At 40.4% G+C, this 57,671-nt stretch carries 51 protein-coding genes (1 of these 51 running past the window's edge); 21 read left to right on the forward strand and 30 right to left on the reverse strand.

Annotated features, from left to right (window positions below):
• Positions 1 to 260: 260 nt before the first annotated feature.
• Positions 261 to 1,643 (reverse strand): histidine phosphatase family protein, encoded by a 1,383-nt coding sequence (locus tag ACE1B6_RS08955; RefSeq protein WP_413257016.1) that lies wholly within the window; start codon positions 1,641 to 1,643, stop codon positions 261 to 263.
• A gap of 297 nt (positions 1,644 to 1,940) precedes the next feature.
• On the opposite strand from ACE1B6_RS08955, the gene ACE1B6_RS08960 reads away from it, so the two are divergent.
• The 4 genes from ACE1B6_RS08960 to ACE1B6_RS08975 all read left to right on the forward strand — a co-directional run bounded on the left by ACE1B6_RS08960 (position 1,941) and on the right by ACE1B6_RS08975 (position 7,053).
• The gene (locus ACE1B6_RS08960; protein WP_413256911.1) at positions 1,941 to 2,225 is read left to right on the forward strand and encodes a hypothetical protein; all 285 of its coding nucleotides are present in this window, start codon (positions 1,941 to 1,943) and stop codon (positions 2,223 to 2,225) included.
• A gap of 185 nt (positions 2,226 to 2,410) precedes the next feature.
• Positions 2,411 to 3,937: a CPBP family glutamic-type intramembrane protease gene (locus ACE1B6_RS08965; RefSeq protein ID WP_413256912.1), complete on the forward strand. Its 1,527-nt coding sequence runs from the start codon at positions 2,411 to 2,413 to the stop codon at positions 3,935 to 3,937.
• Positions 3,938 to 4,069: 132 nt separating this feature from the next.
• Positions 4,070 to 6,481, forward strand: coding sequence for a heavy metal translocating P-type ATPase (locus tag ACE1B6_RS08970; RefSeq protein WP_413256913.1), 2,412 nt, complete (start codon positions 4,070 to 4,072; stop codon positions 6,479 to 6,481).
• A 155-nt stretch (positions 6,482 to 6,636) separates the two neighbouring features.
• A complete protein-coding gene (locus ACE1B6_RS08975) occupies positions 6,637 to 7,053 on the forward strand; it encodes an FHA domain-containing protein (RefSeq protein ID WP_413256914.1) in 417 nt (138 codons plus the stop codon).
• 54 nt (positions 7,054 to 7,107) lie between these two features.
• Here the strand turns inward: ACE1B6_RS08975 and ACE1B6_RS08980 are convergent, their stop codons facing one another.
• A complete protein-coding gene (locus ACE1B6_RS08980; RefSeq protein WP_413256915.1) occupies positions 7,108 to 7,455 on the reverse strand; it encodes a hypothetical protein in 348 nt (115 codons plus the stop codon).
• A gap of 161 nt (positions 7,456 to 7,616) precedes the next feature.
• On the opposite strand from ACE1B6_RS08980, the gene tmk reads away from it, so the two are divergent.
• The 3 genes from tmk to ACE1B6_RS08995 all read left to right on the forward strand — a co-directional run bounded on the left by tmk (position 7,617) and on the right by ACE1B6_RS08995 (position 10,219).
• Complete coding sequence (gene tmk, locus ACE1B6_RS08985) at positions 7,617 to 8,333, forward strand: dTMP kinase (protein ID WP_413257017.1); 717 nt, start codon at positions 7,617 to 7,619, stop codon at positions 8,331 to 8,333.
• Positions 8,334 to 8,473: 140 nt separating this feature from the next.
• A complete protein-coding gene (holB, locus tag ACE1B6_RS08990) occupies positions 8,474 to 9,439 on the forward strand; it encodes a DNA polymerase III subunit delta' (RefSeq protein ID WP_413256916.1) in 966 nt (321 codons plus the stop codon).
• A 327-nt stretch (positions 9,440 to 9,766) separates the two neighbouring features.
• On the forward strand, positions 9,767 to 10,219 hold the full coding sequence (locus ACE1B6_RS08995) for a DUF29 domain-containing protein (RefSeq protein ID WP_413256917.1): 453 nt from the start codon (positions 9,767 to 9,769) through the stop codon (positions 10,217 to 10,219).
• A gap of 210 nt (positions 10,220 to 10,429) precedes the next feature.
• On the opposite strand, the gene ACE1B6_RS09000 is transcribed toward ACE1B6_RS08995, so the two are convergent.
• Positions 10,430 to 11,641, reverse strand: a complete 1,212-nt coding sequence (locus ACE1B6_RS09000) for a quinone-dependent dihydroorotate dehydrogenase (RefSeq protein ID WP_413256918.1) — start codon at positions 11,639 to 11,641, stop codon at positions 10,430 to 10,432.
• Between the two features lie 316 nt (positions 11,642 to 11,957).
• On the opposite strand from ACE1B6_RS09000, the gene ACE1B6_RS09005 reads away from it, so the two are divergent.
• Positions 11,958 to 14,897 carry a GAF domain-containing protein gene (locus ACE1B6_RS09005; protein ID WP_413256919.1) on the forward strand — a complete coding sequence of 980 codons (2,940 nt, stop codon included), beginning with the start codon at positions 11,958 to 11,960 and terminating at the stop codon, positions 14,895 to 14,897.
• 112 nt (positions 14,898 to 15,009) lie between these two features.
• Here ACE1B6_RS09005 and secA read toward each other — a convergent pair whose 3' ends face one another.
• The 7 genes from secA to queG form a co-directional block, all read right to left on the reverse strand.
• Positions 15,010 to 17,823 (reverse strand): preprotein translocase subunit SecA, encoded by a 2,814-nt coding sequence (secA, locus tag ACE1B6_RS09010; RefSeq protein WP_413256920.1) that lies wholly within the window; start codon positions 17,821 to 17,823, stop codon positions 15,010 to 15,012.
• Between the two features lie 433 nt (positions 17,824 to 18,256).
• Positions 18,257 to 18,811 carry a diheme cytochrome C gene (locus tag ACE1B6_RS09015; RefSeq protein ID WP_413256921.1) on the reverse strand — a complete coding sequence of 185 codons (555 nt, stop codon included), beginning with the start codon at positions 18,809 to 18,811 and terminating at the stop codon, positions 18,257 to 18,259.
• A 69-nt stretch (positions 18,812 to 18,880) separates the two neighbouring features.
• Positions 18,881 to 19,789 carry an AAA family ATPase gene (locus tag ACE1B6_RS09020; protein ID WP_413256922.1) on the reverse strand — a complete coding sequence of 303 codons (909 nt, stop codon included), beginning with the start codon at positions 19,787 to 19,789 and terminating at the stop codon, positions 18,881 to 18,883.
• A 92-nt stretch (positions 19,790 to 19,881) separates the two neighbouring features.
• Positions 19,882 to 20,982 carry a bifunctional riboflavin kinase/FAD synthetase gene (locus ACE1B6_RS09025; protein WP_413256923.1) on the reverse strand — a complete coding sequence of 367 codons (1,101 nt, stop codon included), beginning with the start codon at positions 20,980 to 20,982 and terminating at the stop codon, positions 19,882 to 19,884.
• A gap of 90 nt (positions 20,983 to 21,072) precedes the next feature.
• Complete coding sequence (locus ACE1B6_RS09030) at positions 21,073 to 21,972, reverse strand: MBL fold metallo-hydrolase (protein ID WP_413256924.1); 900 nt, start codon at positions 21,970 to 21,972, stop codon at positions 21,073 to 21,075.
• Positions 21,973 to 22,787: 815 nt separating this feature from the next.
• Entirely contained in the window at positions 22,788 to 23,438 is a 651-nt protein-coding gene (locus ACE1B6_RS09035; protein ID WP_413256925.1) for an HAD-IA family hydrolase, read from the reverse strand.
• Between the two features lie 28 nt (positions 23,439 to 23,466).
• Positions 23,467 to 24,435, reverse strand: a complete 969-nt coding sequence (gene queG, locus ACE1B6_RS09040) for a tRNA epoxyqueuosine(34) reductase QueG (RefSeq protein ID WP_413256926.1) — start codon at positions 24,433 to 24,435, stop codon at positions 23,467 to 23,469.
• A gap of 246 nt (positions 24,436 to 24,681) precedes the next feature.
• Between queG and ACE1B6_RS09045 the strand changes: the two genes are divergently transcribed.
• Positions 24,682 to 25,203: an orange carotenoid protein N-terminal domain-containing protein gene (locus ACE1B6_RS09045; protein ID WP_413256927.1), complete on the forward strand. Its 522-nt coding sequence runs from the start codon at positions 24,682 to 24,684 to the stop codon at positions 25,201 to 25,203.
• Between the two features lie 122 nt (positions 25,204 to 25,325).
• Complete coding sequence (locus tag ACE1B6_RS09050) at positions 25,326 to 25,754, forward strand: ketosteroid isomerase family protein (RefSeq protein WP_413256928.1); 429 nt, start codon at positions 25,326 to 25,328, stop codon at positions 25,752 to 25,754.
• On the opposite strand, the gene ACE1B6_RS09055 is transcribed toward ACE1B6_RS09050, so the two are convergent.
• The 5 genes from ACE1B6_RS09055 to rsmH form a co-directional block, all read right to left on the reverse strand.
• Entirely contained in the window at positions 25,751 to 26,191 is a 441-nt protein-coding gene (locus tag ACE1B6_RS09055; protein ID WP_413256929.1) for a hypothetical protein, read from the reverse strand. The genes ACE1B6_RS09050 and ACE1B6_RS09055 overlap by 4 nt on opposite strands.
• A gap of 294 nt (positions 26,192 to 26,485) precedes the next feature.
• Positions 26,486 to 26,917, reverse strand: a complete 432-nt coding sequence (locus ACE1B6_RS09060; protein ID WP_413256930.1) for an ATP-binding protein — start codon at positions 26,915 to 26,917, stop codon at positions 26,486 to 26,488.
• Positions 26,918 to 26,920: 3 nt separating this feature from the next.
• Positions 26,921 to 28,597 (reverse strand): SpoIIE family protein phosphatase, encoded by a 1,677-nt coding sequence (locus tag ACE1B6_RS09065; RefSeq protein ID WP_413256931.1) that lies wholly within the window; start codon positions 28,595 to 28,597, stop codon positions 26,921 to 26,923.
• Positions 28,598 to 28,698: 101 nt separating this feature from the next.
• A complete protein-coding gene (locus tag ACE1B6_RS09070) occupies positions 28,699 to 29,427 on the reverse strand; it encodes a response regulator (protein WP_413256932.1) in 729 nt (242 codons plus the stop codon).
• Between the two features lie 265 nt (positions 29,428 to 29,692).
• Positions 29,693 to 30,595, reverse strand: a complete 903-nt coding sequence (gene rsmH, locus ACE1B6_RS09075; protein WP_413257018.1) for a 16S rRNA (cytosine(1402)-N(4))-methyltransferase RsmH — start codon at positions 30,593 to 30,595, stop codon at positions 29,693 to 29,695.
• Between the two features lie 270 nt (positions 30,596 to 30,865).
• Here rsmH and ACE1B6_RS09080 point away from each other — a divergent pair, with 270 nt between their 5' ends.
• The gene (locus tag ACE1B6_RS09080) at positions 30,866 to 31,144 is read left to right on the forward strand and encodes a hypothetical protein (RefSeq protein WP_413256933.1); all 279 of its coding nucleotides are present in this window, start codon (positions 30,866 to 30,868) and stop codon (positions 31,142 to 31,144) included.
• 70 nt (positions 31,145 to 31,214) lie between these two features.
• On the opposite strand, the gene ACE1B6_RS09085 is transcribed toward ACE1B6_RS09080, so the two are convergent.
• Positions 31,215 to 33,059: a M48 family metalloprotease gene (locus ACE1B6_RS09085; RefSeq protein ID WP_413256934.1), complete on the reverse strand. Its 1,845-nt coding sequence runs from the start codon at positions 33,057 to 33,059 to the stop codon at positions 31,215 to 31,217.
• Between the two features lie 285 nt (positions 33,060 to 33,344).
• Between ACE1B6_RS09085 and ACE1B6_RS09090 the strand changes: the two genes are divergently transcribed.
• Positions 33,345 to 34,529, forward strand: coding sequence for an NAD(P)H-quinone oxidoreductase subunit H (locus ACE1B6_RS09090; protein ID WP_413256935.1), 1,185 nt, complete (start codon positions 33,345 to 33,347; stop codon positions 34,527 to 34,529).
• A 232-nt stretch (positions 34,530 to 34,761) separates the two neighbouring features.
• Complete coding sequence (locus tag ACE1B6_RS09095) at positions 34,762 to 35,973, forward strand: class I SAM-dependent methyltransferase (RefSeq protein ID WP_413256936.1); 1,212 nt, start codon at positions 34,762 to 34,764, stop codon at positions 35,971 to 35,973.
• Between the two features lie 47 nt (positions 35,974 to 36,020).
• On the opposite strand, the gene ACE1B6_RS09100 is transcribed toward ACE1B6_RS09095, so the two are convergent.
• Positions 36,021 to 37,160 carry a M14 family metallopeptidase gene (locus ACE1B6_RS09100; RefSeq protein WP_413256937.1) on the reverse strand — a complete coding sequence of 380 codons (1,140 nt, stop codon included), beginning with the start codon at positions 37,158 to 37,160 and terminating at the stop codon, positions 36,021 to 36,023.
• Between the two features lie 163 nt (positions 37,161 to 37,323).
• Between ACE1B6_RS09100 and ACE1B6_RS09105 the strand changes: the two genes are divergently transcribed.
• Positions 37,324 to 38,406, forward strand: a complete 1,083-nt coding sequence (locus ACE1B6_RS09105) for an ATP-dependent 6-phosphofructokinase (protein WP_413256938.1) — start codon at positions 37,324 to 37,326, stop codon at positions 38,404 to 38,406.
• A gap of 143 nt (positions 38,407 to 38,549) precedes the next feature.
• Here ACE1B6_RS09105 and ACE1B6_RS09110 read toward each other — a convergent pair whose 3' ends face one another.
• The 4 genes from ACE1B6_RS09110 to sufR all read right to left on the reverse strand — a co-directional run bounded on the left by ACE1B6_RS09110 (position 38,550) and on the right by sufR (position 40,742).
• A complete protein-coding gene (locus ACE1B6_RS09110; protein ID WP_413256939.1) occupies positions 38,550 to 39,068 on the reverse strand; it encodes a class I SAM-dependent methyltransferase in 519 nt (172 codons plus the stop codon).
• 79 nt (positions 39,069 to 39,147) lie between these two features.
• The gene (locus ACE1B6_RS09115; protein ID WP_413256940.1) at positions 39,148 to 39,768 is read right to left on the reverse strand and encodes a Uma2 family endonuclease; all 621 of its coding nucleotides are present in this window, start codon (positions 39,766 to 39,768) and stop codon (positions 39,148 to 39,150) included.
• A 40-nt stretch (positions 39,769 to 39,808) separates the two neighbouring features.
• Entirely contained in the window at positions 39,809 to 40,066 is a 258-nt protein-coding gene (locus tag ACE1B6_RS09120) for a hypothetical protein (RefSeq protein ID WP_413256941.1), read from the reverse strand.
• A gap of 10 nt (positions 40,067 to 40,076) precedes the next feature.
• The gene (gene sufR, locus ACE1B6_RS09125; RefSeq protein WP_413256942.1) at positions 40,077 to 40,742 is read right to left on the reverse strand and encodes an iron-sulfur cluster biosynthesis transcriptional regulator SufR; all 666 of its coding nucleotides are present in this window, start codon (positions 40,740 to 40,742) and stop codon (positions 40,077 to 40,079) included.
• 244 nt (positions 40,743 to 40,986) lie between these two features.
• Here sufR and sufB point away from each other — a divergent pair, with 244 nt between their 5' ends.
• The 7 genes from sufB to ACE1B6_RS09160 all read left to right on the forward strand — a co-directional run bounded on the left by sufB (position 40,987) and on the right by ACE1B6_RS09160 (position 48,279).
• Positions 40,987 to 42,423: a Fe-S cluster assembly protein SufB gene (gene sufB, locus ACE1B6_RS09130; RefSeq protein WP_413256943.1), complete on the forward strand. Its 1,437-nt coding sequence runs from the start codon at positions 40,987 to 40,989 to the stop codon at positions 42,421 to 42,423.
• 204 nt (positions 42,424 to 42,627) lie between these two features.
• Positions 42,628 to 43,416, forward strand: a complete 789-nt coding sequence (gene sufC, locus ACE1B6_RS09135) for a Fe-S cluster assembly ATPase SufC (RefSeq protein WP_413256944.1) — start codon at positions 42,628 to 42,630, stop codon at positions 43,414 to 43,416.
• Entirely contained in the window at positions 43,413 to 44,759 is a 1,347-nt protein-coding gene (gene sufD / locus ACE1B6_RS09140) for a Fe-S cluster assembly protein SufD (RefSeq protein WP_413256945.1), read from the forward strand. The genes sufC and sufD overlap by 4 nt, the downstream gene beginning before the upstream one ends.
• Positions 44,760 to 44,973: 214 nt before the next feature.
• Positions 44,974 to 46,236: a SufS family cysteine desulfurase gene (locus tag ACE1B6_RS09145; protein ID WP_413256946.1), complete on the forward strand. Its 1,263-nt coding sequence runs from the start codon at positions 44,974 to 44,976 to the stop codon at positions 46,234 to 46,236.
• A gap of 98 nt (positions 46,237 to 46,334) precedes the next feature.
• The gene (locus tag ACE1B6_RS09150; protein WP_413256947.1) at positions 46,335 to 46,970 is read left to right on the forward strand and encodes a type I restriction endonuclease subunit R; all 636 of its coding nucleotides are present in this window, start codon (positions 46,335 to 46,337) and stop codon (positions 46,968 to 46,970) included.
• Between the two features lie 107 nt (positions 46,971 to 47,077).
• Positions 47,078 to 47,533 (forward strand): hypothetical protein, encoded by a 456-nt coding sequence (locus ACE1B6_RS09155; protein ID WP_413256948.1) that lies wholly within the window; start codon positions 47,078 to 47,080, stop codon positions 47,531 to 47,533.
• A gap of 272 nt (positions 47,534 to 47,805) precedes the next feature.
• Positions 47,806 to 48,279 (forward strand): TspO/MBR family protein, encoded by a 474-nt coding sequence (locus tag ACE1B6_RS09160; RefSeq protein ID WP_413256949.1) that lies wholly within the window; start codon positions 47,806 to 47,808, stop codon positions 48,277 to 48,279.
• 7 nt (positions 48,280 to 48,286) lie between these two features.
• Here ACE1B6_RS09160 and ACE1B6_RS09165 read toward each other — a convergent pair whose 3' ends face one another.
• The 9 genes from ACE1B6_RS09165 to ACE1B6_RS09205 all read right to left on the reverse strand — a co-directional run.
• Entirely contained in the window at positions 48,287 to 49,642 is a 1,356-nt protein-coding gene (locus ACE1B6_RS09165; protein WP_413256950.1) for a glycosyltransferase family 4 protein, read from the reverse strand.
• A 300-nt stretch (positions 49,643 to 49,942) separates the two neighbouring features.
• Positions 49,943 to 50,974 carry an SGNH/GDSL hydrolase family protein gene (locus tag ACE1B6_RS09170; protein ID WP_413256951.1) on the reverse strand — a complete coding sequence of 344 codons (1,032 nt, stop codon included), beginning with the start codon at positions 50,972 to 50,974 and terminating at the stop codon, positions 49,943 to 49,945.
• A 125-nt stretch (positions 50,975 to 51,099) separates the two neighbouring features.
• A complete protein-coding gene (locus ACE1B6_RS09175) occupies positions 51,100 to 51,684 on the reverse strand; it encodes a YdcF family protein (protein ID WP_413256952.1) in 585 nt (194 codons plus the stop codon).
• A 3-nt stretch (positions 51,685 to 51,687) separates the two neighbouring features.
• On the reverse strand, positions 51,688 to 52,416 hold the full coding sequence (locus tag ACE1B6_RS09180; RefSeq protein ID WP_413256953.1) for a class I SAM-dependent methyltransferase: 729 nt from the start codon (positions 52,414 to 52,416) through the stop codon (positions 51,688 to 51,690).
• 7 nt (positions 52,417 to 52,423) lie between these two features.
• Positions 52,424 to 53,623: a glycosyltransferase gene (locus tag ACE1B6_RS09185; RefSeq protein ID WP_413256954.1), complete on the reverse strand. Its 1,200-nt coding sequence runs from the start codon at positions 53,621 to 53,623 to the stop codon at positions 52,424 to 52,426.
• Positions 53,624 to 53,634: 11 nt separating this feature from the next.
• Positions 53,635 to 54,777 (reverse strand): glycosyltransferase family 4 protein, encoded by a 1,143-nt coding sequence (locus tag ACE1B6_RS09190; protein WP_413256955.1) that lies wholly within the window; start codon positions 54,775 to 54,777, stop codon positions 53,635 to 53,637.
• Positions 54,778 to 54,854: 77 nt separating this feature from the next.
• The gene (locus ACE1B6_RS09195) at positions 54,855 to 56,117 is read right to left on the reverse strand and encodes a glycosyltransferase family 4 protein (RefSeq protein ID WP_413256956.1); all 1,263 of its coding nucleotides are present in this window, start codon (positions 56,115 to 56,117) and stop codon (positions 54,855 to 54,857) included.
• Positions 56,118 to 56,136: 19 nt separating this feature from the next.
• Entirely contained in the window at positions 56,137 to 57,504 is a 1,368-nt protein-coding gene (locus tag ACE1B6_RS09200) for a hypothetical protein (RefSeq protein WP_413256957.1), read from the reverse strand.
• A protein-coding gene (locus tag ACE1B6_RS09205) for a glycosyltransferase family 4 protein (RefSeq protein ID WP_413256958.1) crosses the window boundary here: on the reverse strand, positions 57,501 to 57,671 show its 3' end. It continues 843 nt past the right edge of the window; 171 of the gene's 1,014 nt are visible here — the last part of the coding sequence; its start codon lies off the right edge, out of view — the gene reads right to left on this strand; it ends in the stop codon at positions 57,501 to 57,503. Before ACE1B6_RS09205 ends, ACE1B6_RS09200 begins: the two co-directional genes overlap by 4 nt.

A 57,671-nucleotide genomic window follows, 5' to 3' on the forward strand; every position in this document is an offset into this window, starting at 1 on the left:
TTTTTTACCACAGATAAGCTGTTACGCATTTAAATCACTTATTAACGAGTAGGGTGCGTCAGACGGTAAAGCCTATGTAGAAAAGAAAATATCTAAATCTGACGCACCCTACAATATGACTTTTAAATGCGTAACAGCTTATCCACAGATAAACACAGATGAACAGGGATGAATTTAGAGATTGTCTATTTTTGCAAGAGGTCTAATGATAAATGACTGATAGCCTTTAACCTTTTTCCCTTTTTTTACTTCTGCCTTTTTTACAATGCGCCAGCTGCGGTTTTATCTAAAACTCCTCCGCCTAAGTGTGAGGTAATATTCATTGATTGCAAGACTGGTAATGCTTCTGTACCATCAGGATAATCGATGACGCTGACTGCACCATTGCCTTGTTTAAAGTTCCAGAAATGTTCGGGGCCTAAGTTGAATAAATGGGCGAGAATGGCTTTATTAATCGCATCATGGGCCACAACTAAAATTGTTTTTGGTTGTTGGCTGTATTTAACTATAATTGATTGCCAAGCTGCGATCGCTCTTGACCAAACTTGTTGTAAGTTTTCCCCTTCTGGCATTTGCACAGTTTCCGGCGCATTTTGCCATTTTTTCAATAAACCCGGATAACCTGCTTCAATCTCTGCTTCGTACTTTCCTTCCCAAAGTCCATGACTAATTTCTTGTAATTCAGGAAGCAATTCTAATTGTACTTCTGGATGATATTTTAAGATAATTTCGGCAGTTTCTTTCGGGCGCAACATTGGGCTAGTAATAGCCAAATCAATTTCGATATTTTTCAGAAATTCTGCTGCTGCTTTTGATTGTTCTCTGCCATTATCGTTCAAAGGAACATCAATTTGCCCTTGGAATCTTTTCTGACGATTCCACTCTGTTTCCCCATGTCTGACTAATAATAATCTAGGGCCTTTGTGATTCGGGCGGGGCTGAGGTAAACTTCCTCCTAAATGACTAATCACATTCATTGATTCTAGTTGTACCTGTTGCACTCCTTTGCGATTTTCCCCTGTTCCGTCAAAGGAGAAATTATCCGGGAAATTCAACACGCTAACGCCACAATTCGACTGTTGAATTGTGTGATAGGAAGCCGGAGGAATACCTAATGCTGTACAAATTAAAGAGCGATTAATTCCGTTATGCGCCACAATCATAATTGTTTGCCCTTGATGGCGCGGTAATATTTCTTCCCAGAATAACTTCGCTTGTTCAAATAAAGCTAGTACCGGAAAATACTCTTCATTTTCCCCTGTTTCTGTTGGGACTAGCATTTTCAATTCATGAGGGCGATGCTTCCAACATTTGTAATCTTCGAGAAACTTTTCTTTTACCTCTTCCTTTAACATTCCTTGCCAAAGAGGTAAGTGAATTTCCATCAGATTATCTTTCACTTCTACTGAATTTTGATCTGATGTTTCTAAACAGGAAAAAATAGTTAATGCTGTTTCTTTAGCACGTTGTAAAGGACTACTATAAATTGCAGCAAATTTTAGTCCTTTGAGGGCGCTAGCAACTTGAACGGCAGTAGCACGACCTTCTTCCGTTAAGATAGACGCATCTAAGCGACCTTGGATTCTTTTTTCTTTGTTGTAGCTGCTTTGCCCGTGACGGACAAGGATAACACGAGTTGACAGGGGTTTATCCTCCACAAAGGTTTTCGGTGAGGTAGCGGCAGAGCATAATTGTGCCAAGATGATTTTACCTTATGGTTGAACATTTCGATGCTTTTGTTTATGCGATCGCAGACTCAACCATAAACTCGGTTTCTTAACCTAATTGCGCCATTTCAGCTTGAGGACTCAGAATGCAATCAAATCAAGAAACTATTGTCAAGGAAAGTTGGTGGCTAATGTATTGTTGTTTTCCAAATCTACGTTGGTTTAAAATTAACTGTAACTGTAAAATCGGACGATCGTGAATAAATTAACATCATGTACAACACACCTGAAGAATATATTAGTGCAGCCGATCGAGAATTAGACCGCGATGATTGGAAAGCTGCATGGCAAATAGCAAATGAAGGTCTGAAGCATTATCCTGAACATTCAGAATTACAAAAGTATGCTTATATTTTAGCGCCTGCTAAGATAACTACTGTCGATCGCGGAGGACATCCTGAAATTCAAGCAGATCACGAATGGATTAAGCAAAATATTCATGAGTATCGCGGACGTTGGGTAGCACTGAAAAATGGTAAACTCATGGTAAACTCTTAGCATCTGGAAATGATTTAGATGAAATAATCAAACAGATAGGTGAAATTAAGAATACAGGCATATTGGTTACTCCCATTTACTAAGTTTAAACTGAATTAGTAACATTTTTTTATTGAGACATCAACAGCTACACTCATTAGATCCCAAATAAGCTTTAATGGTAAGGGTAAATTGCGGAGAATTAAATGACGCTCAAAAGGATAATTTTAGGTTTTCTAACGGTTTTTTTAGTTGTATTTTTCATTGGCCCATCTTTGCTGGGTAGTTGGCAACAGCCGCAAATTCAAAGCCGCTTAGAATTATACCAAACTAATTTACTGCTGCACGCAACCGAGTGGCAAGGTGAATCAGGAGAGGAAGCAAATACGAAATCTGCAAGAAATGCTTTAATTGGTACAGAACCTTTAAAAAATGCTCAAAAGCAGTATCAAGAAGCACGAGAACAAGCGGAAACTAATTTAGCTAAAGCTAAGACACAAGCGGAAGTTTTACTAACTCAAACTGAACAACAGAAAGCAACTATTAATCAGTTGCAAGATTTCATTACTAAGGTAGATTTACGTTTGGGAATTTTGCAGGCTATCCAAGGAAAACCCGAAGCAGCTATGCAAACTTGGCAATCAATAATTCAAAGATTGGAAGCCAAAGATTCTGATTCTCCATCTTTGAAAACTGCTGAAGTTTTGATTGGTTTGTGGAGTCAACAAGCGCAAATTTTACCAAATTCTGATTCGACAATCAAAAACTCTTTAGATGGTTGGTTTCGTTATCAAGCTTTAGCTAAACTGTACAATTTGCAACAAAGAGAAGCTGCTTTGGCGGAACTAAAAGCGGCTGAACAAGAAATTGCAGAACAGGCGGTTTTTAAATTGGCAATTGTGGGCGCTGTACCGACAATTGGATTTTTGATTGGAGTAGGGTTGATACTTTTTCTATTAATTCAAAGAGCAATTAAAGGTAAAGATTCTCTACTAGCACGCAATGAGGATTTAAGTTGGACAACTCCTTGGGATGGGGAAACTATTTTACAGGTGTTTGTTGCTGGCTTTTTTTTGATGCAGATTTTGGTGTCGGTTTTGGTGTTACCGATAACATTGAAGCTATTCAATATTGACGCGACAAATTTTGATGTTCGGTCTAAGGCTCTGTTAGTTTTTGTTAATTATCTCTTGGTAGCTGCTGCTGCTTTCTTGGTTTTATATCTGTCGATCAAACCTTTTTTACCTTTACCAGAAGGGTGGTTTCGGTTTAAAATCTTAGATAAGTGGTTAGTTTGGGGATTCTGTGGCTATTTATCGGCTTTGCCGTTGGTGATTTTGATTTCTTTGATTAACCAAAGAATTTGGCAGGGACAAGGTGGCAGTAATCCACTATTATCTTTAGCTTTGGAAGGTAAAGATTTGGTGGCTTTGGCAATATTTTTTGTGACGGCTGCGATCGCAGCGCCCATATTTGAAGAGGTTTTATTTCGCGGATTTTTGTTGCCTTCTTTAACTCGTTATTTACCAGTTTGGGGCGCAATTGTGGTTAGTAGTTTGTTGTTTGCGATCGCACATCTCAGCCTTTCGGAAGTTCTGCCATTAACAACTTTGGGCACGATCTTAGGTGTAGTATATACTCGATCGCGCAATCTCTTAGCACCAATTTTCCTCCACAGTCTTTGGAATAGCGGCACGCTAATTAGTTTATTTATTTTAGGTAGTGGTGTGTAAAAAAGCGAACCGATCGACAGCTGAGTAGATTAAAAAATTTGTTGATCTACAGCCAATTTGTCTACCTTTCGCCTAACCTCAAAATAGATAAACTATGGAAGCGCGTAGGTGTCACGGTAAATTATAAAGTCTATGCAAGTGAAGAGCGAATCAACGATCGCCAACTCTCACTCAGAATCAGAAACAATTACCCTGGATGTTACCGGGATGAAATGTGCTGGATGCGTTAAAGCGGTGGAAAATCAGCTAACCCAACATCCAGACGTAATTTCTGCCTGCGTTAACCTGATTACTGAAGTGGCAGTTTGTGAAGTAAAATCTGGTAAAGTCGAACCTGCTATTTTAGCCGCTAAGTTGACAGATGCAGGTTTCCCCAGTCAACCAAGAACTTCCCAAAATCAGCTAACCAGTAGCGATTATGTCAGTCCTGCTGAACGCCACCGTCAGGAAATAAAATCTTCAATTAGACGATTGGTAGTAGCAGGAATTCTGATTATTCTGTCAGGAATTGGTCATTTTACGCAACATCCCCTAGTACCAGGGGAAGATTCATCAATTCTTACTTCATTTTGGTTTCACTGGGGACTAGCAACCGCTACCTTATTAGGGCCAGGTCGTTCTATTTTAGTAGATGGGTTTCGCGGACTAAGACATAATTCCCCCAACATGAATACTTTAGTAGGTTTGGGGGCATTTACGGCTTATGCTGCGAGTACGATCGCGCTACTATTTCCTCAATTAGGTTGGGAATGCTTTTTTGATGAACCAGTAATGCTGTTAGGCTTTATCTTGTTAGGGAGAACCCTAGAACAACAAGCTAGAGTCAAAGCTGCCTCTGCTTTTGAAGCTTTGCTTTCCCTACAACCGCGGATGGCGCGTTTAATTGCCGATCCTAGTGTGGCAGCATTCGGACAGAATAGCGTAGAAATTCCCGCCGATCAGGTGCGTGTGGGAGAATTTTTACAGGTATTACCGGGAGAAAAGATTCCTGTTGATGGCGAAGTAGTGCAAGGACAAACGACGGTAAACGAGTCAATGCTTACCGGAGAAGCTATTCCTGTAATTAAGAAAAAAGGAGATGCTGTCGCTGCGGGAACTTTGAATCAAAGTGGGGCGATCGCAATTCAAGCCACCCGTACAGGTAAGGATACCACTTTAGCGCAAATAGTCAATTTAGTTGAAACTGCCCAAATTCGCAAAGCACCAGTACAAAGATTAGCTGATACCGTAGCAGGTTACTTTACCTACGGTGTAATAACCATAGCTACTCTAACCTTTTTATTTTGGTACTTTGCCGGAACTCGAATTTGGCCTGATGTTTTAGTTAATGGAGTCGTCAGTCATGGCACTCATCATCTAACCGATCGTTTATCACCATTACTGTTGAGTTTAAAATTAGCGATCGCAGTTTTGGTAGTCGCTTGTCCCTGTTCCTTGGGACTCGCCACCCCAACCGCAATTTTAGTGGGAACTGGCATCGGCGCAGAATTGGGATTACTAATTAAAGGTGGAGATGTTTTAGAAAGAGTATCTGCATTAGATACAGTAGTTTTCGACAAAACAGGTACTCTCACCAGTGGTTATCCTACCGTCACTGACTGTATCCCCAGTCAAAATTTAGAATCAAGCAACTCGCCTTTAGCTAACTTTTCCCTGCTGCAACTCGCCGCAGCTGCCGAAAGCGGAAGTCGCCATCCTTTAGGTGCTGCAATTAACCAAGCTGCAACTCAAGCTGAGTTATCGATCCCCGCTGCCGAAGACTTTTATACTGAACCTGGACAAGGTGTATCCGCAAAAGTCGAACAACAGTTGATATTAGTGGGAACGGAAACTTGGCTGAAACAGCACGGTGTAGCAATCGATCCCAGCCTCGCGGAGAAAGCCAGCATTTTGGCAAATGCCGGAAAAACCACAGTTTATGTTGCAGCTGGCAATTGTTTGTTCGGGTTAATTGCTTTTACTGACTCGGTGAGATCTGATGCTGCTACCGCAGTAGAGGCTTTGAAACAGTTAGGATTGCGAGTTATGATGCTGACTGGAGATCGGCAAAAAGCCGCGGTAGTAGTTGCCGAAAAATTGGGAATTGACACAGCGGATATTTTGGCTCAAGTGCAACCCGATGGCAAAGCGCAAACCGTGACCGATCTCCAAAGTCAAGGTCATCGAGTCGCTATGATCGGTGATGGAATTAATGATGCACCAGCTTTAGCTCAAGCAGATGTGGGTATTGCTATGCACGCGGGAACAGATGTGGCGATCGAAAGTGCTCAAATTATCTTAATGCGAGATGCTGTCATGGATATAGTGGCTTCGATTAAACTTTCCCGTGCCACTTTTAACAAAATCCGCCAAAATTTATTTTGGGCACTTGCTTACAACGTTTTGGGAATTCCCGTAGCCGCAGGTATCTTGTTACCTAGCTTTGGTGTGGTTCTCAGTCCGTCTGCTGCTGGTGCAATGATGGCTTTTAGTTCTGTTAGTGTAGTGACTAATTCATTGTTGTTACGCCGCTTACCTTGGAGTCAACAAAAGTTCAGCGATTAACTAGTAACCAGAAAGCCTCAAAGTAAAAAGGGTCAAACTCTCAGAAAAGTTAGTGTTGTTGCTCTTTTTACTTTGGTTTTTCACTTAATTAGTTAACTAGTTTTGACACTAAGGTAGATTATAGTCTTATTAACTTGTTGCAGGATAGGTTTTCAATGGCAATATCACAAGGTAAATACGTTTTAATGGTTGAGGATGATAAGGGACGTAAGGAATTTGTACTTACTAAACCTGTTTATTCGATCGGTCGAGATCCAGAGTGTAATATTCGTTTATACTCTCAGTTTGTTTCTCGTCGTCATGCTACTTTACTTCAGTTACCCAAAACAGATGGCAGTTATTGCTACCGCATTGTTGATGGAGATGCGAAGGGTAAAACTAGTTCTAATGGATTAATTATTAATGGCCGAAAAATGGCGGCTCACGATCTTAAAGATAAAGATGAGGTGGTCTTCGGTCCAGGTGTAAAAGCGACTTATTATCAGTTGAAGCCCGATACTACTGTACCCACAGGACCGCTTGAAGACCCTTATGACATTACCTTGATTAATCCGGCTAGTTTTGACGATTGATTTCCATGCAATCCATCGGCTCTACTTATATAAAGTCTCCTAAACTTTAGGTAGCTATCCCGCTACTTGTTCAATTATTTGCCAACTGCGATAGTCCACGATCGCTTGACTAACTAATTGAAACATTTGATAGCAGTGGTTTTCAACTTGTAAGGGCAACTCTTCATTTTTGACCACGAGAGTCATTTTAGTTTCCTTCTCAGTAGAAGTAGTGCGATCGATCAGGATTTCAACGCTGACAAGTTTGGAATAGGAAACCTTCCCAGGAATTTCCCGTGCCATAATGTACTCTCCTGTGTCATAAGTTATTTCTAATGGACAGGATTCCAAAACTTCTACCACTAATTTACCAATGCGTGGGAAGGGAAGGCCAACAGTGTAGGAGCTAGTGTAACGAGCCATCAATTCCTCCGGCTTTTGTTTTCAGACCCTCTTATAATACCTAACCTTTGCGGAGACTAAAGATATGTTTTGCCTATTTTTTGCCCAGATTGTTTTTCTGGTAGGACTGTCTTTAAATTATGTTCACTTTCAGTAAAATGGGTCAAGGAAATCAGCAGGAGATGGCAAAAAGTTCCGAATTTTTACGGAGTAGCTCGCAGCAGTTCGGTAAATTGATTGTCTTTGAGGGAGTTGAGGGTTGTGGTAAAAGTACCCAGTTGCGGTATTTACGTAATTGGCTAACAGAAAGTGGTTGGTGGGAATTGATTAGAGATCGGATTCAAGCTGAACCCGTAGTGGTGACGCGGGAACCAGGAGGAACAGATTTAGGTTTAGAGTTGCGTCGGTTATTGCTAGAACCTGGAAAAGAGACAAAGATTCAAGAAAGCGCCGAATTGTTGTTGTATGCTGCGGATAGAGCTCAGCACGTTGAGGAGTTGTTAAAGCCGAATTTGGAAAGAGGCGTGGTAATTTTATGCGATCGCTTTACCGATTCAACGATCGCCTATCAAGGTTACGGTCGAGGAATTAGCCTATCCCTAATTTCTCAACTTAACCAAATAGCCACCAACGGCTTAAAAAGCGATTTAACCTTTTGGCTAGATCTTGATGTCGAAATAGGTTTAGCAAGAAAGCGCCAGCAAGGAGAAATCACCCAAATGGAACAAGCAGATTTAGCTTTTCACCGCCGAGTACAACAAGGTTTTACCGACTTAGCGAAAGCTCATCCCCAGCAAATCATCAGAATAGATGCCAACCAAAATCAAGAGTTAGTAGCACAACAAATCCAAAGCATTTTAAACAAAAACTTAACTCAATGGTACAACCATAAAATTTAAAGTAATTTATATAGCAGTTCTCATAACGGTAAGGTATACATATTGTAGGGGCGGGTTTAGCTGAAATCCTTGCTGTGTGAAAGATATACCAATCAAAACCCGCCCCCAAATGTACCGCATCCAAACGAGAAACGCTATAAATGGAATTTTTTCAGCAAGTAATTGGGCAAGAAAAAGCGGTTGAATTACTTCAGCAAGCAGTAGCGAAAAACCGCATTGCACCCGCATATTTATTTGCTGGTTCTGATGGAATTGGACGCAGCTTAACAGCCAGTTGTTTTATTGAATTAATCTTTGCCACTTCCCTAAATTCTGAAAAAAGAGCCGAAAAAAGCGCAACTATTAAAAAACGAATTAAACTAAGAAATCACCCAGATTTACTTTGGGTAGAACCAACATATTTACATAATGGGGTGAGAATTTCCGCAGCCGAAGCAGCAGAAAAAGGCGTAAAACGTAAAGCATCACCACAAATCCGCTTAGAACAAATCCGGGAAGTTTCGCAATTTTTAGGTCGCCCACCTTTAGAATCATCGCGGAGTTTTGTAGTTATAGAACAAGCCGAAAGTATGGCAGAATCAGCCGCTAATGGCTTATTAAAAACTTTAGAAGAACCGGGAAAAGCTACGATAATTTTAATTGCTCCAGCAGTGGAATCTTTGTTACCCACATTAATTTCTCGCTGTCAAAGAATCCCTTTTTACCGCTTAAATTCCGCAGCGATGGAACAGGTATTAATTGCAACTGGAAACCAGGAAATTTTACAACATTCCGAAGTTTTAGCCTTAGCTGGGGGAAGTCCGGGAGAAGCAATTTTTGCGTGGCAACAATTACAAGCGATTCCCGAAGAATTGTTAAATACAATCAAAAAAGCACCGCAAACTTTGCGCCAAGCTTTAGATTTGGCAAGAGAAATCGATAAAGGTTTAGATACAGAAGCACAACTTTGGTTGGCTGATTATTTACAACAGTATTATTGGCAGAGATTTAGCGATCGAGCCACGATCGAAAAGTTAGAGAAAGCGAAAAAAATGTTACAAAAGTATGCTCAACCCCGATTAGTTTGGGAAGTGACTTTTATGGAAATAAGAACATTGTTCTCTTAGTCAAACAGTTTTTTAGGTAATAGCGTTAGATTTTCAAATTTTTGCCCGGTAACAAATTTTACAAGTGGAGTCGTATGTTTTAAATTTCAGATATTGGTTTTCCGTTAAGACCAGGTGTTACTCCGACAACTGTTTTTTGGGTTCCAGGTTATGAGGGAAATAGTTTTACAATTCTTGCTTCTGATGGGAAAAAGATGAAAGAGTATGAAGGCGGAAGTTTGTACTTTTGTGCTTATTAAAGTTAGTTAGCTATACAAAAACCCGGTTTCTTGAAGAAACTGGGTTTTTCAAATATAATTAGCAAATTAGTGGATGAGATAAAGCTCTATGGCTGAACTATATGAAGTAGATTTTTATGCCTGGACACAAGAACAAGCAAAATTTCTCCGCAATAGTGCTTGGGACTGTTTAGATATTGCAAATTTGGTTGAGGAGATAGAATCTTTGGGTAAGCAAGAACGACAGGAGTTAAGGAACCGTTTGGGAGTTTTATTAGGGCATTTACTTAAATGGGAATTTCAGCCTTATTTGCGTTCTAAAAGTTGGTTTTCTACCCTGCGAGAACAGCGCCGTCGAATTCGAGATTTGCTGGATTCAAGTCCTAGTTTAAAATCTTATTTACCCGAAGTTTTGGAAAAAGCTTATCAAGATGGAGTAGATTTAGCGGTGCGGGAAACTTCTTTTAAGTACAAAGATTTTCCGGTTCAATGTCCTTACAGTTTAGAACAGGTTTTAAATTTAGAGTTTTTTCCAGGCGAGGAATCAATATTTGAATACTAACAGGAAAAAGCCCACAGACTGAAGGTTGGGGCTAATTAAATAAGCTTTATATAGCAGTTCTCATGACGGTGAGGTATGCGTATTGTAGGGGCGGGTTTAGCTGAAATCCTTGCTGTGTGAAAGATATACCAATCAAAACCCGCCCCCAAATGTACCGCATCCAAACGAGAAACGCTATATTGATTTTACAGAATGAGAGATTATGGAAGTTTAATCCACATCTATTCCTACCGCTTCCGAAATATTAGATAAACCTGTTTCTTCCAACTTTGCCAACAAGCCTTGCAAAATGCGTTTTACCATAAAAGGACCCTGATAAATCCAACCAGTATAAGTTTGTAATAAACAAGCGCCAGCCGTAATTTTTTCCCAAGCATCATCAGAGGTAAAAATTCCGCCCACGCCCATAATTGGCAGTTTTCCTTTTGTTTCCTTTCTAATAAAACGGATGACTTCAGTCGATCGCTCTTTCAGCGGCAACCCACTAATTCCTCCAGCCTCATCCTTAACCAAATTTCCGGTTTCTCTCAGGATTTCCGTCTTTAAACCTTCACGGCTAATAGTGGTATTAGTAGCAATAATTCCTGCTAAATTGTAATGCAGAGTCACATCTAAAACATCCAAAATTGCATCCCATTCCAAATCGGGTGCAATTTTGACTAGAATTGGCTTATTAGCTTTCTGGTTTTCTTGTTGTAAAGCAGACAAGATGGCACTTAGCATCGGCGCATCTTGGAGAGTTCTTAAACCTGGTGTATTAGGTGAGGAGACATTAACCACAAAATAATCGCCCAAATCTTTTAACAGGCGAAAACTACCCAGGTAATCTGCGGCTGCTTCCTCTAGTGGTGTTACCTTAGACTTACCGAGATTAATTCCTACGGGCATCGAACGCGGTCGTCTTTGTAAAGCTGCGGTGAGTGCGCTTGCCATTGTTGCTGCACCATCGTTATTAAATCCCATACGGTTGAGTGCGGCTCGATCTGCCAGCAGCCGGAACAAACGCGGAGTCGGGTTTCCCGGTTGTGGCTTCAGGGTAACAGTACCAAGTTCAGCGTAGCCAAAGCCAAAATTTGACCACATACCCGATGCCGTACCGTTCTTGTCAAATCCAGCTGCTAATCCCATCGGGTTCTTAAACACCACCGATTGGGGAATAATAATTGAAGACTGAGAAGTTGGAGTCGAATCTTCTGATCCTACCCCGGTTTGATTTGGGTGATCCCAAAGTGTTTGTTCTAGGCGTGCATCTGCGATCGACAAGTTTTTTTCTAGTTGGTTTGGTATCCAACTGTTTAGGGGGCGATCGGCATTACAATCCAACCAAGTCAAAATCTGCATAAATTGCTGATGCAAAAACTCTGGATCGCTTTTTAATCCAGAAAACACAATGGGGCGTAAAACGGCTTGATATATGTCCAAAGCTATTAAGTAGTAAATAGTAAGTGGTAGATGGTAAGTTGATTTTACCTGTTAGTTTGGGAACTGGGTAGTACTCAGTTCTTATCCCAGGTGGGAAAACCTTAGTTAATTTAAAGAAAGGAAAAAAATTAAAGGGAAAGTGAAGATTTTTCTTTTTTACTCCGATTCTTTAACTTTTTACCTGATAGCATCTTATAGTTAATTAACTGGTGCAAGATAGGAATCTCCTGATAATCGCTGTCCACTACCTCCTTAACTAATTACCTAATTACCAACCCATTACCAACTACCCTTTACCCAACGGGAGTGACAGTAAATGGCCCAACAACAAAAGCGGTATTCTGAAGACAAAAAAATTGTTAATTTGGGTCGGGTTCTTCAAATCCTTCGGGAAGAAGAAAACGTAGATGTACTAATTGAAACAACCCTAAATTATCTGCAAACAGAATTCCAATACGATTTAATTTGGCTTGGTTTATACGATCACATAGAACATCGCATTTTGGGTAAAGGTGGAATTACCCCAAATGGAGATCTGAGCTTTTTGAAGCAAAAGTTTTTCCTCCAACCAGGAGATTTGTTAGAACAAGTAGTTATTCAACAAAGACCGATCGGAGTTCCTGATTTAGGAGAAGCAAATCGCGCCGGAGAATGGCGCAAAGCTGCACTTAATTTTAAAATTCGGGGAACCTTAATTTTTCCGATTCGCCATCGCGATCGCTGTTTTGGCGTAGTATTGTTAGGATTATTAGGCTGGGGAATTTCGCCCCAAGCTGAAGAAAAAGCCCAATTATCCGTTCTTTTAGGAACTTTAGCCGCTTCATTAAATCAGATTGAAATTAATTGGAATCATCAGCGAATGAAGCGTCCTGATGAACCTTTGTTGGCAATCATGCAGAAATTACCAGCTTTGCCGACAATGTTACAGCGACTAGAAGCGATCGTTGCTGAAACTCATCAATTTGTCAACCCAACTCGCACTAATATTTACTGGTTTGAACCGGAAAAACGCTATTTTTGGCGTTATATGAGTAATCGTTTAACAGGCATTGCTGGCGACAGTCAACAATCAGCTTCCGGGATCACTGTCCAAGAATCAGGCAGTTTTTATAGTGCGATGTTAGGCGATCAAATTGTTGCCATTGGCGAAAGTTTGAGTTCCCTAAAAGCTGATGTTACTAGTAGATTATTGCAGAGAATGGGAGCTAGGTCTTTATTAGCAGCACCAATTCTTTTACAAGATGAACTATTAGGATTTCTCTCAGTAGAAGGTAACGAACCGCGAATTTGGAAAGAAGAAGAAAAAAATTACTTGCGCGGTGCAGCTAGAATAATTGCTTTAATTTCTCCGATCGAACAGATGGAAACCACCATCAAACAAACCAAGCAAAACCAATTATTATTAGCTGAAATAGCCAAAGGAATTTATAGCGATGAAGATTGGTATAATACTTTAAAAGAGGCTAGCGATCGCCTAAAAGAACGCTTTCAAATAGAAAGATTTTTAGTCTTACTTTTTGACAGCGACCACAAACAATTTGAAATTTCCTATCAAAACCATCCCGTAAATCGCCGACCATTAGGTTCTGTCAGTAAACCAGTAAAACGAAACGGCAAAGAAAATCGAGTTAGCAATCCATTTCCCTTTGAAAATCCTTATATATTGCCTCATTTAAGTGAAGTAGATTGGAAATTACTAGAACGAGCTTCAGAATCAGTAGTAATCGAAGACCTAACAACAGACTTAAAACTACTTTCTTGGCGAGAAGGATTTTTAGAAGCCGGAGTGCGAAGTGTTTTAATTTGTAACACCAGCATCGGCAAATCAGTCAAAGGTTTGTTAATGATTACTTGCGAAAGCCCCAGAACATTTTCTGCCTCAGAAAAAGAAGTTTTTCGTGTAGTCAGCCAACAAATCGGCATCATTTTACAACAATGGCAAATTCAAAAACAATCTGCTAGGGAACAAAGAATCTACCAAACATTGCAGTGGGGTTTGACCATGATGCAGCAAAACTACCAAAACCTGCAACAGGTAGAAGAAAGTGCATTAAAGGCTTGTACTAGCTTGCTAGAAGCGCCTGTAGCCGCCTTCATTTCTTGGCTACCTGGAGATGAAATTGCCAAAGTTACAGCCACAACACCCCCTAGTGCTGAATTTACTATTAACACCGAACAGCCAGTTTCAATTTACGCCGACGAACTAATTCAAGAAGCATTAAATACCGATGGTTTACTTTATAAAAATGTCCAACAGTTAACACCTAATACAAGACAATGGCTGACAGCTTCAGGAATAGAAGAAATTATTGTTATGACATTGCGAACTACCCCGGAACATTTCCCCACGGGTGTAGTAGTACTTTGTAATAGCTTAGGTCATCATTGGCCTGAAACTGCCCTACCAGCTTTTGGTTTACTTGTCGCACAATTTGCTTGGTATCGTCGAGAATCTTTCGTCGTCAGCAGTTTGCAACAAGAACGCCAAGAACTACAATGCTTAAACTGGTACAAACATCGGGCAATAGAAGACTTTTGCCGCACTGTAGCATCTACATTAAAAGTATTCGTTTCTCTTGCCCCCAGAGAAGCAGCCCAAGAAGTACGGTATCAACAGCTTTGTTCTCATTTAGGTAATTCTGTAGCGGCGCTTTCTCGAATGCTAGCCAGGGAATTGTGGAGTACAGAATCAGTTTTACAATCGCAATCAGAAGATCCAATTCGAGTCACAAGTTTACTGCGGCGAAGTTTGGAACGAGTAGATGATTTGATTAAAAATCGACGTTTGTGGGCAAAAGTACATGATGTTGGAGACTGGCGTTCTGATGAACAAGGAAAAACTGCGACTTCTGCGGCTTTGTTATTGAAGCGGGGTTCTACCTTGGTACAGTTAGTAGTTTATGAAATATTATTAGCTGCCTGTCAACGTGGTGAAGAAGGGGGGAGAATCGATATTTGGTATCGTCAACTCAATGCCCAAGATACAGGAATACCTTATCCCCAATGTTTTCATTCTGATTATTTTTTGGAGTTGTCGATCACTGACACTGGCAACATCGATCCGCAATTAATTGCTGATTTACAAAAGCAACCAAAAGATGATTTAGCGCCTCATACTTTGCGCCAACCTCCAGGATTACATTTACGAATTTGCCAGTTGCTTATTAGTGCGATCGGCGGTTTCCTCAACCTCTATATTCTTGATGATGGCAGAATTCTTTCTCAGGTGTTAGTGCCGATCGATGTCTCAACTTAGGGGACTGGGGACTGGGGACTGGGGACTGGGGACTGGGGACTGGGGACTGGGGATTGGGGACTGGGGAAGAACTCCCCCCCTGCACCCCTGCACCCCTGCACCCCTGCCTCTTCTAGACCATTTCCGAAGCAGTCTCAACCTGTGGTTGCGCTTGCGGTTGGAATTGGAACAAGGAGTAAACCACATCCCGACGAATAGCGGTCATCATTTCCAAGAACATTTCGTAACCTTCACTCTTGTACTCAATCAACGGGTCTTTTTGACCGTAACCTCGGAGTCCCACACTTTCCCGCAATGCGTCCATTCCTTGTAAGTGTTCCCGCCACAGAGTATCAATCCGTTGCAGAATGAAGAAACGTTCTGCTTCTCGCATTAATCCCGGTTTAAATTGGTCGATTTGTGCTTCTTTAATATCGTAAGCAATTCGCACTTGTTCCGCGAGGAAAGACTTGATTTCCCCAACTGATAAATCTTCTAATTGTTCGGGTTGTAAATCAGAAAGCAGGTAGACAAATTCCTTAACTTTGCCAACCACACTATTGAGATCCCATTCTTCCGAAGGTAACTCTGGATTAACGTAAGCATCTACGATGTCTTCCATCGTTTTTTCGGCGTATTTAACCACTTGTTCCTTCAAATCTTGCCCTTCTAATACCCTCCGTCTTTCTGCATAAATTGCCCGACGTTGGTTATTCATTACTTCGTCGTACTCGAATACTTGTTTCCGAATGTCGTAGTAGTAAGTTTCGACTTTTCTTTGGGCACCTTCCAAGGAACGGGTTAACATTCCCGACTCAATGGGCATATCTTCTTCTACTCGCAAAGCAGTCATTAATCCGGCGACGCGATCGCCCCCGAAAATCCGCAACAAGTTATCCTCTAAACTAAGGAAGAACTTAGTCGAACCCGGATCGCCTTGTCTTCCCGCCCGTCCCCGCAACTGGTTGTCAATCCTTCGAGATTCGTGACGTTCTGTACCAATGACGTGCAAACCGCCCAATTGGACAACTTCTTCGTGTTCTCGTTTGGTCAATACTTCGTATTCTTCCCGAATCCGGTTGTAAACGTAGCGCAATTTTTGCACTACTGGATCGTCAGTTGGTGCTTTTTCTGAAGCGATCGCCACCTTATCTTCCGCTTCCAATTCTGGCATACTGCGTTCCCCATATTCCTTCGCCGCAAAATCCACTGCTTCCTTCAAAGCTTTTTCTGTTTCTTTGCTAAGTTCTGTGGGGAAAATTTGTGGCGAAACTTTCCAGGTTTTCACCTTCTTACCCGGAACAAAACCTTCACCACCACCGCGCTTATGTTCTGCGCCTGGTACTTGTAAAGGTGAAAAATCATCATCTTCTTCCGGGCGAACAATTCTGGGCAATAAATATTCCCGCAATTTCAACCGCGCCATATAATCGGCGTTACCACCCAAAATAATATCTGTACCTCTTCCTGCCATGTTAGTGGCGATCGTCACCGCACCTCTACGTCCAGCTTGGGCGATAATTTCCGATTCCCGTTCCACATTTTCCGGTTTGGCGTTTAACAAATTGTGGGGAACTTCTTTCTGACGCAGTAAGTTACTGAGTACTTCCGATTTTTCCACACTAGTTGTACCGACTAACACCGGACGACCCAGTTCGTGCATTTCGGCGCATTCTTCTGCGATCGCCACCCACTTACCATTTTCTTTCTTGTAAACTACATCAGAAAGGTCACGCCGACCTGTAGGACGATTAGTAGGAATAATCGTAACTTCCAGCTTATAAATCTTTTCAAATTCTGCTTCTTCAGTCTTCGCCGTTCCCGTCATTCCCGCCAATTTCGGATAAAGCAGGAACAAATTTTGATAAGTAATAGTCGCTAAAGTTTGAGTTTCTGGTTGAATTTCTACTCGTTCCTTCGCTTCAATTGCTTGGTGTAAACCATCACTCCAGCGCCGTCCCGGAAGTACCCGTCCCGTAAATTCATCGACAATTACTACTTCGTCATTCCGCACAATGTAATTTACGTCTTTAATAAACAGTTCTTTGGCTTTAATTGCATTAAAAATGTAGTGTGCCCAAGGGTCATTAGGATCGTAAAGATCTTTGACTCCTAATAATCTTTCAGCTTCCGCAAAACCTTCATCAGATAAAATCACGTTACGAGCTTTTTCATCTACCTCGTAATGGTCTTCCTTATTTAACCCAAATGATACTTCAGAAGCACGGATATATTTTTGACTCGGACGTTCTACTTGACCGGAAATAATTAAAGGAGTCCTAGCTTCATCAATTAAAATCGAGTCAACTTCGTCAATAATGCAGTAATTGAAAGGACGTTGCACGACTTCCGACATCGCAACAGACATATTATCGCGCAGGTAATCGAAACCAATTTCGCTGTTAGTACCGTAAGTAATGTCACAGGCGTAATTTTTTTGCCGTTCGGGAGGAGTCATTCCTTGTTGGATTAATCCTACTGTTAATCCTAAGAAACGGTGAATTTGTCCCATCCATTCTGCGTCCCGACGGGCGAGATAATCGTTAACCGTAATCACATGAACGCCTTTGCCAGAAATTGCATTCAGGTAAGAAGGTAATGTCGCAACTAAAGTTTTTCCTTCACCTGTTTTCATTTCGGCAATTTGTCCTGTATGCAGGATAATTCCGCCGAGTAACTGAACATCAAAATGTCGCATTCCCAACACGCGCCGCCCTGCTTCTCGGACTACGGCAAAAGCTTCTGGGAGAATTTCATCTAGTAGTTCTTTTTCAGATGCCGTATTTTTGGCAGCTTTAAGTTTCTGTCTAAATTCCGTTGTTTTGCCTCTTAATTCTTGATCTGAAAGGGCTTTGATTTCTTCTTCCAGTAAGTTTATTTCGGTAATGTAAGGTTGGTACTTTTTTAGCTTACGAGCATTGGGATCGCCTAGAAGGGTTTTTAACATGGTAGTAGATAAATGTTGTTAGTTGTTTCGTGCAATGATTCGGAGATAAAAAAATGTTAGCTTTTACTAATTATTTTTATATGGTAAATGTTCATCTCTAAAGTGGCTTAAATATTCACTAAAATTTAGGGGTAATGAAAAAAGTATTTTGGCATTAATGAAGCAAGAGTAAGCGCAAGAATCCATTCTTTTTGCCTTTGACCTTTTAACTTTTGGCTGGATAAACTTCGGGACAGTGCCAGTATAGCGTTCAATGGCTAGTAACAGCTGACTGGCAAGCACTTATTGCTCTCCTCTCAGCCGCTTCTGACTGGCAAAAATTTAATGTATCTTCATAATATTATCATTTTACGGCAAAAGGGAAGGCAGAGGTGGGGAGGTGGGGAGGTGGGGAGAGTTGAAGATTTTCTTTCCGTCTCCTTGTCCCCTTGTCCTAATTTTGCCACTCTGGGGAGAGGCTACGAAAATTGTATTTATCTGCGCCTGGGTGACAGGTAATGCAACTAGCCATTGGTAGAGAACGGGGGAGTTGGACTTGGGGATGTAATGCTTTAAAATAGCGGGATTGGGCGATGCGGTAGGGGGTTCGTTCTTCGGATTTCGATCGCACACGAGAAAAAGTCCGCAAATATTCCCAAACGAGTAAGCGTTGTGGATCGACTAGCGGTTTGATTGTTGTCCCATAATGTTCCGCATCTTGAATCAAATCAGCCCAAGTTTCTGTAGGTAAAACTGCTGGTGGGATTCCGATGTGACAGGTGGCACAATTTTCCAAATAAAGTTCTTGTCCCAGTCGGTATTTTTGTGGAACTACATCCACAGTTCCCAAGGTGGGAGTATTAGTTACTGTCTGACTTTGTACAGGTTGAGAGAATATAGTTAAACCCCAAGCAATGATGCTACTCCAGAATAGGAGCAATAATAATAAAACAAAAGAGCGTCGTCTTTGTTTTCGTTTCCGAGTTTTTAACTGGGCAAACTTTGTCATCTTATCCAATCTTGCTGAAGCACCAAGTAAATAGTTAATTGCTTCATAACAATAAACTATGAACCGATGCTAAGGAATAGGAACTTCCTTTAACAATCGCTCTACTATAGTATTGGCTCGTCTTCCTCCTGAAGGAATCAGGCGATGGGAAAGTACGTAAGGTGCCAAAAACTTCACATCATCGGGAATTGCATAATCTCTACCTAAGAGAAAGGCTAAAGCTTGAGTAGCTTTTTGTAAAGCAACTGCACCACGGGGACTAACACCCAGAGTAATTTCTTCATGTTCTCTGGTGGCACGAACTAAGGTAATAATATATTGTTGCAAAGAAGTTTCTAGTTTCACATTGCTACACAAATGGCGTAACTCTAAAACTTCTTCTAAAGAAATGCAAGGTTGTAATTCTTCAACGGTAATTCCTCCCTTAATCCTTTGTAGCATTTGCAGTTCTTCGGCTTCTGAGGGATAACCGAGAGAAAGGGAGATAGTAAACCGATCCATTTGCGCTTCTGGCAAAGGAAATGTACCTTGGTATTCGATCGGGTTTTGCGTCGCAATCACAAAAAAAGGATGCGGTACTTGTCGCGATACCCCATCTACTGTTACCTGTCTTTCTTCCATTACTTCTAACAACGCCGACTGAGTGCGGGGGGTGGCGCGGTTAATCTCGTCTGCTAAGACGACGTTAGCAAATACTGGCCCTGGTAAAAATTCAAATTCAGCGTTGCTTTGATTCCAAATATTCGTTCCGGTAATATCGCTGGGTAGCAAATCTGGGGTACACTGAATTCTTTGGAATTTACCATCGATCGATCGAGCTAAAGATTTTGCCAGTAAAGTTTTTCCTACCCCCGGTACATCTTCTAGCAAAGCGTGACCACCAGCTAACAATGCTACCAATACTAGACGGATGGCTTCGGTTTTGCCAACGAGGGTTAAACCTAAGTTTTCAGTTAGCCGTTCAATACCTGTTCTCATATTTAAGGTAAAAGGTAAATGATGAAGAGGAAAGAAATCTCTATTCTAGTTTGCCCATTTCCCAGTTCCTAATCTTCATCACCACCTTTTAGTTAACTCAATACGGATCTGGCTTGGAAACAATCAGCTGTAATCTGTTGTTTGAGTTCATCCAGGGAGGTGAATTTTTGTTCTGGGCGCAGGAATTTTTCTAAACTAACTGTTAAAGTTTTTCCGTATAAATCTCCCGTCCAGTCTAACAAGTGAACTTCTACGGTTTGATTGACACCATCTACAGTAGGACGCATACCGATATTCATCACTCCTTTTAAGGGGGTCAAAATCGGTGAATCTGCTTCTGTAGTTCTGTTTACGGCTAAAGTAGTTTCCGTTTCTTTACTGTTGTCAATCAACACTCGCACGGCATAAACACCGAAACGAGGTAAAAACTTATTGGTTGGTAATTGTAGGTTAGCGGTAGGAAATCCTATAGTTCTTCCTAGCTGCTGACCTTGGATAACGCAACCGATTAAAGTATAAGGTCTTCCCAATAATTGATTTGCCCGTTCAACTTCTCCTTCTAACAGAGATTGACGGATGGCTGAACTACTAATTCTTTCCCCTTCGTTGTTTTGAATTGGCACAATCACTACTTCCACGCCGTATTTGGCAGCAATTATTTTTAAATCGGCTGAAGTTCCTGAACGTCCTTGTCCAAAGCAAAAATCTTGCCCTACACTAATCCATCTAGCTTTTAGTTGTCGGACTAATATGTGTTCGACAAACTCTTTAGGGCTTAAATCTGCCATTTCCCGATCGAATGGTAGCAAAACTAATTGTTCTACTCCCAAGGCGGTCAATAATTCTACTTTTTCCTTTAACGGCGTTAGTAAAGCACGAGGTTGTCCGGTAAAAAACTCTCGCGGATGGGGATTAAAGGTGACAACGGTGGGTAATGGGCGATCGCTGGCGCTAATTGGATAATTATTTTCCCAGCAATCCCAGCAATCATTGTCTCTATTTATTAATAATCCGTTGTCTAATCGACGACCGCTTTGAGTTGATACTGCGGGACTACGTGCAGTTTCCGAACTATGTAACAGAGGCAATACAGGTTTAACTACCTGTTGATGCCCTTGGTGAACGCCGTCGAAATTTCCCAGGGCAACAGCAGTGGGAGTTAAAGCTGTAGTTAGCGATGAGGTAACCCACACGCTTTACATTTTGACACAAATTCCACAATTTTCATCTTTCCGATCGCGTAGCGTTGCTTAGCAACTCAAATTACCCCAAATATTCATTATCTATACGGACATTTTGATATCTTCTAGGTCTTCTGGTTGGGGTACTGATTCAGGTAGTGAAATTGACATTCCTTCCCGTGCCATAACTGTGTTCGGAAATACTTTTGCTGCCTGTTCTCCCACTAAATCTAGGAAGTTATCATCATGTAAGGGGTCGTGATGAAAAATTACTAATTTTTTCACGTTAGCTGCTTGAGCAATTTTAATTGCTTCTTGCCAAGTGGAGTGTCCCCAACCAACTTTGCTAGACCTGGGAGAATGATATTCTTCGTCTGTGTAGGTAGCATCATAAATTAATACGTTGGCATTGCGGGCTAAATAGAGTACGTTTTCATCCAAGCGATCGGGGTAATGTTCTGTATCAGTCAGGTAAGCTGCCGAACAACCGCGCCAGTTAACTCTGTAACCTACTGCTTCTCCGGGATGATTTAATAGTGCTGTTTCCAAGGTAATATCATTTTCCAGTTCTATGGTATCTCCAGGTTTCAAGTCAAAGAATTTCAACTGAGCCGCCATAATTTGTAATGGCACGGGGAAGTTAGGATGAAGCATCTGATCGTGTAGACGTTGCTCTATAGTGGCACCGTTGGGAGCGATCGCTCCATATATATTGAAGCGATTTCCTTTCACAAACGCAGGCGTAAAAAAGGGAAATCCTTGAATATGATCCCAGTGCGAGTGGGTAAAAAATAGGTAAGCTTCTAAAGGCATTTGAGACATGAGAGTTTGCCCCAAAACCCTTAGTCCCGTACCACCATCAAAAATCAGGTGTTTGCCACCTACTTGCATTTGGATACAAGGTGTATTGCCACCGTAACGTACTGTATGTGGGCCTGGACAGGGTATGCTACCTCTAACGCCCCAGAAATTAATTAAAAATTGGTTTTGCATCACAGACATGGGTGTTGCTCGCTTTTCTTCCTCAAGCAGTCCCTGGTTATGGTTTTACATCTTTCAAGGATGGTTTGTACAATCATACCCCAGTAATCTGAAAAGGTAATTTGCACTACTTCCTTAATTTCACTTTATGTTGACCTTAACCAGGAAAACCAGCTTAAATGGCTGGGGTTTATTTTCACAGGATGCAGCAAAATAATTTGGGTTAGCTTAGTGGCTAGACAGCATTACTGAGGTAATTGATTTCCGTACATTTTGAGTTTGGTTACTCAACTACCATTAAGGTTATGACTTTTTCACCGAATTGAAAATTACGTTTCTCATCTGTGTTGCCATTTTGGTCAGTACAGGCTTATCCAGCGGATAACCTCACATTAACAATTAGCTGCCGATCGGGGTAAAGGTGAATTTTTATACTCACTTTTACTTTTTGCTAACCCTATACCTAGTTTACATAAAGTTGATTACCTGTGAGTGTGATATCAAGCACTGGTTGCCATACTTGAGAAACTTCCATCATAAGGTTTTACCGGAAATATTTTGGGGTAATTTGCCGAAATATTTAGACCCAAAGGATCGATTTCTCATCATATCAGTCTGTTAGTAAATGGAGCAGTGATCTAAAGCACTGAAGTATTGTTATTTTCTCCAGAGGTGATTGGTGTTCAGAGATTGGCAGCTAATTTGGAGTAAGCGATCGCTGAGTAAAATTTCTCCCGGATTGTGGTTGCTCTCTTCTGTAGTATATTTACTGGGTTCAATTTTTTGATATTTTGCTTAATCGCTGGAACAAGAATTTTCTTCACAGAAATTGCCGATTACAATCTATGATTTTGCAACAGTTTAATTACTTCTACTAACTGTTGCGGATGCTCAATTAAGAAATCGGGTTCTTGCTGCTTCAGGACATGGCGAGAGTTAAATCCCCAACTAACAGCAATTACTTTAATATTGCTTTTCTTTGCTGCTTCGATATCCCTAGTTTCATCCCCAACATAAACGATTTCTTCGGGCTGAAGGTTAGCTTGGCGCAAAAATTTATTAATTACTCGACTTTTGCCAAACAAGCTAGTTCCAGAATAAATGAAATCAAAAAAATCTAATAAAGTATTATTTTGCAAAAAAACTTGGACATTTTCTCGATCGTTAGAAGTAATAATTCCCAATTGATTACCTTGCTTTTTCAATTCAAATAATGCTGTTTTTATTCCTTCTACAGGCGACAGGGCATGAATTTTGCTGTTTAATTCGACTATAATTTTTCGGAGTAGAAAGGGTAGTTTATAAATTGCTACACCGGAACGCTGAATTATTTCTCTAGTGGTCAAATCCTTAATTTGGGCAATCTCTTCAGTAGTAGCGGGTAAATAGCCAAATTCTGGGGCTAAATTATTGCTGATTGTTACTAAAGCATCAAAAGTATCGGCAACTGTGCCATCAAAATCAAAAATAATTACTTTTATAGTCATAGCTTGATAAATTATCGATAAATATCTGCTAAGGATGCAAATATTCTAAGTTAGTCTGAGCATTTCGTCGCCACATTTCTGGTTTTATTCTTCGGAGTGCGGAGGCGGGAAATTTGTGTTCCCACTCTTGTTGGGAAATTTTCGCTAATTCTGCCAGGGTAGGGTCAACATTTCCTGGGTAAGGTTGAAATTCTAAAACGTTGGTTTCTTGGGCAAATCTTTGGTTCCAGGGACAAACATCTTGGCAGATATCACAGCCAGCTACCCAATTATTTAAATGGGGTGCGATCGCATCAGGTAACTTTTCGCTACGATTTTCGATCGTATGATAAGCAAGACAAAGATTAGCATCTACCACAAAAGTTTGGGGATGGGCAGAATCAGCCAAAGGACGAATCGCATTTGTGGGACAAGCAGTGATACAGCGAGTACAGGTACCACAATGATCGGTATGGGGTCGATCGGGCGCTAAATTTAAATTAGTCAACACTTCGCCTAAAAATACCCAAGATCCATACTTCCGAGTAATCACATTTGTATTTTTGGCAATCCAGCCAATACCCGCCCTTTGCGCCCAGACTTTATCCTGAATTGGGCCAGTATCAGCATAATAACGTGCTAAAACTCCCTCTCCTTGTTGCTGTAACCAACTAGCGAGTTCTTTGAGTTTTTTGTGCAAGACTTTGTGATAATCCCGTCCCCAGCCATAACGGGAGATTTTAGCGTACTCTTTACCCTCTGGACGTTGAGCAGGCGTGTAATAGTTTAGCGCCACACAAATAACCGACTGAACTTCTGGCATCAGTAAGCGGATATTTTCCCGCTTGGGATTTGCCATCCACTGCATATCCGCCTGATAACCTAAAGCCAACCATTGCTGCAACCGTTGAGTTTCGGATTCATCCTCTGTATCTACAGATGCTACCCCAACTTGATGAAACCCTAATTCAGTGGCTTTTTGCTTCACTTGAGTGCTAGTGATTATTGGATCTACCACGAGTTCTCTGGTTTTACGCGGACAACTAGGTTAACAACTGGGAACCCACTTCGTCAACAAGCGACTATACATATAAAAAATTTAGATATGATAACAACCTTAATATATAAGTTGTTGCTTAACTCAAGTATTTGTAATATTTATTTGCAATTCGTAAAAGAATGTTGCATTATGTAAATTAAGGAGTACGAGATTCAAGAAGCCTATCGGCTGTACCAGTAGTTATCAAGAATCTCTTTTGTAGATATGACTTTTACAGCGGACTTTGCTTCAACAAACCTCTCTAACGTTTTCGCTTCCGGCAATCAGCTGGCTAACGCCGTACCTGCAACTACAGCGTTATTCAAGCGTTTAAACATTGATGACCAATTAGCTGTATTGTGGTATGTCTATACAGAATGTGGTCGTTCCATTACTCCTGCCGCACCCGGAGCAGCACGCTTACAGTTAGCGGAAGGATTGTTGAATCAAATTAAGCAAATGTCTCATGCGGAGCAACTGCAAGTGATGCGCGACTTGGCTGCGAAGCGGGACAATCAAATGAGCCGTTCTTACGGTATTCTGAGCCCCAACACTAAATTAGCATTCTGGTATCAATTGGCAGAATTGATGATGCAAGGTTTTGTTGTGCCCATGCCACCAGGCTACCAACTTTCTCGCGATGGCGAAAAGGTTTTAGAAACGATTAAGCAACTGGATTTTGGTCAACAGATCACTATTCTGCGTAATACTGTGGTCGATATGGGTGTCGATCCATTGGCAGACTAATCTCATACGGCTTTTTCTTTGTTTAACCTAAATCAGCCGTAAATATTTCCTTCTAGAGGAGCAGGTATTTCTGCCTGCTTCTCTGTTTAAGTTGGTTTTAGAAGTGCGAAAGAGGATTAACGATGCAGACTGCTGATGCTACAGCTTTTGTTTTAGATGAGCAAGTTGATTTAGCGATTGCGGGAATCACAGAAAGTACGATATTAAATTATTTTCAGACTTTAAATGCTGGTGATTTTTCGGCAACAGCGGCTTTGTTTGCTGCTGATGGAGAGCTAAATCCGCCTTTTGAATCGGCGGTGGTTGGCCCAGAGGCGATCGCTACTTACCTAAAACAAGAAGCCACCGGAATGCAGCTGTTACCCACACAGGGAACTGCTGAGGAAATGGAGGATGGTTACACTCAAATTCAGGTGAAAGGAAGAGTCAAGACACCTTTATTTAGCGTGAATGTGGGTTGGATATTTGTGTTGAATGCTGAACAGGAAATTGCTGCGGCTACGATTAAGCTGCTAGCTTCTCCCCAAGAGTTACTAAGTTTGCGTCGTTAAGCGACGGAAGCAGCTGGCTGTGCCAGGGAACGCAAGAGCATCCGACGACCTAAGTCAACGTCTTTTTCCGAACATTGCCAGTCGGGATGGGCGGTTCTTAATAAACTTTCTAGGGTTTCTTGGTCGAAGAGATGCCACACTGGGGCAGCGTTGTATTCGGTGGCGATCGCAAAGCAATTTTCGCTAATGCAAATAATGTCCACGCTTTGGGAAACGCCCACTAACTCCATTTGTTCTCCTGGTTGTAGCCCCCGAAATTGGCGCATAACTTGCTTCCACTCAGCGACAGAAGTTACATTCAGCCCAGGAATTGACACGGTAAAATCCCTTTCACCATTAATAGTAATCCAGTAATGACGGGCGGGATCGATACCTAAAAGCCAAAGGGATTCATCATCTAGACGATAACGAGGGCAAAGGAGAAACAGCTGAGTCATGACAGTAGTTACTCTTACAAAACTTCAATTTGGGCAAAAACCTGGAGTTTGTTAGTTTGCTTCTTCAGGGTTAAGAAGCTACAGAGGCTTTTGCGAAACTTGTCCAAATCTTAAGGTTTGTTTATCTAAAGGTGAATATGTTTGCAACAAAAGTTAGCAAAATTTATATAACCTATTAAATATACTCACTTTTTATTGAAGTTTTGTAAATTTACGATATTGAGTAGCCAGTACGAGAGCACCCTGAACTTAAAGATTCAAGTTAACTGGCTGATTAACGGTTGTAGTTTGCTTTCAGCGATCTTTAGTTTTACTAGGAAGGCTAGCTTCTAACTTCAGGCAGTTGCGACCATTTACTTGTAAACGGTACTCGACTCGATCCATTAATCGATTCATAATTAACCAACCATAACCGTTTTCTTGTTTATCTTCTGGGCTAGGTGGTAGATAGGTAGATATATCGTATCCTTTGCCATGATCCCAAATTTCGAGAGCTAAGTCTTGATTTTTGAGTTCTAAGCGAATCAGGATGGGTAAATTAGGCTGGTCTTTGTGAGCGTGACGTACTACGTTAGAGTATGCTTCTACGAGAGCTAAACGTAGGCGGTTGGACTGGCGCGGCCAATCAACCGAGTCTCCTAGTTCTACTTCTAAACACCCTAGTAACCAGCTTTCAACTATAGTTAAGAATTTTAGGTCACTGGGAATATGCAACTCCGTTCTCATTGACTACAGAACCTCCAGAGAAAGTATGGTTTGGTCGTCTTCTTGTATTTGGTTTTGTCCGCGAATCCGATCGAGCAAGCGGGTCAAATTCAATGGACTAGATTCTTGAGTGAGTAAAGTCCATAAACCTTCTTGTTTGAGCATAAAACGCTGGCTGCGATCGCCACCATTATCACTTCCTGGGGTCAGGTCTTCTTGAGTGACGGTAGCTTCGGTGATGCCATCGCTAGCTAAAAGAAGTGCTTCTCCTGGTTTGAGTTGTAAGTTACCTGGGGTACCTTTCCATACAGGTAGTATGCCCAAAGGAACACCTCTAGCTTTCAGGAAGTTGGGTTCAACTTCAGCTATGTTTTTGGCTACGTCTTTGTATGACCAAACCAAGGGATAAATATGACCAGCATTAGCGTAAACCAATTCACCTGTTACACAGGTGTAACGTGCCAGAACCATTGTAATAAAGCAGTTATTACCGATGAGATCTTCGGAAAGGCTGCTGTTGAGATTCTGCATTAAGACGTGAGGAGTGGGAGGATTTTCTTGGGAGAGTTCTCTTCGCATGACTGAGATGGCGCTAGCCATAAATAAAGCTGCGGGAACTCCTTTCCCGGAAACGTCTCCGACTGCTAGCCAAATGTCTCCTTTCGGATGAACAAAGACTTCAAAGAAATCTCCTCCGACTTCTCTAGCTGGGAAACAACAAGCTTGGATTCTAATTCCTTCTAAATCGGGCCAACTTTGGCGGAGCAGGTTATTTTGAATTTGCCGAGCTACTTCTAGTTCGGCTCGCATTTGCTGTGCTTGTTCTTGGGTGCGTTGGTAAAGTTTGGCTTGCGAGAGGGCAAGTGCTGCTTGTTCGGAGACGCTTTCGATTAGTTGTACGTCTTCGGATGACCAAGTTTCCCGGTTGTTTTGATGATATAGGCACAGGACTGCGAGGAGTTCCTGCTGACAGATTAAGGGAATGATTAGTTGTGTTCCTAGCGTGCCGTTGTCATTACTTTGAATTGTTTTTGTTTGTTGGGTTTCGAGGACTGCTTGTAAGCCTGTTGGGTCAATTTCGAGTGTGATGTTTGCTTCAGCTGCATGATAGGAAAAGGACTCTGGTAGTAAGCGATCGCTCTGTACTGGATGCAGTAAACAAGAGGTGGTGCCAAAGGTTTGACCGATGGTTTCCACGATTTTTTGTAGCATACTGCGATAGTCCAGTGATTCCCGAATGGCGCTAGTTACAGCGTTAAATATGGTTTCTCGCTGTAAGGCGCGGCGTAGTTCGTCGGTACGGCGCTTCAGGACTCCATAAGTTTCTGAGGCTTGTTGAACTACGGCTTTTAATTCGGTTGGATTCCAAGGTTTGGTGATGTATTTAAATACTTGACCTGAGTTAATTGCTTCTACTAGGTCTTCTACATCTGTATAACCTGTGAGCAGGATGCGAATTGTGTCTGGAAAGCGTTCTACCGTCCGACCTAAGAATTCTGTCCCGTTCATTTGGGGCATTCTTTGGTCGGAGATTATTACCGCCATTTCGCCTTCTTTGTCGAGTACTTCTAGGGCGCAGGGCCCACTTTCGGCTTTGTATACTTGAAATTCTCGCCGAAAAGTTCTGTACAGCAAATCGAGGTTATCAGGCTCGTCATCTACTACCATGAGTTTGAGTTTGCTGCCGTCTCCCCGACTCATCTATTACTCCATTTCCAAGTCATAGTAATTGGGAATTTTGAATTTTGAATTCTCAAGTTTTTATTTTTAGAATTTAAAATCCAAAATTCGTGGTTTCTGTTTTACCCTACTAATCCAGAGCGTAGGGCGCGAACAGCTGCTTGGGTACGGTCATCAGCACACAGTTTGTTTAAAATGTTACGGACGTGAGTTTTCACGGTGCCGACGGTGATATACAGTTTTTCTGCGATCGCCGCATTGCTGAAACCTTCCACAATCAGTTCTAGCACTTCCAATTCCCTTTCGGTTAAGGGATATGCTTCTAGCATATTAGTATATTCTTGCTCCGTAGCTTGAATTGCTACAGTTTTGGAACTAGGGGGAACTTGGTTGGTGGGGGAGTTTTGTTCTGGAGCTTGTCTGGTTTGATGGAGTACAATTTTGGCGATCGCTGGATCGATCCAAGAGTTACCTTCTTGTGTTACCTGCAATGCTTCTAGTAATCGATCGAAGCTAATATCTTTCATGCAGTAAGAATCGGCACCAGCGGCGAAAGCTGCCAGTACAGCTTCTTCGTTATCTTGTAAAGTCAAAATTAACACTTTTGGTACTGGGTTGTTTTCGTCTTCAGTTGCTTTTAACTGTTTGGTCAACTCAATACCGTCTATATCTGGCAATCCAATATCAACTATGGCAATATCTGGTTGTGCCGTCTGTAATAACTTTAGCCCCTCAGTACCATTTGCAGCTTCGCCGACAACGGCGATTTCTTGCCGTTGTTGCAATGCTGTCCGAATCCCCACGCGAGTGAGGTCATGATCTTCAATGAGGGCAACGCGAATTTTTTCCATTGTCAACGTTCCCAATTATTTATGCGTTTGATTTGTGCCACACTAGTTTACAAATTTTTCCTGGGGTTTAGTTAATTTCAACCCACTGTTTAGAGAGATGTTTTTTTTCAACGCTGGCAGTTAATTAATCCCATAAGTTGCGATTTTTCCCAAATATTAGCACTTTTCGGTTCTGAGTTGTGAGTTGTTGGTTTTCGGGTTTCGGCAAGCTAGCTTAGGCAATGGAGTTTCTTGTTGTTACTCTGTCGGTAATGCACTCTGCAAGCTACGACCTCAGCTTTTCTGCTATTCTCAGTTTAGCTGAACGCGATCGCTGATTTTCTTGCAATTCTGCTTCTTGTGGTGTAATTGGTTTTTTGGTGATTACTTGTAGAATTGGTGATTCCCTAAAAGAATGTTTGACTATTCTATCTTCTAAACTGTGAAAGCTAATAATCCCAATTCTTCCTCCAGGTTTTAACCAGTTGGGTGCAGTTTGCAGGAAAGTTTCTAAGGATGCTAATTCTTGATTGACGACTATTCTTAATGCTTGAAATACACGAGTCGCTGGGTGAATTCTCCCATAGCGATAGGAACGGGGGACGCTATGAAATATCTCATTGGCTAATTCGGTTGTAGTTTGAAATGGGCGCTTTTCTACGATTTGCTTGGCTATTCGACGGGATAATCTCTCTTCGCCATATTTATAAAATATATCAGCTAGTTCTACTTCTGACCATTCATTAATAATGTTGGCAGCAGTTAAGTTTTCTCGGCGATCCATTCGCATATCTAATTCGGCTTCTTGGCGAAAACTAAAACCTCTTGCACCTGTATCTAAGTGAAATGAACTAACGCCTAAGTCAGCGATTATGCCATCAAATTCTAAATTTCCTGGTTGATATTTGGCAAAGTTACCATGCCAAAAGGTGAGGCGTTCTGTAAATTCGACTAAGTTATTTTTGGCGGCGTTAATGGCTTCTGCATCGCGATCGATCGCAATTACTTTAGTATCTGATGCCGCTTGCAAAATTAATTTAGTATGTCCTCCCCCGCCTACTGTTGCGTCAAGGTAAATTCCTCCGGGATTAATTGCTAAGCCGGAGATTAATTCGGCTGCCAAAACTGAGATGTGAACAAAATTAGGTTTTGTTTCCTGATTTTCCGTGTTGAGGTCGATCTCATCCATTGATAAAAACTGATTCATAAATAGATTTTAACCGATTTTCTCAATATCAGAGTTGCTAGAGGCTTGATTTTTACTATTAATTAATAATTCAGTTAATAAAAAACTGGACATCACGGAATCATTGAGAATATCATAGTAAATAAATAACCAATTTCCTTAGTCAAACTTGGCGAATAGCTAGTTGAAAGTGTTGCTTTTTGAGACAGAGGAAAGCAAGATTTACTTGTTTTTAAGTGAGTTTTTTTCTGTAAGTTTATTAAGGAGAAATCCATGAGTTTAAATAAGTTAATTGCTGGGGTAGCGATCGCTGGATTAACAGTAGTTACTACTATTCCGACAGTTGCTTCATTCGCTGTAGAAAGGGGATCTAGTCAAATAGAAACCCAGCAATATGCACAGCGTCGAGATAACTGGGATAGATACGCTCAAAACCGTCGTTTCTGCTACTATGTACGTCGTGGTAGACGGCTTTTCTATTGCTGTCGCCAGAGATATTGGAACGGACGTTTTTATGAATGGCGGACTTTTTGCCGACCTGTAAGAGGGTAAAATATTGTTAGTTAAAATTGAGGTAAAACCGGGTTTTATTTATCTAAAATAACTCGGTTTTTTGGCGATTTTAAGGATAAATTAAAGCGGGAATTTTGCGGAAAATATCCCTCAACCGATTATTATGTTGATTAATCGCTATCCCTAAAACTTCACCGGAAAAGTTCAAATCATCAAGTAATAAATCGATAAATTCTGCATCCGTTTGGTATTTGTTTGGGTCGGAACCCAAAAAACGACGAATAATTGCTAATACATAAATAGGTTTTTCGGGGAAATGAGTGACAGTTTTTTGGGCTAAGTATGCTTCTTTGATTTGCGGATATGTGGAAAGTTGCTCAACTATTTGCTTAATTTCTTCTTCTGGTAAGTCGTGCGGGAAGAATCGAGTGCGATCGCTAATTTCTCTCCGTTCTTTAATTGCTTGTTCCACAAGATAAAAGTTTGCTTCGATGCGTTCTTGGTAAATTTTTGCTTTTGTATAATTGCCTTGACGCTGGAAAAAAGCATAAATTAATTTACAACCAGCAACTACTAATTCGGGATCTTTTTGCATCGCAGTTTCTAGATATTCAATTCCTCGAAAATCCTGTTCTTTTAGAAGAATCTGCCCTAAATTAAAATTAGCTGCAACGTGCTGAGGTTGTTGTGAAAGAACTTCTTGATACAGGGGTATCGCAGCTTTAGCACCTTGAAATTCTGAGGTTAGCTGGGCATATTTCCAAGTAGATTCAACGGTTAAGAGGTGAGTTTTAGCTTTAGCTTTGAAACTTTGAAATTTCTGGAATCTTCTTTGGTATTGTTGGTAGATTAACTGCCAAAAATTGGTGTTTTCTTCTTGCCATTTTATATCTAAACGTTGAGCAAATTCTGGCAATGAATCACCAAAAAAATACTCTGCCGCTGTTCGTTGAATAGGGGGAGGTAAAGGTAAATCATATCCGACGGGAAGATAACCAAAAGCGGTGAGGCGATCGCGCAAACAAGGATGTGTATCTTCGTGATTAGTTTTCTCAGTTAACCCCCAATCCAACCAAAGTTTAGCATCTGATTCTGGTATTGGTTTAGCTAATTGCTGCAACATTTTAGTCATGGTATTATTAGGAGTTTCGGATTGCTCAAGGGCTTGTTTGTAGAAATTTCGCCAAAAATATTCTTGTAAATAATGCTCTTTGATTTCTATGTTTATTAAAGCTTGGGCAGCATTGTGAGATCCGGCTAATTCGGCGGCATAGCGATCGGCTTCGTATTCATTATTTCTGGCTAAAACAAAGGAATAAGCCCGGAAAAAAGGCTCATACCAATTAAAAAATTTGCTAAATAAGAAAGAACCACCTTGCCCATTAGCATGGAATCTTTCCACTAAGTTAAACCAGGTATAGCGTAATTGATAAATCCAACCGGAAAAACGGCTATGATTTCCCGATAAATGACCTAATTCATGGGCAAGAATCGCCCGAAATTGTTCCGGGGAAAGGGAGTGCATTAAGGGCAATCCTAAGATTAAAAAATTTTTTTGCCAACCGATAAATAGAATTCCAAGTCGAGGAATTTGTAATACTCCGGCATTTTGTCGAGTATCTAAGAGAATCCGATCGAATTTGGGAGTCTTTAATTTCTCGATTAATTCATCAATCAAGGCAAATAATTCTGGGACTTCTTGGCGGGTAAGTTCTACTCCTTTGGGTGGGGTAAATCCGGTATATAATAGTTGGGCGATCGCTAAAACTAAGAAAAAAGAAATTTGTTTTAAGCCCAGCAACCAAAAAATTGTACAAAGCAGGGCAAAAACTAAGAAAATGTAGCCAAATCCTAATGCAGCTAGTAATCCAACTCGCAAGTTATAACCGGAAGGGTTGACACGGGCGTATTTTTCTAGTTTTTGAATCAGGTTGTTGAATTCTTGATCTTTCATTCTGTTTTGGGTTATTCCAATTAATTTAATGATTTTTTTGAACCGCGAAGGACGCAAAGAGCGCGAAGGAAGAGAAAGAAGAAAAAGAAAAGATAGGATAGGGATTTGGTATAAGAGCAGTTGAAAACCTTTCTTTCCTTCTGCCTTCGGCTCTCTACCTCCTGAGTCATGCCTAAGCTAGGTCAACTGTTACCATAAAATTTTATATGCCTGTCCTAGCTCAAAGGTCGATTCATAAGCCAATATAATTAAGGCAACGAAACAAAATTTAAAAATTGCTGTTCTATGGCAAGAATCGAAACGAGAACAGAACCAATGGTTCTGAACATGGGGCCGCACCATCCCTCGATGCACGGGGTACTGCGGTTGATTGTTACCTTAGATGGGGAAGATGTAGTTGATTGCGAACCTGTAATTGGCTATTTGCATCGCGGCATGGAAAAAATTGCCGAGAACCGCACTAATATTATGTATGTTCCTTACGTGAGTCGTTGGGACTACGCGGAAGGGATGTTTAACGAAGCTGTCACCGTGAATGCGCCGGAAAAGTTGGCAGGAATTGAAGTTCCGAAACGCGCCAGCTATATTCGGGTGATTATGCTGGAGTTGAACCGGATTGCGAACCATTTATTGTGGCTTGGCCCATTTTTGGCTGACGTGGGCGCACAAACTCCGTTTTTCTACATTTTCCGGGAACGGGAATATATTTATGATTTGTGGGAAGCGGCGACTGGTTATCGGATGGTGAATAATAACTACTTCCGCATTGGGGGAGTAGCGGTAGATTTGCCTTACGGTTGGGTGGATAAGTGTTACGATTTCTGCGACTACTTTATGCCTGTGGTTGACGAATACGAACGCCTGATTACTGATAACCCGATTTTCCGTCGTCGGACTGAAGGCGTGGGAACTGTGACTCGCGAACAGGCGATTAACTGGGGTGTTTCTGGCCCAATGTTACGCGGTTCTGGCGTGAAGTGGGATTTGCGGAAGGTCGATCATTACGAATGTTACGATGACTTCAATTGGGAAGTGCAGTATGAAACTGCTGGTGATTGCCTTGCCCGTTATTTGGTGAGAATTCGCGAAATGCGGGAGTCGGTGAAGATTGTTCGCCAAGCTTTGAAGGGTCTTCCCGGTGGGCCTTTTGAGAATTTGGAAGCGAAACGTTTGGCAGAGGGGCCAAAATCAGAGTGGAATGGTTTTGATTACCAGTACATTGCTAAAAAAGTCGCCCCAACTTTCAAAATTCCCAAAGGTGAGTACTACGCCCGTGTGGAAAGTGGTAAAGGGGAATTGGGAATTTATCTGATTGGTGATGATAATGTGTTCCCTTGGCGCTGGAAGATTCGCGCTGCTGATTTTGTGAATCTGCAAATTCTGCCTCACTTGTTGAAGGGTGTGAAGGTTGCTGATATTGTGGCAATTTTGGGCAGTATCGATGTGATCATGGGTTCGGTAGATCGTTAGGAAGTTTTGAGTTGTAGGGGCAGATTTAGCAGTTAAATTTATACTTACAACCGAAAACTTAACAACAAAACCCGCCCTTACAGAGTTTTGAGTTGTAGGGGCGGGTTTAGCAGTTAAATTTATACTTACAACCGAAAACTTAACAACAAAACCCGCCCTTACAGAGTTTTGAGTTAATAGATTTAATTAAGGCTCGAAATTCAAGGCTCAAAATTCAAAGCTAATGATTTTTATGGATGATTCTAACTTAGATTTGCGGGGAGCGATACGCCTAACGGCACGCGATGCGATCGCATCTCAAATCACTTCCCACCCCCAAAAACGCATTACTTTTGCCGAATTCATGAATTTGGCACTTTATCACCCAGAACAGGGTTACTACTCTACAAATCAAGTTAATATTGGCTCGCAAGGTGATTTTTTTACTTCTCCCCATTTAGGCGCAGATTTTGGCGAGTTGTTAGCTAGGCAATTTTGCCAAATGTGGGAAATTATGGGTTGTCCAGTACCTTTTAATTTAGTGGAAATGGGTGCAGGACAGGGAATTTTAGCCGGAGATGTCTTACGTTATTTACACGAACACCATTTTGAGTTTTTCTCGGCATTAAATTACATTATTGTCGAAAAATCATCTGCCTTAAGGCTGGAACAACAACAACGTTTGTCTAATTTTCCGCTACGTTGGTGTGAATGGGAGGAAATACCTGCTAATTCCTTGGTTGGATGTTGCTTTTCCAATGAACTGATAGATGCTTTTCCCGTGCATCAGGTAATTTGGAAACAAGGGGAGTTAAAGGAAGTTTACGTAGGTTTGGGAACTCAAGGGGAGTTTGTGGAAATTGTGGGGGAAGTTTCTACAAATCGGTTATTTGAATATTTTGATTTCTTGGGAATTGATTTTGGGAAAAATGCTTATCCAGAGGGCTATCGTACTGAGGTAAATTTGTTAGCTTTGGATTGGTTAAGCATAATTTCTGAGAAAATTCAACGGGGTTATTTGTTAACTATTGATTATGGTTATCCTGCCCACCGTTACTATAGTTTAGGACGCGATCGGGGAACTTTGCAATGTTATTATCGCCATAGTCATCATAACGATCCTTATATCAATATTGGGCGGCAGGATATTACTGCTCATGTGAATTTTACTAGTTTGGAAAAGTGGGGGGAATTGTGCGGTTTGCGGTGGTTGGGTTTTACGCAACAAGGGTTGTTTTTGATGGCTTTGGGTTTGGGCGATCGAATTTCCGCTATTTCTGATAGTAATGCCGAAAATTATCAGGATATTCAAAAAGTTTTACAACGTCGCGATGCCCTCCACCAAATGATTAGCCCGATGGGTTTGGGAGGTTTTGGTGTGTTGCTGCAATGTCGCGGTTTAAGGGAGGAGGAAGTAGCTCAACCTTTGCAGGGTTTTACTATTCCGAAACGGCAGTTTTTTTAGAAACCGCAGAAATGTCAAGGACGCGGAGGGACTTTCTGAGAATTAGTTTAACTATCGGTTTCTAGGATTGTTAATACATACTCTGCTTGGTTGATTGAATGGTTAGTGGACAGGTCAAAAATCATGCCACTTTTTTCAGCAATAACATCTATTATAGCAGGTAATTTGCCTTCTTTGTTAAAGCTGATTATTTGATAAATTGGCTCTCCTGCTGTTACTGACTTACCTAAGTTGAGGCGATTTTGAATTACTCCACCACTAGGAGCATAGTATTTTTTGAGTTGGGTTTTCCGGGTGTAATTTATTTGGTGACTTGCTGTTTCTGGCAGGGGGAATCCGGGGATTTTTAAGATACCTTTTGCGGCTAAGTAGTTTTTAATTCCTTGCACTCCTTTGGCAACTGAGTCGGGATTCATTTGCATCCCGGAACCTAATTCTAATGTCCACGATTCTAAGTCAAATTGTATGGGTTTTCCTTGCTGAACTAGAGCATCTTCCAAGGCTAGCCAAGGCTTTAAGAAGGCTTCGTCAAAGGCATCTCCGTCATATTCGTTGAGTAATATTTCGTGGTCTAAAAGAAAGGCTTTGGCGCTTTCTTCTCTGCCTTTAAATCCGTAAATATAATCGATCGCCTGATTGCTAGAACTGTGAATGTCGATAACATAATTAGCATCTAAACATAGAGATTGTAGTTGATATCGGTATAATTCGCTTAAAGGTGCGCCACTGGGAGAATTAATTTTTTCTCCTAGTTTTTCAAAGCTTTGTTTAATTCGCTGAAGATAGTTTTCTCTAATAGTATCAGGGAGAACATTTATTTGGGTTTTAACAAATGTTTCTAAATCTTTACATTCTTTTTCATAATCCCAAAATATGCGATTCCAATCTTTACCATCATAAATGTTAAATCTTCCAGTAGAAAAGTAGTGGGTTCGTTGGTTTGTGCTAAAAGGATTACAGAGGGGAACAAGCCAAATTTCACCAGTAAGATTTGTTTGATTGATACCGATCAAAAACTCAATTAACTGATGAATGACGGCATTACCAACAATTTCAGCACCATGTAAATTGGCTTGAATATAAGCTTTTTTACCGGGGGTGGAACCGATGAATTTATATATTTGGAGGGAAAAGCGATCGCCAGAGGCGAGTTGTACCAGAGGAAGAAGAGAAATTATCGGAATCACAAATAACTCCTAAAAGATTAAACCTAATGGCGGTAGGATTACTTCCTCTGAGATTAGCACCGTCAGAGCAAATTTTAGGTAGTGGATGAGCCAATTTAGCTGAGACAACTTGCAGATAATTCACTACTTAACTAAATGCCAGTTACTATTGAAGACAGGGATTATGCAAGAACAAAAACGGATTGGAATTTTAACTAGTGGCGGCGATTGTGCTGGCTTAAATGCCGCAATTAGAGCCGTAGTATGTCGTGCTGTAGGTTCTTACGGCTGGAAAGTTCTCGGCATTCGTCAAGCCACAATGGGATTAATGAATTCTCCGCCTGACTTTATTCCATTAGAAATTGATACAGTTGAAGAATTGTTAATTACTGGGGGAACTTTTTTAGGAACAACAAATACCGGAGATCCCTTTGCTTATCCAATGCCTGATGGTAGCACGCGCGATCGCTCATCAGAAATTATCGCTGGCTATCATCAATTAGGGTTGGATGCCTTAATAGTAATTGGTGGCGATGGTAGCATGGATATTGTGCGAAAAATCGCCCAAAAAGGCGGAATGAATTTAGTAGCTATTCCCAAAACTATTGATAACGATGTTGGCAGTACAGAACGTTCTATTGGCTTTGATACTGCGGTGAATATCGCCACAGAATCCTTAGATCGGTTACATTTTACAGCCGCTAGTCACAACCGAGTCATGATTTTAGAAGTCATGGGACGGGATGCTGGACATATTGCAATTAGTGCGGGAATTGCTGGTGGTGCTCATATAATTCTCATCCCGGAAATTCCTTACAATTTGGATAGTATTTGCGAAAAAATTCACGAACGTCAAGAGTCTGGAAAGAACTATTCTTTGGTGATTGTTTCGGAAGCTGTGAAGACAGAAAATGGCGAAACAATTAAAAATATAAACCGCTTAGGACAAACCAGATTTGGTGGAATTGGTCACTATTTGGCTGATAAAATTTGCGCTTGCAGTGGTGCAGAAACCAGAGTCACAGTGTTAGGACATATCCAACGTGGTGGTACACCTTCACCATTGGATAGATTAACTGGTTCTGTGTTTGGAGTTGCCGCAGTTGATTTAATTGCGGAAGGCAAATATGATTGCATGGTAAGTTGGCAAAATCGCCAAGTAGTTAGCGTGCCAATTCCTGAAGCGATCGGTAAATATAGTACAGTAGATCCCGATGGAATGCTAGTTAAAACCGCCAGAGGTTTAGGCATTTGTTTGGGAAATTAACAACACATTAGTACTGGGTAAAATGGGTAGTGAATAGTGTGTGATAGAAATATGTTTGCTGCTACCAATTACTGTTGAAGAATTGGTGTTTAACGCAAATGCTCATCCATTAATGCTGTGGGGTGAGCATTTGTTAATAGTTTTTATTTAGTAGCAATTACATTTAAACTAATCAAGACATTACTAATGCGGTAACTACTACAATCATCAAATATGCCAAACTCTTGCACTTCTAAATAATCTGAAAATCCCGCATCTCCTAAAAGTAAAGCTAAAAGATCTCCATCAAAACCAACTTTATGCACATCATATTCATTAGATTGTGCTCCATAAATTACTGCCATAATCTCAAATTTTTCCATTACAGACAGCTTAGGATTAGTATATAACCAACATAAAGTTTGTAAATTTGGTACGCTTACAAATAGTTTGCCACCCGGTTGCAAAACTCGATACCATTCTTTCATGGTATTTAGCACTTCATTATTAATTCCATGATAAAAATGTTCTAAAACATGACTAGCATAAATTGCTTCAATGGAATTATCAGCAAACTGTTCTAAGTTCGCCGCATCAGCAATAAAATCTACTTCTGGACGAGGTTCAATATCTAAGATTTTCCATTCGGGATGTGCTTCTGTTCCGCCAATGTGAAGTTTCATAGTTTTAAATTTTAGCTTTGATTTGTCTACATTTGAATTAGTAAAGTTAAAGTAATGATAACCATGCTAGTCTTTTCATTTACACTTTCCCCATCTGACTGCTTTTTACTATTTCCTCAACGGTTAACTGCAATTCTGGGAAAGTATGGGATATAATTCTTTCAGTTCCTTTGAATGATTTAACTTGGTATTTTCCCTGAATTAATTGATAAATAAAAACTGTAGGTAACTTGGGATTACCGAGGTAACTTCTGGCAGCAATAGCTAAATAATCCACAATCCAATATTCGCTAATTCCTAAGCGTTGATACTCATCTAATTTATCAACATAATCGTCATCCCAATTAGTTGATGTAACTTCTACTGCTAACTGAATTGGTTCGGTTAAAGCACCGTAAGCTGTAACATTTGAGTTCCATACCGAAGCATTAACCACGCTCACATCGGGAATTCTTCCTCTTTCTTCCCCATCAGCAGTAAAAGTTCTGATGATAATATCTTTGTCAACAATATAGTCAAGTTCTAATCGCCTGATTTCATCATTGAAAGCCAAAACTAGAAATCTCGATACATTTTTATGCGCTCTAGTTGCATCCACTTGTATAATTTCCCCATTTACCAACTCGAAAATACCAGATCCTTCTGGGTATCGATCGAGGAATTCGGCAAAAGTTAATTTTTTAACTGAGGTTTGAATCATGGCGATGACCTTTACATTTTACTTCTAATTCACCCAAAACTCACCACTTCAAAAACGCCGCTTCAATTCCTTCTTCCCGGCGAATTTTCCCATCTTTTTCAAACCAAGCAATAATTTGTTGAGTTGTTAAATCTTCAATAGCGATTCCATATTCTTGAGCGATATGCTGCAATAATTTAAAAGAGGAAATAGTTAATCTAGTTAAAAACTTTTCATGATTTGCCAACAAAGCTGCATCAACCATTGCTGACTCTTCTAAACTTAAAAATTGCGCTCCTGGTTGTCCTTGGGGATTCATAATTAAAAACTTAACTTCGGGATTTTTTCGTAATCATATAACCGCAGCGATGTTGACCATTAATTAACCAGTGGGTACGCTCAACAGTGCAGTCTGGTAAAATTGTGGCAAACATTTCTAATTCGTGAGAACAAACACTGGGGAAAGTTTCCGCCACATCAGAAATAGCGCAGTTATGCTCAGTAAACATGAACTGAGAACAATTCCCATTTTGAACAGTTTCCGATTCAATGGGATACCATTCTGCCATGTAACCTTCGGCGCGACGCAGGTCAACTAATTTAGCAACACGCTCTCCCAGTTTACCGCTACCGATGCGATCGCGATAATCCAACGCCTTTTGTTGCCACTGTTTCTGTAAAATATTATTAACCTGCTCTTTTCCCAAAGTTTGCGCCATCGTATCCAACAGCGATACAGCGAATTTACCATGACTGTTGGGAAAGCGATCACGCCCCTTCCGACTCAAACGGTAAGCGTGTTGAGGTCGCCCCATCCCCGCCTGCACCAACTCATACTCGATAAGTTCTTCCGCTTCTAAATCTTTGAGATGACGGCGAACCGCTTGAGGACTGATATCCAACGTCTCAGACAATTCCAGCGCCGTTGCTTGACCTCGCTGCAATAGATGTTCCAGGATATCTTGCTTAGTTGAAGTTTGCTCTGTGGTCGTCATCTTCCCAGGACTCCATGCAGAAAATGTTACTTTGACAACTTACTAGTTGTTAATGTAGCTTAAAATAGACTAAGAAAACAAATTAGTTGTTTTAGTCATACTAAATCCTAACCTGTCTAGCCCCAGATTGCTAGAGGGACTGGAAGTTCCGGGACGTAGGACAGGCATCCCGCCTGTCATTCACTCCCAGTCACCCGTCTTCCACCAAAGAGTAGAAAACATAGAGAACAAGAGAGAACCGATAATGAGTGCCACTGTCAAAACTTTAGTCAATCAGCCATATAAATACGGCTTTGTTACCAACATCGAGGCAGACATCATCCCCAAAGGACTAAACGAGGATGTAATTCGCCTCATCTCTGCCAAAAAGAACGAACCAGAATTCATGCTGGAATTCCGCCTCAAGGCGTATCGGCAATGGCTAAAGATGACAGAACCCACATGGCCCCATGTGGAATACCCACCTATAAATTACCAAGACATCATCTACTACTCCGCACCCAAGCAACAGAAAAAGCTCAACAGCTTGGAAGAAGTAGACCCCACCCTATTAGAAACCTTCGAGAAATTGGGAATTCCCCTTTCCGAACAAAAGAGACTTTCCAACGTTGCGGTCGATGCTATCTTCGACAGCGTTTCCGTCGCCACTACCTTTAGAGAGAAATTAGCCAAAGAAGGCGTAATTTTCTGCTCAATTTCCGAAGCATTGCAAGAATATCCCGAATTAGTGCAGAAATATTTGGGAAGCGTCGTTCCGGTAGCTGACAACTTCTACGCTGCACTTAACTCAGCAGTTTTTAGCGATGGTTCCTTCGTTTATATTCCCAAAAACACCAAATGTCCAATGGAATTGTCCACCTACTTCCGCATCAACACCGGAGAATCGGGACAATTTGAAAGAACATTAATTGTTGCCGAAGAAGGCAGTTATGTCAGCTACTTAGAAGGCTGCACTGCGCCAATGTTTGATACTAATCAATTACACGCCGCAGTTGTGGAATTAGTAGCTTTAGACAATGCTGAAATTAAATACTCCACCGTGCAAAACTGGTACGCCGGAGACGAAAACGGCAAAGGCGGAATTTACAACTTTGTCACCAAGCGCGGACTTTGCCAAGGCGTGAATTCCAAGATTTCTTGGACTCAAGTAGAAACAGGTTCAGCTATTACTTGGAAGTATCCCAGTTGCGTGTTAGTTGGCGATAATTCCGTTGGCGAATTCTACTCAGTGGCGCTGACAAACAATAAGCAGCAAGCTGACACCGGAACCAAGATGGTGCATATCGGGAAAAATACCCGCAGCACGATTATTTCTAAGGGAATTTCTGCTGGGAATTCTAAGAATAGTTATCGTGGGTTGGTAAAAATCGGCCCGAAAGCTCAAGGTGCGAGAAATTATTCTCAATGTGATTCAATGTTAATTGGCGATAATGCTCAAGCGAACACTTTCCCTTATATTCAAGTTCAGAATAACACCGGGAAATTAGAGCATGAGGCTTCGACTTCTAAGATTGGCGAGGAACAGTTGTTCTATTTCGCGCAACGGGGAATTTCCGAAGAAGACGCAATTTCGATGATGATTAATGGCTTCTGTAAGGATGTTTTTAATCAGTTGCCAATGGAATTTGCTGTGGAAGCTAATCGTTTGTTAAGTCTGAAGTTGGAAGGTTCAGTTGGTTAATTTAACATCTGCGTTTATCTGCGTTCATCTGCGGTTTAAAATCTTTTTTAATTGAACCGCAGAGACGCAGAGGACGCAGAGGGAAGAAGGAGAGTTTCTTTGGGTTTTTTTGTGGGTTACAAATCTTTTTTTTTGAACCACGAAGACACGAAGGTAACGAAGGAAGAAGGAAGAAAGAAGAAGAGATAAAAGAGAGTCAGGAAGATGATTGTTGAGAATAGTCCGGTAATTTTGTCGGTTCGCGATTTAAGGGCGAATGTTGATGGAACTGAAATTCTTAAGGGTTTGAATTTGGAGATGAGGGCGGGTGAAATTCACGCTATCATGGGGCCAAATGGTTCGGGTAAAAGTACTTTTTCTAAGGTTTTGGCTGGGCATCCTGCTTATGAGGTGACTGGCGGTGAGGTGATTTTTCAAGGGCAAAATCTCTTGGAGTTGGAACCGGAGGAAAGGTCTAGAACTGGGGTGTTTTTGGCTTTTCAATATCCTTTGGAAATTCCAGGGGTGAGTAATTTGGATTTTCTGCGGGTGGCTTATAATTCTCACCAGAAGAGTAAGGGTTTGGAAGAGTTGGATGCTTTTGATTTCCAAGATTTGGTGGAACAAAAGTTGGAAGTGGTGAAGATGAATCCGAGTTTTTTAACCCGTAGTGTGAATGAAGGTTTTTCGGGTGGGGAGAAGAAGCGGAATGAGATTCTGCAAATGGCGTTGTTGGAACCAAAGTTGGCAATTTTAGATGAGACTGATTCGGGTTTAGATATCGACGCTTTGAAGATTGTGGCAAATGGGGTTAATCAATTGGCAAATGCGGAAAATGCCATGTTGGTTATTACCCACTATCAAAGATTGTTGGATTACATCATTCCTGATTACGTTCATGTGATGGAAGGTGGCAGAATTGTCACTACTGGAACTAAGGAATTAGCGTTGGAATTAGAAGCTCGCGGTTATGATTGGATAACAGAAGAAAAGGCAACTGAGGTGGTGCGATGATTACACAAGTTGCTAAGAGAGAAAGTTTTCTTACTGAGTTGGTAAATCAGTGCCGCAAGCAGGGAAAAGGAAAGCGGGAAAGTTGCGCTTATGGGTTGAAGGATTTGCGCGATGTTGCTGCGGAATATGTGCTTGGTTCTAAGTTTCCCACTACTAAAGATGAGGAATGGCGGTTTACTGATATCTCGCCACTTTTAGAACTGAATTTGCAAGTTCCTGAGTTAACTCATGAACCAAATTTGGCGCTGTCTTCTTTAACTTTGCCTGTAAGTTCTAAGGATGCTTTGCCGTTGCGAGTGGTGTTTGTTAATGGTTTCTATGCACCTCATTTGTCAACGATGGAAGCATCGCTGTTGCCAACTTTGGCGATGGAGTTTTTCGCTGGGAATTTATCGAATGCGCCGGGAAATTATCACGCCCGGATTCGCGAATTACTCAACCAAGAACAACAATATAATGATGTATTTACTGCCCTAAATATGTCAGGGTTGGCGGATGCAGCAGTGGTGTATGTGCCAAAAAATCAACAGATTGAAACTCCGATTCATCTGTTATTTATTACTATGCCAGGTGAAACACCTATTTTGGCACAACCCCACTGTTTAGTAATTGCTGAATCTGGTAGTAGCGTTAACATCGTTGAAGATTTTGCAGTTATTGGTAATGTCTCCACCTTTACTAATGCAGTCACGCAAATTTGGGTAGGAGAAAACGCTGCGGTTAATCATATTCGCTTGCAGAGAGAAGGTAGGGAAGCGATTCATTTGGGGAGGAGTGCGATCGCACAATCCCGCGACAGTCGCTATACTTGTAATGCCATCAGTTTAGGTGGGAAAATCTCCCGTCATAACCTAGAAGTTTTCCAAACTGGCGAACAAACCGAAACTGTTATCAACGGTTTAACAATGATAGCTGGCGAACAACTTTCCGACACTCACAGCGCCATCAATCTTACCAAACCTCACGGTACAACTCGCCAATTACATAAATGTATTGTTGCCGATAAAGCACACGCCGTTTTTAACGGAAAAGTCTTCGTTCCCCAAGCAGCACAACTTACCGATGCTGCACAATTAAATCGCAACTTGTTACTCTCCCCCAAAGCAAGAGTTGACACCAAACCTCAACTAGAAATCACCGCGGATAACGTCAAATGTTCTCACGGCGCAACAGTTAGTCAACTGGATGCAGAAGAAGTTTTCTACCTGCAAAGTCGCGGTTTAAACGAAAACGATTCCCGCAACCTTTTAATTAACGCCTTCGCCGCTGAAATCATCAACAAATTGCCCATTCCCTCACTGCGAGAAACCCTTTATTCAGTAGTGAAACAAATGGAAAGATAGGCGGGGGATTGGGGACTGGGTACTGGTGACTGGGGACTAGGAAATAATGCAAATTAACTTCTCGCCTCCTCACCAGTCATCTATAAGAACCATCTGTGTTCATCTGTGTTCATCTGTGGACATCTGTGGTTTAAAATCAAAACCTTCTGGCATCACCAGTAACCTACAAAAACCATCTGTGGTTAAAAAAACAATTATTCAAACCTCACCAAAAATGACAATCACAAAAGAAAGAACTCTCGCCGAAATAGTCCGTAAAGACTTCCCAATCTTACACCAAGAAGTCAACGGCAAACCCTTAGTTTATCTCGACAACGCCGCTACCTCGCAAAAACCTTTAGCGGTACTCGATGCACTGCGAAATTACTACGAACAATATAACTCAAACGTCCATCGCGGAGTTCACACCTTAAGCGGAAAAGCTACCGACGCTTACGAAGGTGCGCGAGTAAAAATCGCCAAATTTGTTAACGCTAACTTACCCGAAGAAATCATCTACACCCGCAACGCTTCCGAAGCAATTAACTTAGTAGCTTATGCTTGGGGTTTAACTCACTTACAACCCGGAGATGAAATCATCCTCTCCGTTATGGAACATCATAGCAACTTAGTACCCTGGCAATTAGTAGCTAAAACTACAGGCGCGGTATTAAAATTTGTCGAACTAACCCCCAGCGAAGAATTCGATTTAGAACAGTATAAAACCCTAGTTTCCGATAAAACCAAACTCGTCTCCGTAGTTCATGTTTCTAACACCTTGGGCTGCATCAATCCGGTGGAAGAAATCACCGAAATTGCTCATAAATATGGCGCAAAAGTATTAATTGATGCTTGCCAAAGTGCGCCACATCTGCCTATTGATGTTCAAAAAATCAATTGTGATTGGCTGGTAGCATCTGGACATAAAATGTGTGGGCCAACAGGTATCGGCTTCTTGTATGGTAAAGCAAAAATCCTCCGGGCAATGCCTCCCTTTTTAGGTGGTGGTGAAATGATTGCCGATGTGTTTTTAGATAATTCAACTTATGCGGATATTCCTCATAAATTTGAAGCAGGAACTCCGGCAATAGCTGAAGCAATTGGACTTGGTGCTGCGGTTGATTATCTATCTAATATTGGCATGGAAAAAATTCATGCTTACGAAGCGGAATTAACTGCTTATTTGTTTGAACAATTGCGCCAAATTCCCGAAATTCGAGTTTATGGCCCGCAAGCTAATTCTACAGGAGGAAATAGAGCGGCACTCGCTTCTTTTACGTCGGGAAATGTGCATCCTCATGACTTATCTACGATTTTAGATCAAGCTGGGGTGGCGATTAGGGCAGGACATCATTGTACTCAACCTTTACACCGTTATATTAAAGCTCAATCTACTGCGAGAGCGAGTTTGTATTTTTACAATACGAAGGAAGAGATTGATGTGTTTGTTGTGGCGCTGAAGGATGCGATCGAATTTTTTGGCGGAATTTTTGGGTAAAATCGTAGTCGGGCGGGTTTTGTTGAGAGATTGTCTTTGGGAATCATAGATTGTTTGCTAAACCCGCCCCTACAATCAGATATAAACTTGATGATATTATGCCCGAATCTGTAGGAATTGCTAAAGCGATTACTAATTTAAATGTAGCTCATGAAAGGTTAAGTTTAAGTCCGACTAATGAGCCGAATTTTTTTACTGAATGGTGGCAAGATTTACCGGAATTGACTGAAGAGGAAAAACAGGCGTTAAATCGATTAAAAAATCGCTATCTTTACTATGCTGCTGATGGTTTTGTTTTAGAAGGAACTGTCAGCATTATTATTTTATCGCCTCTCTTAGAATTGTTGGGATTATGTGATTCTCCGTTCAAGATTCGCGGCGAAAAGTTTGTCAAAGTGGAAATTGAGAATGGAAATACTGAATTAGAGGGTTTTATTGATGCTTTAGTAATTAAAGATTTATTTTGGGTGGTGTTAATAGAGGCAAAACAATATGGTTTTAGCGTTTTACAAGCATTGCCACAAGCTTTAGCATATATAGTGGCAAATCCTAATTTAGAAACGCCTGTTTTTGGGTTAATAATGACTGGGGAAGATTATATCTTTGTTAAGTTAAATCAGCAATTAGGGCAGTATGCTTTGTCGAGAAAGTTTACGCTTGTTAATCCGCAAGAGAATGAACTTTATGAGGTTGTGAGAGTGATTAAGAGAATTATGAGTTTAAGGGATGTGTAGTAGGTTTAAATAAAGCAAATTTTTGTAATAAAATTTAGAATTTATTGTTTTGGTGTACTATTTATAAATTACCATTATTAATTCATTAATGTTAGAGGTAATGTTTTATGTTAGATGTTTGCATAAAAGTTGCACAAGGAATTTACCTATGGTATCAGCAGGGTTATAATCCACCGCAATTACGAGATAATATGCTTGCTGTTTTTCAAGCTTTTAAATCTGCTTATGATGTCAAAAACGCAGATAAATTAAGTAAAGTTATTTCAGATTCTTATTCAGGATCTTTGTATGGAACAAAAAATAAAACTGAACTTTGGGGGCTATTTAAAGGTACTTTTGATACTATACCATTAGGATTTAACCCATCTTTAACTATAAATATTTATCAAGTTACTGAAGATAGTAAAGAGGTATTCCAAGCAGTTATAGACTTTAAAAGTAACATTAGTGTGCTATTTGTACCTATTAAACATATAGATTCTGACCGAGTTTTCATTGAAGTACGTCCAGAAAAGCCTTACGGTATATGGAAAATTACGAGAATTGAAAAGATACAAGAGTAAAGCATTTTAGATATTCTCAGTATTTAATTCAACTAAGAAAAACAGAAAAAAAATTTGATCGCCCTCTCTTCCTCTTCTCTTCGCGTCCTTCGCGTCTTCGCGGTTCAAAAAAAACTCTGCGTCCTCTGCGTCTGGAGCGGTTAAAAAAAAGATCGATCGCACAACTTCCACCCTAAGATAGATGCACAGAACCTTACTACCAAAGATTGATTAAAGTTATTATAAAAAACTGACACAATTACTAAAGAAAGTATTTGTAAAAGCCAAAGTAAATGATTAAATCTTGGATGGTAATTGGGGCGGTAACATTATTAGTCGCACTAGGTAGTAATATAATTTTGCCCCAAGATGTGAAATGGTTTAAACGGTTGCAGCGTCCCAGATGGCTAACTTTTGAAGGTTTGATTCCGATTATTTGGACAATTGTTTTTATTTGTGGAGCTTGGTCAGCTTATATTGTTTGGGAAACAGATCCAGGGAGCCAAAAAACATGGTGGTTAATGGGTTTTTACTTGTTGGTGGAAATTGCGATCGTCGCTTACAACCCAGTAATGTTTAGGCTCCACAGTTTAAAAGCAGGGACTATTGTTGGTGCTATTGGTTCCATTTTAGGAATTATTTTAACCATAATAGTTTGGTCTGTTTCCCCTTGGGCAAGTTTGTTGCTAGTTCCTTATCTAATTTGGAGTCCAATTGGAACTTATACAACTTATGAGATGATGCAACTCAATCCTGAAGATAAGTAAGTATTAATTAATGTACTTGTTTCATCAATATTGAGCGATCGACCTTCTGATCTAATACCAAGGCTTTACACAAAACCTGTGCATATTCCTTAGCAATAATCTCCAAAGTAAAATGGGATTGAAAGTAACGACGACCTGCTTTACCCATTTGATTTACTAACTGTTTGTTAGTAGCTAAATGACTAATAAAATCAGCTAATTTAGTGGCATCACCGTTGCGAAAAGTTTTACCACATTTAGCTTCTTTTACTAGATCGCAAAGATAAGAATGGTCTTCACAAACTACTGCTACAGGACGACCAGCTGCTAGAATTCCGTACAGTTTACTAGGGGCAACTAATCCTTCCATGCCTTGACTGACGCTCACTAAAGATAAATCACAAGCAGTCAAAGAATAGGGAAGATATTGTTTATCTTGGTAGGGCAAAAATAAACAATTATTTAATCCTAAAGCAGCTACTTGTTCTTCGCAAAGTTTGCGTTTAGCGCCATCACCAATAAAGACAAATTGAATTGGTTGATCTTGTAATTTATGGGCGGCTTCGATGATAGTTTCCATATCATGACAGCGACCCATATTACCAGAATAGAGAACGGTGAATTTTTCTACGAGATTATATTTGTGAGCAAACCAGTTGTCTTTTTTAGGTATGGGAACAATTAAATCAGGATTAGCCCAACTGTGAATTACGGTAATTTTGTCGGCTACTTCGGGACATTTAGCGACGATGCGTTCTTTCATTGTAGAACTGAGGACGACGATCGCCTTAGCATTGCGCCAAATTTCTCTGTTAATGAAATTCCAGAATTTAACAACCCAATGGTGTCCCGGAACAACTTTTAACTCCACTGCCACATCGGGATACAAATCGTAAAGTAAGCATACGTAAGGTAAACCAAAACAAAGATTAGCTAAGTAACCCAAAATTGGCAAAAAGGGAGGCGCAGTAGTTAGGAGGAGGATATCGCCGCGCCAACAGGTTTTCAGTAAGTGGAAGGCGGATCGTAAACAGAATAATAAACCATTGACGGCTTTGCCGCGAATTCTTTGAGGCCAAAGTCTAGCGGTGCGCGATCGTCTAATTAAAAGTTTATCTCTGCGTTCAATTGCGGGTGCTGATTCTTTTTTAAAGGCGTACCCAGGCTGTCCTGTAAAGACGTGGATATGTAGACCTTGATGCCTTAATTGTGTAGATAGTTCCTCGATAAGTTGCCCAGTGGGGGCATAGTCTGGAGGATAAAACTGAGTAATAATAGAGAGTTTGACGTGAAATTGTGGTTTGGATGTATTCTCTTCCTTGATGCCACTTGACTGTGTGGTTAGCAATCTCTGCAATTTACATTTCCCTTGGATGATTTCCATTGATGATGCCCTAAAGGTACTTGTGAAATCAAAATTCAAGACTTAAGTTGCCGCTACCTCTTTCCGTACAGAGTTCAATTTTTACATAGTAAATTGGTGGAAAGGGAATTTTTACTGAATAACTTACTATCGTGTACTTAACAATCTAGGTTACAGGTTACACCTAATACCTCTACAAAACCTTATTTTGTGATTCCATATTTATGGCGACAATAGAGTATCAGTTTTTGTGTGAGGAGAACGTTCTAATAGATTTACCGCTGAATTCAATTCATGCAGCTACTTTCCATCAAGGATTCTTCAAATATCTGGTTTTTGACCTGGTGTAACTGGAGAACCGACACGGGGCTTTGGTCTAGAACAGGTTAGTTGTCGCTGTAAGCAAAGTTGTTGAAAGAGGTTTTGGGCTATAGCTTGATTTCCTTGTTCTGTAAGATGCACGTAATCTCGAAAGTAGGATTCTATGGTTGTAGGTGACAAGGTTGACCAATCGCTATGAGTATCAATGATAGGCACCTGTAAAGAATTAAGGAACCGAAAGAATTCTGATGTATAGTTTGGCGGATTAACTTTTGGAAGTAAATCATCACGATTTGGTGTGAATAGGACAAGAACAGGTATCTTTTTACCACGAACCAGAGTAATTATCTCTTTGAGGTGCTGCATATTTTGCTTAAATTGCTGATCTGGGGTGAGAGATATAGGAGATGATGCAAAATCTCCATTTGGTAAGAGGTAGCCTAATTTACCAACTATCTGGGGCCAAATATAGCGATTCCAGGCATCCTGAGTTGCCAACAATGGTGGATGAGTGGAGAAAGCTGGATGATGCCCAACAAGGATGCTGGTGCTGGTAGGCTGTGTGAGGTCATGAGTACCAATTTGCAGAATTACTGCATCAGCGTTAAAAGTACCAAATTCCTGTAGATACCCTAATGCGTTGCCAATTCCCCAAGAACCAGCTGAGGCGTTTAACACTTCTGCTGGATATCCAGATGCAGACAGTTTTGCCTCAAATAGTTCGGTAATGGTTTGGCTTTGGTCGGTAGGATTGCCACCATTAAGAACTGAGTCACCAACCATTAATATTCTCAGTTTTGTGGGCTGCTTTTTTAGTGTAATTGGTTCGGAGCGTTGCGAGTACTGATTATACTGAATTTTTTTTCCCAGTCGTAATAGTTTTTGATTTGGTTGAAATCGATAACCAGTAAAAGAGTCTGCTTGTACTAATACTGGATTTCCTAATCCGAATGCTACTCTTAGTATCATCTCTATGCCAACAAAAATAGCAAGTACAGAACCAGGTATCCAGTACTTTGCAGGTATTTTCATGTTGCAGCCTCAAGTTTTAATTATCATTTGTCAGAAGTCAACAGTCAAAGGCCAAAGGTTAATCAATCAGTGAAAATGATTATTTACTGTTGCTATTTCACCACTTATTAAATATAAAATTTTGTTTAAAATTGTGAATGAAAGCTAGCTCCTGTTCTACCTGTAAAAATCCAGAGCAAGGAACGGCAAATGTCACGTAAGATACGAAACCAAGATTCGGATGGTTCATGGGAAGGAACAGATATGGGAGTAAATATAATACCTTGACTACCCAGTATTAGGGTAGCGATCGCTTTTGCCCGATGGAGATGATAATCCGAGGTAATCAGGTAAAGATGTTGAATTTTTCTAATTTTAAAGTCGCTGATTAAAGTTGTAAAGTTGGTGACGGTATCAACGGCACGGTAGTCAAGATTTACTCTATTTTCTGGGATACCAAATTCTCGAAAAATTGGGCTAGAAATGTGAGGAGATGTACCCGAAGAAACCCAAATTTCTAGGCGAGGATGTTTGGTGGCGAATTGAGCAGTGAACACTTCTCGATCGAGCCAACTACCGAGAGTCAGGATAGCTTGTGGCTGAGGTGATTGGATGTAAGCGATCGCCATTCGCACTGGAATAAAGCTAATTAGCACCACTAAAAAGCTGATGATTGCTAATTTCAGGAATCGATATTCTTTGCTTTGGATTTGCCACACAATACTCACCATAATTTAGGTATTTTCTACTCTACATACCCAAATTACCGTGCTATTAAGTAGATTGCCACCCCAAGGAAAGGGAGAAAAAATTCGCTGCTGAATTTTGACTTTTTTTTCTAGTAATTTTTCTATTTTACGATAATCAAAACCTTTATGACCAGTGTAATCATTTTTTAGTGAATGGGAGGAAACAAATTTCTCTGCATTCCATAAAATACTTGCAGCAAACAACTCTCTTAAGGTGTATTTTTCGTAGCCGTAGTTACCTTTGAGATTGGCAAGGTAACGTCCGATTTGTTTAAGTAAAAGTGATGGCCCAATTTCAATGGGTACGGAGATAATCATTGTGGCTCCCGGTTGGCAATAGGTTAAAATTTGTGTCACAGCATTTTCAGCATTGCCAATATGTTCTAGGGTTTCCGTGCAAAAAATTAGGTCGCAAGTTTGGGGAGATATTATTTTAGATAATTCTTCAGGTTTACAAAATTTAAATCCTGGTATTTCTCTAAACATTTCTTGACAAGCTGATAGCATATAATCGGCTAAGTCAATACCGATTCCTGATGAAATTATTCCTTGTTCGTAGGCAGTTTTAAGGAGCCACCCATCTCCACAACCGTAATCGAGTGCTTGCTGATATTTAGTATTACCCAGGAGATTTAAAACTGCACTAAAACGGGAACGATGTGCTAGCCGAGTTAAGGGATTTCCTTGTTGTAATAAACGTTGAGAGTAGGTCATTTTGTGGTTAAGAAAAATTGTTTTGGTTGGGTATTTTTGCTTGTTCAATAATGGTGCGATAAACTTCGGCTAGTTGGGAAGCGATCGCATTCCAAGAGTAACGCTCTTTGACTAGTTTTTTGCCATTTTCACTCAACTGGTGACGCTGTTCAGGAGTTGCGAGTAATTGAGCGATCGCATTTGCTATTGCTGCTTCTTCTCCTGGTACAATTAAGCCAGCATTAGCTTGGGATATTTCCGGCGCAATTTGAATATCTGGGGTAATAATCACAGGTAATCCATTAGCTAATGCTTCAGCTACAGCAATGCCAAAATTTTCCGAAAAAGATGGCAATACAAATATATCCGATCCTTGCAAGAGCAAATCTTTATCTTTTCCGGTGACAAAACCAGAGAATGTAGTTTGGGCAGTTAATCCACTATCTAATACTAAATTTTGCAAATATTGAAGATAGTCTGGTTCGCCTGTACCTGCTAGGATTAAGTGAAACTTAGTTTGGTTTAAGGCTAGTTTGCTGAGAGAACGAATTAGTAATTCTGGACGTTTTTTGTAATGTAATCGAGAGAGAAATAATACAATAGGAATTGTGGCAGGAATCCGATATATTTCCCGGATTTGTTGTTTAGCATCAGGTAAAGTCTCTGGTTGATTTACGCCTAAAGGTAGGGTAACGGTAGGGGTTTTTATGCCGAAATTTCGCACATCTTCTGCTTCGCCTGCGGAAGTGCAATGAATAGCGGCTGCACGGTTTAAATTATGCCGTTCAATAAGTAGGCTATATATTTGTTTTTTCCGCTGACTTTGAGCGAGTGCCCAAGGTGCGAGTTGTCCCATTGTGCGAACTGTGTAGGGAATGTTTTGCCAACGGGCGATCGCACCTGCACAAGTTGAAGCATAAGAAAAAAGATAATGGTTATCTAAAATGTCATAGTTACGGATATTTTTCCCTAACCATTGAGCGATCGCTGGAGAAAAAATATACTCTTTTAAGGGTGGAGAAAACCTCGGCAAAAACCAAACTGGAACTTGTTCATATTCAGTTAGTTGATATAATGGCACATCCAATAAAGTCGTACCACGATCGTTAGTAGTAACTATTTCTGCATCAACTTTACATTCTCGCAAAGCTTTAACTAAATTTAAAACTACTTGTGTAGGACCACCAAGAGTTGGGCTAACTGAGGGAATAACGTGCAAAATTTTCACCCAACAAACTCCTATTTTAATGTTTGCGTAATTTCTTTTAATGTTTGCTTAAATCGATCAAAACCGTAAATATCGATAACTTTTTGGCGTAACATTTCAGGTTGATACATAATAGGATGAGAATAATTACCTTGCAGTATTTTAGTCAAAGTTTGGGCAATTTCTATGATATTATCTGGATCTACTAAAGCTCCCAATTGACCATCACAAAGAGCGTCGATCGCACCATCTTGATTGCCCCCTAAAGTTGGTTTACCGCAAGCTAATGCTTCTAAATAAACTATACCAAATCCCTCGCCTTTACTAGGCATGGCGAAGACATCACAAAGATTGTAATGATCGTTGAGTTCAGAGTCAGGAATAAATCCGGCTAACGTAACATTTTCTTGCAAGTTGAGTTGGGCAATTAACTGCTCAATGCGCGATCGATCGCTACCTTTTCCCACTAAAATATAATGTACATTCGGAACATAGCGCCGAATTTCTGGTAATGCTTGGATAATTTGGTCATACCCTTTGTACTGCTCAGTCTTGTCAAGACGAGCCACTGTGAGGATAATAGAATTATTTACCGTCAACCCATAACGTTTAAGTAAGTATTCGGGTTTGGGTGCAATTTGAAAGCGATCGGCATCAAAAGTATTCGGTAGCAATGAGATTTTTGCCGGGTCTATTTGTTGTTCTTTAAGTAAGCGATCGCGGGTATATTTACTAACAGAAATTATTCGGTCTGCGTGTTGTAAAGCAGTTTTTAGATCGGGTCGTTGGATGTCCCAAGCTTCTACTCCATGCACTACTGTCCAGTAGGGAATTCCGATCGAACGTTTTAACCAATAAGCAGCGATCGAAAAATTCAAGTGTGTTGTAATCACTAAGTTAGGTTTTTTGTAAAAGCTATTAGTGAGAATTTGTGCGGCAAAAAAGAATGTCCGAAACCGCAGAGGTAAACTCCCCGCAAAGTGAAAGCGCGTATTTTCTAAAAACGAGAAGTCTGGTGATGAGCAAGTATCGTGTTTTAAAAATACTTCATACTTTTTGTCGGGATATAAACTCTGTAATGCTTCTACTAAAAAAGCAGAATAAGTCTGTATTCCACCTTTAAATTCAAAGATATTCGGAATCCAAAAATGTATTAATTGCTTTTGCCAAGGCATCGGTGTTTTAAATTGCTATTTGATTGACTAGATTTTAATGAGTCTACAAGTAAGCATTTTACAAGATTATTTGCCATTTATTTGGAATAATTTTGTAAAAGTTTTTGCACTTGTTCGACTAACTGTTTTTGATAAAGCTTCCAGGTTAAATATTCGGCTTTGCGGCGAGCAGCTAATCCCATTTCGGCTAATTCTTGGGGGTGACGGTAGCACCAATCTAATTTTTCTTTTAAACTTTCTACATCTCGAATAGGTACTATAAAACCTTCTACACCATTGGTAATAATATCATAAATTCCAGCATTTGGTGTAGTAATCACTGGAATGCCACAAGCCATTGCTTCCAAAATTACTAATGGTAATCCCTCTACAAGAGTAGGTAAAACTAATACATTTCCACTGTTGTAGTAATTATTTAATAATGAATGGGGAACAGAGGGGATATAGCGAATAATGTCTGTATATTGTTCCAAATAATTAGGGGGAAATTCGTTAATTCCTACTAGGAGTAATTCTGCTGGTGAAAGTTTTAATTCCTGCCAAGCTTGGAGGAGATAATGAGCGCCTTTACGAGGGCCAACCCGACCAATAAATAAAGCTCTAAAAATATTATCTTGCTTAGGTTTGGGTAAGAAATAATCGATCGGTGCACCGAAGGGAATAACACTAATTTTATCTGCTTTAATTCCCGCATCTATCAGGGATTTTTGGACGAATGAGGAGGGAACAAAAATGCGATCGGCTAATTGTATTTCCTGTTCTTTCCGTTCAATTTTCCAAGTAGGTTCTTTTGCTGCTTGCAATGATGCTGCTAATTCAGGGAAACGTTGTGCTTCTGATTCTTGAATTTCCCGACTGGCGCGATAAAAAAGAATTGGTAAATCGTATAGACAAAAGATGTCTCGCTGTTTAGCTGCTTGAAAGGTTTCTGCTGCGCCGTCTTCATAAGCATAAACTGCTTGAATTCCATCGAGATGGTGTTGAGCAACTTGGCGATCGAGTGAAGCATAAACCCAATCAACTGGGCCTTGAGAACCAAAACCGAGAAAACGACTCAGCTTAGTTTTTGCTAAAGCAATTCTGAGAATTTCTTTGCTGGGATATGTGTGAATAGTAGCACCTTTTGGGGGAATCCATGTCCGTCTTCCTAGTTCAGAAACAATTTTATTTTTAATTGATTTAGGCAATAAATTTAAGTAAGGTAAAGTTGTTTTTTGGGGATTATAAGCAATGCTTGTGATGATTTCATGGAGGAGATTTGCTTCGCCAAAAGCGATCGCTGCATTACGAGCAAAGGGATTACCCGTCGGATGTATCAGTGATATACGAAAATTCAGCATTTTGTTGCAAAATTTGTTGTTATCGATAAAAATTTTCTCTGTACTCTAACCAAGGTAATAGAAATACAAAACCTGTAAGAAACCAGTAGTAAACTGCAAATGTATGATGAAAGACAAGTTGACCATTTATCCAAGATAGTTGAATTAGAAAAGCTGCTAGTGCTAATTGACGAAGTAAAGGTCTTCTAAGTTTCCAGAAAACTATTAATAGCGATCCTAAAATAGCAATTCTTAAACTATACCAAAGAAAAAAACCAATTGGCCCTATTTCCAAAGCAACTCTACCCATTTCTGATTCATAACCCACAGGAATAATTTCACCTGCTGGTAAATTTAGAATAGAGCGAATTGCTCCAGTTCCCGGATGAGTTGCGCCAACACCAAAACCATCTATATTCTTATATTGGATAAATTTAAAAGGCTCTAAAAAAGTCATAGAGATGCGCTGTACTAAATCACTGTTACCGGAAGCGCGTGCAACAAAGGCATTAATTGCAGAGCCAAATCCTAAATAGGCAATAGTTGTAGCTGCTATAAATGGTAATATAAATTGTTTAATCAAACGTGAAAATCCAGCGATTTCTGTTGCGCTTCTAATTAAGAAATAACCTAAGAAAAATAATGCTGAAGCTATTATGGGTGTGCGGGAACCAGTCATGAAAGAGTTAATACTAACTAAACTAATTTCAATCATAAAAATTAGTCTCCACCAGCGAGGTTGTTTAATAGAAAGTAGAGCAATTATTAAGCCAAAACATACTACTAAGTAAGCTGTATAGTTGTTAATATAAGCGAAAGTTCCTGTAATCCTTACAAGCGATCTAGTTTCACTTGTAGCACCGCCAAAGGTAGCTACTTCTATATCTCCGATACTGCTGGGTGCATAACTGTTGATTGGACTGTTGATTGGACTAAAAAATTGGGCAATACCTAATATACCTACGGGAATTACTAGCAGCAGATGCGATCGCAAAAACTTATATAAATGTTCCTCTGTGGGGAACAGTGCTGGTAACATCCAAATCAGTGGGATATAAAATAGATAGATTTTTAATCCAAAAATCCCCACTACTATTGTTCCTAAACTAGGGTTTAATGCTTGCACTAAGCACCAGATAACTACCAAAATTATTAAGATATTTAGCGGATGATTTGTAATTACAAACCTTCTTCTAGTTGCTGCTGTTCCATAAAATCTCACATAGGCTCCTAAAAGTACTAAATCTTTGAGGAAGTAGATTAATTCACTAGCTTGGGGTAAAATCCATTTTCGCAATGCTCCTTCAAAAACTGCCAAAAAAAATACAGTTTTAACAGCGGTTTTCCAATTGTTAAAGGACAAATAAAAAATAGTGACAGCAACTACTAATCCCAGTAATAATTTCATTGCCCAACTGCCCTCTCAAAAACTTTTATATAAGCTTTAGCTACTAATGATTTTTTATGCTTAATTAAATGCAATTCTGACTTTTCTCGAAATTTTAACAATTGATTATCGTCAGACAAGAGATCGTATAAAATTTGTGTTAAAACTTGAATATTGCCATTAGGAAA

It is taken from the genome of Floridaenema fluviatile BLCC-F154 (assembly GCF_041929135.1).
GTDB classification, from domain to species: Bacteria; Cyanobacteriota; Cyanobacteriia; order Cyanobacteriales; family Aerosakkonemataceae; genus Floridanema; species Floridanema fluviatile.

Bases quoted from the DNA above. Each gene is read 5' to 3' on its own strand.
- ACE1B6_RS08960 (WP_413256911.1), top strand. From the start codon at position 1,941: ATGTACAACACACCTGAAGAATATATTAGTGCAGCCGATCGAGAATTA.
- ACE1B6_RS08965 (WP_413256912.1), top strand. From the start codon at position 2,411: ATGACGCTCAAAAGGATAATTTTAGGTTTTCTAACGGTTTTTTTAGTT.
- ACE1B6_RS08970 (WP_413256913.1), top strand. From the start codon at position 4,070: ATGCAAGTGAAGAGCGAATCAACGATCGCCAACTCTCACTCAGAATCA.
- ACE1B6_RS08975 (WP_413256914.1), top strand. From the start codon at position 6,637: ATGGCAATATCACAAGGTAAATACGTTTTAATGGTTGAGGATGATAAG.
- ACE1B6_RS08980 (WP_413256915.1), bottom strand. From the start codon at position 7,455: ATGGCTCGTTACACTAGCTCCTACACTGTTGGCCTTCCCTTCCCACGC.
- tmk (WP_413257017.1), top strand. From the start codon at position 7,617: ATGGCAAAAAGTTCCGAATTTTTACGGAGTAGCTCGCAGCAGTTCGGT.
- holB (WP_413256916.1), top strand. From the start codon at position 8,474: ATGGAATTTTTTCAGCAAGTAATTGGGCAAGAAAAAGCGGTTGAATTA.
- ACE1B6_RS08995 (WP_413256917.1), top strand. From the start codon at position 9,767: ATGGCTGAACTATATGAAGTAGATTTTTATGCCTGGACACAAGAACAA.
- ACE1B6_RS09005 (WP_413256919.1), top strand. From the start codon at position 11,958: ATGGCCCAACAACAAAAGCGGTATTCTGAAGACAAAAAAATTGTTAAT.
- secA (WP_413256920.1), bottom strand. From the start codon at position 17,823: ATGTTAAAAACCCTTCTAGGCGATCCCAATGCTCGTAAGCTAAAAAAG.
- ACE1B6_RS09015 (WP_413256921.1), bottom strand. From the start codon at position 18,811: ATGACAAAGTTTGCCCAGTTAAAAACTCGGAAACGAAAACAAAGACGA.
- ACE1B6_RS09020 (WP_413256922.1), bottom strand. From the start codon at position 19,789: ATGAGAACAGGTATTGAACGGCTAACTGAAAACTTAGGTTTAACCCTC.
- ACE1B6_RS09030 (WP_413256924.1), bottom strand. From the start codon at position 21,972: ATGTCTGTGATGCAAAACCAATTTTTAATTAATTTCTGGGGCGTTAGA.
- ACE1B6_RS09035 (WP_413256925.1), bottom strand. From the start codon at position 23,438: ATGACTATAAAAGTAATTATTTTTGATTTTGATGGCACAGTTGCCGAT.
- ACE1B6_RS09045 (WP_413256927.1), top strand. From the start codon at position 24,682: ATGACTTTTACAGCGGACTTTGCTTCAACAAACCTCTCTAACGTTTTC.
- ACE1B6_RS09050 (WP_413256928.1), top strand. From the start codon at position 25,326: ATGCAGACTGCTGATGCTACAGCTTTTGTTTTAGATGAGCAAGTTGAT.
- ACE1B6_RS09055 (WP_413256929.1), bottom strand. From the start codon at position 26,191: ATGACTCAGCTGTTTCTCCTTTGCCCTCGTTATCGTCTAGATGATGAA.
- ACE1B6_RS09060 (WP_413256930.1), bottom strand. From the start codon at position 26,917: ATGAGAACGGAGTTGCATATTCCCAGTGACCTAAAATTCTTAACTATA.
- ACE1B6_RS09065 (WP_413256931.1), bottom strand. From the start codon at position 28,597: ATGAGTCGGGGAGACGGCAGCAAACTCAAACTCATGGTAGTAGATGAC.
- ACE1B6_RS09070 (WP_413256932.1), bottom strand. From the start codon at position 29,427: ATGGAAAAAATTCGCGTTGCCCTCATTGAAGATCATGACCTCACTCGC.
- rsmH (WP_413257018.1), bottom strand. From the start codon at position 30,595: ATGGATGAGATCGACCTCAACACGGAAAATCAGGAAACAAAACCTAAT.
- ACE1B6_RS09080 (WP_413256933.1), top strand. From the start codon at position 30,866: ATGAGTTTAAATAAGTTAATTGCTGGGGTAGCGATCGCTGGATTAACA.
- ACE1B6_RS09085 (WP_413256934.1), bottom strand. From the start codon at position 33,059: ATGAAAGATCAAGAATTCAACAACCTGATTCAAAAACTAGAAAAATAC.
- ACE1B6_RS09090 (WP_413256935.1), top strand. From the start codon at position 33,345: ATGGCAAGAATCGAAACGAGAACAGAACCAATGGTTCTGAACATGGGG.
- ACE1B6_RS09095 (WP_413256936.1), top strand. From the start codon at position 34,762: ATGGATGATTCTAACTTAGATTTGCGGGGAGCGATACGCCTAACGGCA.
- ACE1B6_RS09105 (WP_413256938.1), top strand. From the start codon at position 37,324: ATGCAAGAACAAAAACGGATTGGAATTTTAACTAGTGGCGGCGATTGT.
- ACE1B6_RS09110 (WP_413256939.1), bottom strand. From the start codon at position 39,068: ATGAAACTTCACATTGGCGGAACAGAAGCACATCCCGAATGGAAAATC.
- ACE1B6_RS09115 (WP_413256940.1), bottom strand. From the start codon at position 39,768: ATGATTCAAACCTCAGTTAAAAAATTAACTTTTGCCGAATTCCTCGAT.
- ACE1B6_RS09120 (WP_413256941.1), bottom strand. From the start codon at position 40,066: ATGAATCCCCAAGGACAACCAGGAGCGCAATTTTTAAGTTTAGAAGAG.
- sufR (WP_413256942.1), bottom strand. From the start codon at position 40,742: ATGACGACCACAGAGCAAACTTCAACTAAGCAAGATATCCTGGAACAT.
- sufB (WP_413256943.1), top strand. From the start codon at position 40,987: ATGAGTGCCACTGTCAAAACTTTAGTCAATCAGCCATATAAATACGGC.
- sufC (WP_413256944.1), top strand. From the start codon at position 42,628: ATGATTGTTGAGAATAGTCCGGTAATTTTGTCGGTTCGCGATTTAAGG.
- sufD (WP_413256945.1), top strand. From the start codon at position 43,413: ATGATTACACAAGTTGCTAAGAGAGAAAGTTTTCTTACTGAGTTGGTA.
- ACE1B6_RS09145 (WP_413256946.1), top strand. From the start codon at position 44,974: ATGACAATCACAAAAGAAAGAACTCTCGCCGAAATAGTCCGTAAAGAC.
- ACE1B6_RS09150 (WP_413256947.1), top strand. From the start codon at position 46,335: ATGCCCGAATCTGTAGGAATTGCTAAAGCGATTACTAATTTAAATGTA.
- ACE1B6_RS09155 (WP_413256948.1), top strand. From the start codon at position 47,078: ATGTTAGATGTTTGCATAAAAGTTGCACAAGGAATTTACCTATGGTAT.
- ACE1B6_RS09160 (WP_413256949.1), top strand. From the start codon at position 47,806: ATGATTAAATCTTGGATGGTAATTGGGGCGGTAACATTATTAGTCGCA.
- ACE1B6_RS09165 (WP_413256950.1), bottom strand. From the start codon at position 49,642: ATGGAAATCATCCAAGGGAAATGTAAATTGCAGAGATTGCTAACCACA.
- ACE1B6_RS09170 (WP_413256951.1), bottom strand. From the start codon at position 50,974: ATGAAAATACCTGCAAAGTACTGGATACCTGGTTCTGTACTTGCTATT.
- ACE1B6_RS09175 (WP_413256952.1), bottom strand. From the start codon at position 51,684: ATGGTGAGTATTGTGTGGCAAATCCAAAGCAAAGAATATCGATTCCTG.
- ACE1B6_RS09180 (WP_413256953.1), bottom strand. From the start codon at position 52,416: ATGACCTACTCTCAACGTTTATTACAACAAGGAAATCCCTTAACTCGG.
- ACE1B6_RS09190 (WP_413256955.1), bottom strand. From the start codon at position 54,777: ATGCCTTGGCAAAAGCAATTAATACATTTTTGGATTCCGAATATCTTT.
- ACE1B6_RS09195 (WP_413256956.1), bottom strand. From the start codon at position 56,117: ATGCTGAATTTTCGTATATCACTGATACATCCGACGGGTAATCCCTTT.
- ACE1B6_RS09200 (WP_413256957.1), bottom strand. From the start codon at position 57,504: ATGAAATTATTACTGGGATTAGTAGTTGCTGTCACTATTTTTTATTTG.